The organism is Pseudomonas sp. MS15a(2019), assembly GCF_013277805.1.
Classification (GTDB): domain Bacteria; phylum Pseudomonadota; class Gammaproteobacteria; order Pseudomonadales; family Pseudomonadaceae; genus Chryseomonas; species Chryseomonas benzopyrenica.
Genome location: NZ_VBTN01000009.1, coordinates 284,262 through 340,341 on the forward strand (window position 1 = coordinate 284,262; position 56,080 = coordinate 340,341).

Genomic DNA, 56,080 nt, shown 5'->3' on the forward strand with positions numbered 1-56,080 from the left:
TGGGTGCGGGCCAGCTTCCCTCCCCCTGCTGCCAGGTCTGACCGCCATCGCTGGAACTACGCCACTGCTCGATGTCGCCATCGTCGAAGAAGCGGAACTGCAATAGGTTCTCAGTGGTGGGGCCACGGGTGGTGAACAGATAGAGTTCCGCTCCCTGGATGTCGACCTTCCATTGAGCTTCGTTCGTCAAGGTTCGGCCGTTACCGTCGCCAGCAAGATAACTAACCTGCAGCTGACCTGCCTGGTAGTAGCCCGCGCCTAGTTGCAAGGTATCACTGCCGGCGCTCGCCACGGTCCAGCTCTGCCCTCCATCCAGGCTGTAACGCCACTCCTTCACCCCTTCCGGCAGGGTCACGTCCACCTGGCCGTTGCGGGTGATGCCGTCAGTGGCCGACACCCCGGTGTCTTCGTGCAGGGCCAGGCCCGGCGTGAGCGGCTGCCATTGTTCGAGCCGCGTCTGGAACAGCTGCTGGTCGGCGCTCTGGCCATCCGGGCGGCTCAGATAATCGATCATCTCGACGATGACCGCTGCCCTGGCGTCCTGCTGGGTACTGCCCAGGGTCTCCAGTCGGCCCAGCCAGAAGGCCTTGCCGTCGGCATCGGCGTTGCGTCCGAGCAGGTCGCCATAGCAGCCGTCGATGAAGGCGCTGGCGCTCTCCTCGGCCGGTTGCGCCTGCAGGCGCTCGGCGCCGTTGAGGAACAGGCGGACGAGTTGCTCATTGCCCAGGCCCTCGTCCAGTTTGGCGACCCAGAAACGGAAGCCTTCCGCGTCCGGGGCACGGCCCAACACCCCCCAATAGCAGGCGTTCACCCGCGCTGCATTGTCCACGACCATGGTCTTTCCTCCTTGAAGCGGCCACCCACCGTGGCCGACCACTGGCTTATAGAAGGCGTCGCCAAGTGGTGCAGACCTGTGTCCGGATTCCTGTGGTGGGATCGACAGCCTTTCGCCTAGAGCGATAAGCAACAGGACGGATGAAAAGAAGGTCCTGGTCGAATCGTCAAGGTACTCGACGTTTCGTCAAATAAGGGACGACACTTCGACGCTCTGACGCTCACATCTGGCAGCGCCGCTTTTTAAGCTGGAGCCTCAACCACGGAGGATCCGCCATGAACGTCACCCTGCTCGGCGCCGGCCACATCGGCTACACCATTTCGCAATTGCTGCACGCCAGTGGCGACTACCGGGTGACGGTGGCGGATCGTGACGAACGCGCCCTGGCGGCCATCGCGGCCCTGGGCGTGCAGACCCGCACCCTGGACACGTCCGACGCCAGCGCCCTGGCCGCGGCCCTGGACGATCAGGACGTAGTACTCAACGCCCTGCCCTATCACCTGGCGATTCCCGTCGCCCAGGCGGCCAAGGCCACCAACACTCACTATTTCGACCTGACCGAAGACGTCAAGGCGACCAAGACCATCCGCCAGCTGGCCGAGGGCGCGAGCAATGCCTTCATGCCCCAGTGCGGTCTGGCGCCTGGCTTCATCGGTATCGCCGCCCATTCCCTGGCCAAGCGTTTCGACAGTGTGCGCGAGGTGAAGATGCGCGTCGGCGCCCTGCCGGAATTTCCCACCAACGCCCTGAAGTACAACCTGACCTGGAGCGTCGACGGCCTGGTCAACGAGTACTGCCGCCCTTGCGAAGCCGTGCGCAACGGCGAGCTCCAACTGGTGCAGCCGCTGGAAGGCCTGGAGCATTTTTCCCTGGATGGCGTGGAATACGAAGCCTTCAACACCTCGGGCGGCCTGGGCACCCTCTGCGAGACCCTGCAGGGCCAGGTGGAAACCCTGGACTACAAGACCGTGCGCTATCCGGGTCACCGCGACCTGATGAAGTTCCTGCTGGAAGACCTGCGCCTGGCCGGCGACCAGGAGCAGCTCAAGAACATCCTGCGCGGTGCCGTGCCCACCACCATGCAGGACGTGGTGCTGGTGTTCGTCACCGTCAGCGGTATGCGCGGCGGCAAGCTGGTGCAGGAGGTGTTCAGCCGCAAGATCTTTGCCGCCGAGCGCGACGGTCGCCTGACCAGCGCCATCCAGATCACCACCGCCGCCGGCATCTGCACCGCCCTGGACCTGTTCCGCGAAGGCAAGCTGCCGCAGCGCGGCTTCATTGCCCAGGAACAGGTGGACATGGACGCCTTCCTGGCCAACCGCTTCGGCAAGGCCTACCAGCCGGCCTGATCAGGAAGCTTAGCGGCCGATGTGGGGTCCATAACGGAACAGTTTCCGTTGGAGGACCCCTCGTCATGCTTAGCGTCGCCATCGTCGGTTGCGAACAGATCCACGCTCAGGACTACCTGGACACCAGCCTGGCCGATCCGCGCGTGCGGGTAGTGGCCGTGGCCAGCGAACGCGATCCTGCACGTGCCCGGCGTCTCGCCGCGCCCCATGGCCTGCCGGTGCTGGACGATTTCGCCCAGTTGCCCGAGGTGGATTTGGCCTTCGTCACCACGGCCATCGAGGATCACGAAGCAGCGGTGGCCGCGCTACTCCCCCGCGCCCGCCATCTGTTCGTGGAAAAGCCCCTGGCCGTCTCGGCTGCGCGCGCGAAGGCGCTGGCCGCGCAACTCGCCGGGCGCTCCTGCTTCAGCGGCTTCTATTTGCGTACCGACCCTGCCCTACAGCAATTGCGCCAGCTGGCTCGCACTGGCGCCATCGGCACCCTTTCCCACCTGTCGCTCACGGCTGGCCACCCGGGTCTGCTGGAGGGCTGGCTAAGCGGCTGGCCGGCGCATCTGGACGAGACGCGCATGGGCTATGGCGCCTTTGGCGACCTGGCTGTGCACCTGCTGGACTTCAGCGCCTGGCTGACCGGTGAATCCCTGACGGTCGAGTACTGCCGCCTGGAACGCGATGCGCGCTGGCCACTGGATCATGGCGGCGAGGCGTTGCTCCGGGCCGGCCACCTGCCGATCCAGCTGCGGGCCAGCGCCACCCTGCGCGGTCCGCGATTGGCCATCCGGCTGGATGGCAGCACGGGCACCCTGGAGCTCACCGCTGGGCGTCTGCTGCTGCACGAGACCAGTGGTGAGAGCCAGGTGCTGGCCGAGGCGATCGCACCCGGTGTTCCCCAGGGCGCCCAGGCGGTATTCGATCAGCTGCTCGGTCAACCGCGTCCAGAATTGGCCAACCTGGAGGATGCCCTCGCGGCCAACGGCCTGCTGGATCGCCTCTATGGACGCGACTAGAACGTCAGGCCAGGCCGTGTTGGCCACCGTTACCGAGAGACCGGAGGGGTTAAAGGTCAGTCTGATGGTGCCGATAGCGAGGCATCCGGCGCAGTTCGGCTGGCATCCCCGTCGCTGAAAGGAATTCCCAATGGTCTGGTTCAACAATCTGGCGCTGGCGAAAAAACTCGCCGTGGCCTTTGGTCTTTGTACGCTCATTACCCTGGGCATAGGCGCAGCGGGCATGAGTGGACTCAACAGCCTCAATGCGCTGCTGAGCACCTTGCTGAATGACAATCTGCGCTCCATCGTTCAACTCAACGATGCCAAGAGCAACGTGATCGGTCATAACCGCGACATCTTCCGCCTGATGTCCATGGCCTATGCCAATGCGCCCCAGGCCGAGCAGGATCGCATCATCGCGTCTCTGCGCTCCAACCAGGCCGATGCCGAAAAACCCTTCGCCGCCTATCGCGCCACGCCCTTGGAGCCTGATGAAAAGGCCGCGGGTGATGCCTACGAGGGTGATTGGAAAACCTATCTGGCCGGCATCGACGCCGTACTGGCCCGGCTGGCCGCCAAAGACGTAGCCGGTGCCAACCAGTTGCTCAACGAGCAGGTTCAACCCAGCTATCGCAAGACCATGGCTTCTTTCAAGATCATGGTGGAATCCAACAAGCGGCAGAGTGCCGAAGCCGGTGTCGAGGCGCAGACCACGTACGATAAGGCGTTCTGGACGCTCACCGGTGGTCTGCTGTTGGCCACACTCTGCGCCCTGGCGCTGGGCATCGTCATTACCCGCCTGATCGTGGCACCGATCCGCGAGGCCGTTTCCAGCGCCGAGCGTGTCGCCCAGGGCGATCTGACCCTGCCGATCCAGAGCAGCCGGCGTGACGAAGCGGGCCAGCTGCTGCAAGCCCTGGGCGGCATGCAGCGCAGCCTGAAGGACACCGTGCAGCAGATGGCCGGTGCCGCCAGCCAGCTCGCCGCGGCAGCCGAGGAACTGCATGCCGTGACCGAGGAGACCTCCCGGGGCCAGGTTCGCCAGCACGACGAGGTGCAGCAGGCCGCCACCGCCGTCAACCAGATGACCGCCGCCGTCGAAGAGGTAGCACGCAACGCCACCTCCACCTCGACCGCCTCCCAGGACACCAGTCGCGAGGCCCAGCAGGGTCGCGAGCAGGTGCAGCAGGCGGCCCAGGCCATGGCGGTGATGACCAGCGAGATCACCGATTCCACCCAGAAGGTGCAGACCCTGGAAGGCCAGGTGCGCGAGATCGGCAAGGTGCTGGAAGTGATTCGTGGCATCGCCGAGCAGACCAACCTGCTGGCGCTCAACGCCGCCATCGAAGCCGCCCGCGCCGGCGAGCAGGGTCGCGGTTTCGCCGTGGTGGCGGACGAGGTCCGCGCCCTGGCCCATCGCACCCAGGGCTCCACAGGCGAGATCGAGCGCATGATGAGCGCCGTGCGCGACAGCGCCGAAGAGGCAGTGAGCGCCATGCACAAGAGCCAGTCCCTGGCCGGCGATACCCAGGAGCGCGCCAACCGTGCCGGTGAAGCCCTGGACCGCATCACCAACGGGATCGCCAGCATCGAGGAGCGCAACCTGGTGATCGCCAGCGCCGCCGAAGAGCAGGCCCAGGTGGCTCGCGAAGTGGACCGCAATCTGGTCAACATCCAGGACCTGTCTACCCAGACCGCCACCGGTGCCCAGCAGACCGCGGCGTCCAGTCAGGAGCTGTCGCGCCTGGCAACGTCCTTCCAGGGCCTGGTCGCGCAATTCCGTTATTGATCGATCGTTCAGCAAACTTCCGACCAGTGGTCGACCCGCCCTCATCTCGGTGAGTGGCGGGCTTGCTGCGCTCCAGAGGGGCTGACGAGCCTTGTCCAGGTCGGCGCCAGGGAACATTGGGCACCAGGGCCGTTCTGAACTGAAACACCTGAATGGATGCTCCCATGCGCTTTACCTATGATGCCCGCCGAAGTTACCGCCTGATCGGCCTCGACGACGGGCGTCTGGCCGGGCAGTTGCTGCGTGGTCAGCTCTACATCATGGTCGCCGGCGACGGTAAGCAGCCGCAGTCGTACGCTCAGTTGGAAGACGATCAGCTGCGTACCGCCGAAGGCCGCCTGATTGGCTGTCGCGAAGCGGACATCCTCACCCTGCAGCGCACCGGTGTCGCCTTACGCCTGGAGCCGCTCGACGCCTGAAGCGTTTGGCAATGGCCAAGGCAGTCCGACGTGAGCGAGGCCACCACCAGGCTCAGCTGGGTCCAGTGTTGAGAGCCAGCTCCAGACCGTGACCGCCATCCGGTCAGCGAGGCCACCTCGGCGCTTTTCGTGCAGCTGGGATTTCCCATACGCGAAAGGACTCTCCTTTCTCCATGCCCTTGGACGTCAGATCGCGCCGGAAGCGTATCGGGGTAAGGCCCAGTATCAAATCTGCCTGTATCGACACATCCTCTGCTGATCGCGGGAACCTCGTTGGGTCTTTGCCCCTCCATTTCCTTGAACGTCATCGAAAAGATGCCAAACGGGCGCCTTCTTGGCCCCATCAGGAGATGTCATGTCCAGCGACAACCAGTACCGCATGCAAAACCCCCTTACCCAGTATCCCCAGCCGGAATTTCCCAAGCAGCCCCAGGAAGCCCCGGGCCTGGCGCAGGTCATGCAACCGCGCCCCGACCATGGCGAGACTAGCTACCAGGGGTTTGGTCGTCTGGCCGGGCGCAAGGCGCTGATCACCGGGGCGGACTCGGGGATCGGTCGGGCCACCGCCATCGCCTATGCCCGGGAAGGTGCCGACCTGGTGCTCAACTACTTGCCCGAGGAAGAGGCCGACGCCCAGGAAGTGGTCAAGCTGGTGGAAGCCGAGGGTCGTAAGGCCGTCTGCGTTCCCGGTGACCTGAAGGACGAAGCCTTCTGCATCCAACTGGTGAGCAAGGCCAAGGAGGCCCTGGGCGGCCTCGACATCCTGGTCAATGTGGCTGGCAAGCAGACCGCCGTGCAGGACATCGCCGAGCTGACCACCGAGCAGTTCGACGCTACCTACAAGACCAACGTCTACGCCCTGTTCTGGCTGTGCAAGGCCGCGCTGCCACACCTGCCAGCCGGCGCCGCCATCATCAACACCACCTCGATCCAGGCCACCCAGCCCTCGGAGTTCCTGCTGGACTACGCCTCGACCAAGGCGGCCATCACCAACTTCACCAAGGCGCTGGCCAAGCAGGTCGCCAGCAAGGGCATCCGCGTCAACGCCGTGGCCCCCGGTCCCTTCTGGACCCCGCTGCAGCCCAGCGGCGGCCAGCCCCAGGAAAAGATCCCCACCTTCGGCGGCGAGACGGTGTTCAAGCGCCCCGGCCAGCCGGCGGAGCTGGCACCCATCTATGTGCTGCTGGCGTCCCAGGAGTCGAGCTATGTGACCGGTGAGGTCTATGGCGCTACCGGAGGCATGGGCTGACGGCCGTGGCGGCCTTCGACCCCGCTCGCCAGGATGGCTACGCGCCCCTGGCGGGCTACGCCGCCCTCTCCGATGGCCGTTCGGTCGCCCTGGTGGCGCCGGATGGCTCGCTGGATTGGTGGTGCGTCCCCAACATGGATTCCGCACCGCTGTTCGACCGCCTGCTGGACGCCCCAGCGGGCGGTTTCTTTTCGATCGCCCCGGTCGCCCACTATCGCGTGGAGCGGGCCTACCGCGAAGACAGCAACGTCCTGGAAACCTGCTTTCACACCGCCGAGGGCAGCGTGCGCCTCACCGAATCGCTCAACAGCGGCTCGGCCGGACGCCTGCCCTGGTGCGAACTGGGTCGTCGCGTCGAAGGTCTCTCCGGACGGGTCGAATTGCGTATCGAGCTGGTACCCGGGACCCAGGGCCAGACCGTCTCGCCCTGGATGCGCAGCACGCCCAATGGCGAGGTCATGCATGTCGACGGTGTGATGGCCACCCTGCGCTATTGCGAACGGCTGGAGATCCTCGAATGCGACGATCGCCGGCTGGTGGCGCGACTGGTGCTGGAGGCCGGGCAACGCAGTGTCCTGGCCTTGACCGCGACCGAGAACGAACCCCTTGTAGTGCCGTCCCTGGACGAAGTGGACCAGCGCATCGACCGCAGCGATCAGGCCTGGCGTGAATGGGCCCAGGGCTTTGCCTATCAGGGCGAATTCCTCAGCGAGGTGAAGCGCTCGGCATTGGCGCTCAAGCTGCTGCTCTACTCGCCCACCGGTGCCATCGTCGCCGCCGCCACCACCTCGCTGCCGGAACGCATCGGCGGCGATAAGAACTACGAATACCGCTATGCCTGGGTGCGCGATGCGGTCTTTACCATCAAGGCCTTCCTGCGTCTGGGCGCCCTTGGCGAGGCCCAGGCGGCCCTGGCCTGGATTCAGAACGTCATCCGCCGCCACGGCAATCGCCTGCACACCTGCTTCACTCTGGAAGGCGAACTGGCACCGGAAGAGCGCACCATCCCCGTACCCGGCTATCGCGACTCCCAGCCGGTACGTGTCGGCAATCGCGCCAGCGCCCAGTGTCAGCTGAGTCTCTATGGCGATCTGCTGGAGACCTTCCGCCTCTATGCTAGCAAGGGCCATGTGCTGGATTTCGCCACCGCCAGCCTGCTTACCGATCTGGCAAACCTCTGCGCCGATGGCTGGCGGCAGACGGATGCCGGGATGTGGGAATTGCCTGAAGAGCGCCACTACACCCTGTCCAAGCTGGGCTGCTGGTTCGCCCTGGATCGCGCCGTGACCCTGGCCCGCGACGGCCATATCCCCGACGCCATGTGCGGTCGCTGGGAGCGCGAGCGCGACCGCATCCGCGACTGGGTCAACGAACATTGCTGGAGCGAGCGCAAGCAGGCCTACACCTTCTATGCCGGTACCGAGCGCCTGGACGCCGGGCTGTTACTCGGCATCCGTTTCGGCTTCGACGGCGGTGAGCGCTCGGTCAGCACCCTGGCGGCCATCCGCCGCGAGTTGGCCCATGGACCTCTGGTCTATCGCTATAGCGGTGCCGAGCAGGAAGAAGGTGCCTTCCTGGCCTGCTCCTACTGGATGGTCGAGGCCCATGCCGTGCTGGGCGAGGTGGACCAGGCGCGCGAGCTGATGCGCGAGGTCCTGGCCGCCAGTCTCAATGGCGTCGGCCTGATGACCGAGATGCGCGATCCCCGTGACGGCGCGGCCCTGGGCAACTTCCCTCAGGGCCTGAGCCACCTGGCCATGGTGCATGCGGCGCTGATCTTGGAAGAGCCGGAGCCCGAGGCGTGAGCGACCTGGATTTCACCCGCCCGGTGGACGAGGTCGCCCGGCAACTGATCGGTGCGACGCTCAGGCTCGAAGGTGTAGGCGGCCTGATCGTCGAAACCGAAGCCTACGACGGCGAAGATCCGGCCTCTCACAGCTTTGCCGGCCCCACGCCACGCAACAAGGCCATGTTCGGTCCGCCCGGGCATGCCTATGTCTATCGCTCCTATGGCATTCATTGGTGCTTCAACCTGGTCTGCCGTGAGGCTGGCCATGGCGCGGGGGTGCTGATCCGCGCCATGGAGCCGCTGTGGGGGCTGGAGGTGATGCGCGAACGCCGAGGCGGGCTGGCCGATCGCCTGCTCTGCGCCGGTCCCGCCCGGCTGTGCCAGGCATTGGGCATCGATGGCAGTCACGACGGCCTGTCGCTGGCGGAGCCGCCCTTTCTGCTGGAGCCGGCGACCGCCGCGGTGGCGGTGATCGCAGGCCCGCGCATCGGTATCAGCCGCGCCCGCGAGGTGCCCTGGCGTTTCGGTCTGGCCAGCTCGCGTTATTTGAGTCGCGGCTTTGCCAAAGCGCCCCACGCCAGCGATAACGGCTAGGCTGAAGGCAACGGCCTCTGCCACAACCTCTCGGAGTTCCCATGCGCGCTCGTCACCTGCTGCTGACTGCCCTGCTCTTGCCCCTGCTGGCCCAGGCCAGCCTGCGCTGCGGGCAGAATCTCGTCGAAGAAGGCGACAGCGTCGAGCAGGTCCTGGCCGCCTGCGGCGCCCCGGCCGAGCGCAAGGTCAATCCCCCTGCCCTGCGCAACAACAACGTGCCCAAGTTCAATGCGGCCGAGACCCAGTTCTGGACCTATGGCTCGGAGAACGGCGCCTCCCGCCACCTCAAGTTCATCGATGGCAAGCTGGTGGAGATCAGGGTCGAGCGGTAGTGGGCGGGAGCTTCCCTCACCCCAGCCCTCTCCCAGAGGGAGAGGGGGCAAAGCGACTCCAACGTAGGTTGGGTTGGGCGCAGCGAAGCCCAACATTTTCAGGCGAGCCTTTCCATCGGTTGGTAGGCGGGAGCTTCCCTCACCCGGCCCTCCCCCGGAGGGATAGGGGGCATAGCGGCTCCGGCGTAGGTTGGGTTGAGCGCAGCGAAGCCCAACATTTTTGAGGCGAGCATTTCCATCGGTTGGTAGGCGGGAGCTTCCCTCACCCCAGCCCTCTCCCAGAGGGAAAGGGGGCAGAGCGTCTCCGGCGTGGGTTGGGTTGAGCGCAGCGAAGCCTAATATTTCCCAGGCGAGCCTTTCCATCGTTAGTAGGCGGAAGCTTCTCTTACCCCAGCCGTCTCCCGGGGGAATAGGGGGAAGAGCAGCTCCAGCGTAGGTTGGGTTGAGCGCAGCGAAGCCCAACATTTTTCAGGCGAGCCTCTCCACCGAGCAGGCAAAAAAGAACCGCCCGAGGGCGGTTCAAGAGGAGCACGACCTAGGGCCGTGGTTAGAACTTGGCTTCCAGGTCCAGCTGCAGGGTCTTGACGTCGGCGTCGCGGCGGAAGCGGCTGGCGGTATCGGACTCGGCGAGGAAGTAGGTCAGGCCCACACCGAAGTTCTTGTCGATCTCGTAGCCGAGCTTGAGCTTGTGGCCGCGGGCGCCGGTGGAGCCGTTGCCGAAGTCGGAATCGGTGAAGGCACCCACCACGGCGTTGCGCTGGACATCGCGGTAGTTGTATTCCAGCCCGACCCGCTGCATCAGCTTGGTCTTGGCGCCCAGCAGCCAGGCGGTGTCTTCGCCGTCGTTGGCCTTGTCGTTGACCACGTACTGGCCATAGAAGGACAGCGGCACCCACAGCTTGGTCAGGTCCAGCTGGGCGAAGCCCTCGTAGAGCTGGAAGCGGTCGGTGGTGTTGCCATTGACCGCCAGGGCGCAGGGCGCGGTGACCGAACCGGTGGTCGGGCAGGCGCTGTCCTGCTCCTTGTCGTAGGCATAGACGCTGCCGCCCACCATCAGCTTGGCGGCATCGCCCAGGTTGAAGCGGCTGCCCAGCTGACCGGCGTAGAGGCGCAGGTCATGCTTGAATTCATAGCCTTCGCCGTCGACGTTGTCCTTGAGCACATAGTAGCCCGTGCTGCCGAACAGCTCGGCGCCGCCGCCTAGGTCGTACTTGTAGGTGCCGGCCAGGCCTTCGGGATTGATGTCGGCGTCCCAGATGACGTCGCCGGTGCTGACCCACTGCTGGCCCATCTTGCCGCCCACCAGGTGCAGATTCGGCACTGCCGTGGGGTGGTAGTCGATGTAGGCCTGATCCAGCCAGAGCTGCTTCTTGTTGAAGTAGTTGTTCAGATCCTGGTTGGTGGAGCGGGCGTCGTCGCCACCGCCGGTGGCAATGCGGATGCCAGTATTCACCTGCGGATTGATCTCGCTATAGGCACCCAGCCGCGCGCGGATACGCTGGCGGTCACGGTCGCGGCCGTTGTCCGGCTCGCCGCTGATGTCGATGCTCTCGTGGCGAACCCGCACGTCGCCCTTGATCTGGGTCTTGGCGGCCCAGGCCAGCTTCTTCTCGAAGTCGGAGGTCTTCTGCTGCTGAGCGACCTGGGCGGCACGCGCCTGCTGCTCCTGCTGCAGGTCGCCGCGCAATTCGCTGTATTGGGCCGGGGTGATGGAGCCATTGGCCTTGAGCATGTCGAGCAGTTTCTCATCGACAGCGGCACTCGCGGTGGCCGAGCAGGTGGCCAGGAGCACGCCCGAGAACAGCGCCGTGAATCGATAAGGGTTAACAGACATCGGCAGATCTCCTTTCAAGACAATCCAGGTGGTAGTGGCTGGCGGTGCAGCCCGTCACAAAGCTGGGTCAGTCTCGGCAGAAGAGATGTCGTTTTGCTTGCAGGAACATAAAGGTTTTAATTCAAGTCACTGAATCTAAAGCAAAATTTAACCAAAGATTCATCCGCTCCGAACGGCTCCGCTGCGGACCGGGAAGGATGAGGACGACCAGAGGCCCTGGCTCGCCGCTTTTCAGCCGCCCATGAAAAAGGCCACTCCGAGGAGTGGCCTTGCGAGATCCGGCGAGACTTTCAGCCGAAGCGACCGGTGATGTAGTCCTCGGTCTGCTTCTTGTCCGGCTTGGTGAAGATCTTGTCGGTCTTGTCCACTTCGATCAATTCGCCCAGGTACATGAAGGCGGTGACGTCGGAGCAACGCGCCGCCTGCTGCATGTTGTGGGTGACGATGACCACGGTGAACTCCTGCTTGAGTTCGGCCAGGAGTTGCTCGATGCGCGCGGTGGAGATGGGGTCCAGGGCCGAGGTCGGCTCGTCCAGCAGCAGCACCCGCGGACGCAGGGCAATGGTACGGGCAATGCACAGGCGCTGCTGCTGACCGCCGGAGAGCCCCAGGGCGCTCTGATTGAGCTTGTCCTTGACCTCATCCCACAGCGCCGCGCCACGCAGGGCCTGCTCGACCCGATCCTGCAGCTCCACCCGGGACAGGCGCTCGTGGTGGCGAATGCCATAGGCGACGTTGTCGGCGATGGACATGGGGAACGGCACCGGCTTCTGGAACACCATGCCGATGGTGCTGCGCAGACGGCTCAGCGAGTACTTGGGATCGAGGATGTTCTCCCCGTCCATGAGGATCTCGCCGGTCGCTTCCAGCCCCGGGTATTCCGAGTAGATGCGGTTGAAGATGCGCAGCAGCGTGGACTTGCCGCATCCGGACGGGCCGATGATGGCGGTGATCTGCTTGGCCGCGATGTCCAGGTTGATCGACTTGAGCGCCTGGTGGCCCTTGTAACGGAAGCCGACGTCGCGCGCCTGCAGTTCCGGTATCTGCGTCTGCATGGTAGTCACTTGGAATCCCGGTTACGAAAGAAGAAGCGAGAGGAAAGGTTCAGGAACAGCACGAACAGCGTCAGCAGCAGGGCGCCGGCCCAGGCCAGGTGCTGCCAGTTCTCGAACGGACTCATGGCGAACTGGAAGATGGTCACCGGCACGGTGGCCATGGGCTTGAGCACGTCGGCGTTCCAGTACTGGTTGCCGAAGGCGGTGAACAGCAGCGGTGCGGTCTCGCCGGTGATGCGGGCGATCGACAGCAGCACCCCGGTCACCACGCCGGCGCGGGAGGCGCGCAGCAGGATCTGCAGGGTCACCTTCCACTGGGGGATGCCCAGGGCCAGGGCCGCTTCGCGCATGGCCGGCGGCTGCAGCTGCATCATCTCGTCGGTGGTACGGGTCACCACCGGCACCACCAGCATGGCCAGCGCCAGGGAGCCGGCAAAGCCGGAAAAGCCCAGGCTGCCACCGGAGTACTGGTTCAGCGTCACCACCACGGCGGTGTAGATGAACAGGCCGATGACGATGGACGGCGCCGACAAGAGGATGTCGTTGACGAAACGCACCACCAGGCCGAGCTTGGAGTGGCGGGCGTATTCGGCCAGCCAGAGGCCGGCAAGGATGCCGATGGGTGCACCGATGGCGGTCGCCAGCAGGGTGATCAGCACGCTGCCGAACAGGGCGTTGGCCAGACCGCCGTCAGTGGCGCCGGGTGGCGGCGTCATCTCGACGAAGATGGCCGGGCTCAGGGCGCTGACGCCCTTGATCAGGGTGGTGCCAAGGATCCAGGCCAGGAAACCCAGGCCGAGCACGGCGGCGGCGCTGCCAAAGATCAGCGCGATGCCGTTCTTGATCCGCCGCTTGCGATAGAGATAGGCGTCGATGTGCATCAGTTACCTGCCTTGCGCGACAGTTGCGTCAGCATCAGCCGTGCCGCCAGCAGCACGAAGAAGGTCACCACGAACAGCAAAAAGCCCAGGGCGATCAGCGAAGAGCGGTGCAGATCGGTGTAGGCCTCGTTGAATTCGTTGGCGATCACCGAGGCGATGGAACTGCTCGGCATCATCAGCGAGAGGGAGAACTGGTGAGCGTTGCCCAGCACGAAGGTCACCGCCATGGTCTCGCCCAGGGCGCGACCCAGGCCGAGGAAGGCGCCGCCGACCACCGCCGAGCGGGTGTAGGGCAGCACGATGTCCCAGCAGACTTCCCAGGTGGTGGACCCCAGCGCATAGGCCGATTCCTTGAGCTGGGCCGGCACGCTGCGGAAAACCTCGTACATCACCGAGGTGATGAAGGGCAGGATCATGATCGCCAGGATGATGCCGGCGGTCAGCATGCCGATGCCCAGCGGCGGTCCCTGGAACAGCACGCCGATCACCGGGATGGCGCCGAGGTAGTCGTTGATGAAGGGCGAGATGTGCGCGGCCATGAAGGGGCCGAAGACGAACAGGCCCCACATGCCGTAGATAATCGAAGGGATACCGGCCAGCAGTTCCACCGCCGTGGCCACCGGACCGCGCAGCCAGGTAGGGGCGATCTCGGAGAGGAACAGGGCGATGCCGAAGGCGGTAGGCACGGCCAGCAGCAGGGCGATGAAGGAGGTCATCAGGGTGCCGTAGATGGGCACCAGGGCGCCGAACTTCTCGGCCCCGACATCCCATTCGGCCGAGGTGATGAAGTCCAGGCCAAAGGTCATGAAGGCGTGGCGACCGCCCCAGAGGGTGGACGCGGCGGCGCCGACCAGTACCAGCAGTACCAGCAGCGCGGCGGAAAACAGGAGCCGGCGGAACCAGACATCGGCGCGGGTATCCCGGCGGATGCGCTGTTCCTGAGCGGCGGAGAGGGGCAGGGTCTGGTCGGTCATGGAGCTTTCCGTCTACCTGGAAGGACGCGCGAAACCGCCTGGACCCCAGGGGATCCAGGCGGCGGGACAGGCGTGTTTACTTCTTGAAGTCGGACGCCCAGTAGCCTTCGATCTGCTTGACCAGGGCATCCGGGACCGGGACGTAATCCAGGGCCGCGGCATCCTTCTGGCCATGCTCCAGGGACCACTTGAAGAAGTCGAAGGCGACCTTGCTGCGCTCTTCGTTCTTGGGTTCCTTGTACATCACGATCCAGGTGGTGGCGGTGATCGGCCAGGCATCGGCGCCCGGGGCGTTGGTCATCAGCAGGTTGAAGTCCTTGGCGCTCTTCCAGTCGGCGGTGGCGGCGGCGGCCTGGAAGCTCTTGGCGTCGGGCTGCACGAAGTTGCCGGCGGCGTTCTTCAGCTGCACATGGGACATCTTGTTGGTCAGCGCATAGGCGTACTCGACGTAGCCGATGGAGCCCTTGATCTGCTTCACGTAGGCGGCGATACCCTCGTTACCCTTGCCACCCACACCAACCGGCCAGTTGACAGTGGTGCCGAAGTTGAACTTCTCCTTCCACTCCGGGCTGACCTTGGCCAGGTAGTTGGTGAAGTTGTAGGAGGTACCCGAGCCGTCGGAACGACGCACCACGGTGATGGCGCCCTCAGGCAGCTTCAGGCCGGGGTTCAGCGCGGCGATGGCCGGGTCGTTCCAGGTCTTGATCTCACCCATGAAGATCTTGGCCATGGTCGGGCCGTCGAGCTTCAGCTTGCCGGGCTCGATGCCTTCCACGTTGACGACCGGAACGATGCCGCCAATGATGGTCGGGAACTGGCCCAGGCCACCCTTCTGCAGGTCGTCGGTGCTCATGGGGGCGTCGGTGGCGCCGAAGTCCACGGTGCCGGCCTTGATCTGGGCAATGCCGCCGCCGGAGCCAATGGACTGGTAGTTGATACGGTTGCCAGTCTTCTCGCTGAAGCCTTGCGACCACTTCGACAGAACGGGGAAGACGAAGCTCGAGCCGGCGCCTGTGACATCCACGGCGTGAGCGGCGGTGCTCAGGCAAAAGGCCGACAACAACAGAGAGAGGCTGAACGTGCGTTTCATGGTGGCTCCATTACCTAGTGAGGGCTGGCGCTAGGCTATTGCCGAAATGTGACAATTAAGTGTCAGCGGCATGACGAAACGGGGACGGCAGAGCGCCATCATTGAGAGCGGCGGCGACAGCTCCTGCGTTGGCAAGCGAAGGTGTCCGCACCCAGGCCTTGCAGCAGACCGCTCGGACTCATCCGCCCTAGGCTGCGGATGGCAAAGAGGCCGCCTACCTTCTGGTCGGCTTCCACCGGCGACCTCCGGCGGTCACCAGACGACACGCCTGTCCGCCGCCCGCGGTCGTCCCGGCAGCCTATGCTGTGGCCGCGATCCAGTTATGGCGGGCCTTGCAGGCCTCCCGGCGCATCCGCGCGATCGAATTGGCAGCAGGAATTTAGCCAAGGCTATATATATTAGAACTATCTACAAGATAGACTTTCTCTATCCGGATGGGTAAGGTGGCGGCCTCTTTGGGGAGTAGCCTGCTTCCACTGCGGTGGAAAGCGTTCTGATCAACATACTCGGCAACCGCCGTGGTCAGGACAGCCGGTCAGGGTTGGCGAGACCAGAGGCATCACCGCGCCATGCCGGGCGTGCGGGGGTGTCTTGTGGATCGAGCCCGGTCGGCGCTGTGACGATGAACCCCGCTTCCCTGATGTTCCTGGCCTTCGCCATGTCCACCGATGCCTTTGCCGCCGCCGTCGGCAAGGGTGCCAGCCTGCACAAGCCCTGCCTGCGTGAAGCCCTGCGTACCGGCGCCATCTTTGGCGTCATCGAAGCCATCACCCCGGTGATCGGCTGGGCCATCGGCCTGACCGCCGCGCAGTACGTCCAGCCCTGGGATCACTGGATCGCCTTCACCCTGCTCACCGTGCTTGGCCTGCGCATGATCTGGGCCGGCTTCGGCGCGCCCGAAGCCGAAGCCGAGAAGCCCCGCCAGCACTCCTTCCTGCTGCTCGCCCTGACCGCCGTGGCCACCAGCATCGACGCCCTCGCCGTGGGCGTGGGCCTGGCCTTCATCGACGTCAACATCATTACCGCCGCCCTGGCCATCGGGCTCGCCACCATGGTCATGGTCACCACCGGGGTGATGCTGGGCCGGGTGATGGGCAATCTTGTGGGCAAGCGCGCGGAGATGCTCGGCGGCGTGGTGCTGATCGTGATCGGCGCGGCCATCCTCCATGAACACCTGGCCGCTGTCGCCGCCTGATGGCCCCGCTGTGGCGTAGCGCCCTCCTCGTCCTGGTCGCCCTGCTACTGGCAGCCTTGGGCTTTCTCGCCTGGCAACGCTTCTGGCCGGCCCAGGCCGCGCCTGGCTGGCGCTACGAAGTGGCCCATGCCGATATCGCCAAGGCCAGCGCCCTGGCCTGGCAGGGCGACGCCCTGCTCACCGCGGAAGAACTCAAGGACGGCAAGGGTCGCCTGCTGCGCATCGATGCCCAGGGCCGGCGCAGCGTGCTCAGCGCGGGCCTGTACAAGCCCGATGGCTTGGTGCCCTACCAAGAGGGTTTCGCCTACAGCCAGGAAGGCGGCACCCATCCGATCCGCTGGTTCGACGCCACTGGCAGTCGTGATCTGTTCATCGGCATCAACGCCCAGGGCCTCTGGGCCGAAGGCAAGCGCCTCTATGCGGTGGAAGACCGCAAGGGCGAGGGACGTCTGCTGCGCTACGACGCCGCCGATGGCAGCCTGACCGTGCTGCGCGACCACCTGGACGAGGCGGAGTCCTTTACCCGCTGCCCGGATGGCAGTGCCTTCTATACCGAGAAATCCCGTGGCCTGGTGCGCCAGCTGAGCGACGATGGCCGTGATCCGCCGGCGCTGAGCGATCTGCGCGAACCGAGCTTTCTGCTCTGCGACCATCGCGGCCTGTGGATCAGCGAAGACTCCACCCACCGCGCCCGCCTGCTGCTCTGGGATCGCCAGTCAGCCCCGCGCGCCATCCTGACCTTCCTGCGCGCACCCCAGGCGCTGCTGCCGCGAGGCGACGGCTACCTGCTGGCCGAAGGCGGGCGCGACCGCATCATCGCCCTCGATCCGCGCTAGAGCATGCGTCTCAGGGTGTCGTCCTTGCGCACCAGGTGATGCCAGAGCGCGGCCAGCACGTGCAGGCCGATTACCCAGTAGAAGGCCTGGCCGAGCCAGAGGTGCACGCCCTTGAGCGACTTGGCCAGTTCCGGATCCACGGGAAAGGGCGAAGGCAAGGCCCAGGTGCTGGAAGGAATCTTCACCGCGCCGATGGTCAGCCAGACGGTGAACAGCCCGAGCAGCGGCTGGGCGAGCAGAAAGGCATAGAGGGCATAGTGGGTCAGGCGACCGACCGCCTCCAGGCTTGCCGCCAGTGGCGGGGTGATCGGCGGCACCGGATGGCGGTGGCGCACCAAGAGCCGCGGCAGGACCAGCGCCAGGACCAGCAGACCGACCCAGAAATGACTGAGCACCACCCACTGGCGCTCCAGGGAACCCCGCTCGAACTGGCCGCGGTTGGTGATCAGCACATAGGCCAGCAGCACCAGCAGGGCCATGAGCCAGTGCAGCAACCGGGCGCTGCGCGCATAGCGGGAAATAGGAGAGGCGGAAGACATGACGAGGTCCTGCTACTGAGGTGAAAAGGCGCCGGCAGTGTAGCGGTGCCCCGTTGCCGAGGGTAAGACGGCAACGGCACTAACCGCAGGGCGCCGCCGAGGTGTCCAGCAGCAACTTACTCAGTTGCTGCGGCGGCTGGTGCACCAGGCCGGTGGGCGATTCGCAGACGCGCTGCACGAAGTTATCGCTGAACAGGAGCTTGCCATGGACGAAGTACTCGCCCGGGCGGCGATTGGGATTGTCGATGCGGGTACCCAGGCGCTCCGCCAGCCAGCTGCCGGCTTCGTAGTGACTGATCCAGCGCTCGTCCTGCAGCTCGGCCAGGGCCTCGGTCGGGGCATCGCGCGCCACCACGATCATTGGGACATCGCTGACCTCGGGCACCAGGTCGTTGTGGCCCCAGTGACCCCCCTCCCCCAGCCGCTGGCCGTGATCGCCGGTGATGATCAGATAGCGCTCGCCGTCCAGACGATCGAAGTCGGCGAGAATCTCGGCGAGCAGGCCATCCAGGTAGTGCAGGGAATTGTCGTAGGCATTGGCCTGGCCCTCGGCGCCGCTGTCCGGCCAGGGCGCGGGCGTGGTCTCGTGCCGATAGTTCTGCGCATAGGGCAGGTGCGCGGTGCGCAGGTTGAGCACCACGAAATTGCGTGGCGCCCACTGCTGTTCGTCGAGGATCTCCAGCAGGGCGCGATCCTGGCGCTGCAGAAAGCGCAGCGGATGGTCCTCGCGGGTGATGGAAACGTCCAGGTGGCGACTGCCCAGGTGCGCCAGCAACTTGGATTCCTGGGAGGACAGCCAATGGGTGCGAAAGCCGGCGGTCTGAGCGAAGCGAAACAGATTGATCTCGCCGCTGCGCAACCGCTGGTCCTGGCCCGGCTCGCGGATGGGATTCAATAGATAGGGCAGACTGACGTCGGTGGCCACCCCTGCCGCTACCCCGGGGCGGATCAGCGCCTGGGGATTGTCCGCCAGGTAGGCCGAAAGCTTAGGGGTGGTATTGCGTTCGTAACCAAAGGCGCCCAGCCGATCGCTGCGCAGGGAATCGGCCACCACCAGCCAGACGTGTCGCGCGGTACTGGGCACCTGGGCCAGCCCATAGGGCGCATAGGCGGTGGGCGGCAGGACGACGTCATCACGCCCGGCCAGGCGCACCGCCCAGGCGGAAAAGGCATTGAGGCTGTTGTGCAGGCCGCTGCGACTGGGGCTAGGCACGAAGGCATCGAGGTTGCGATAGGTGGCGCGATAGGGTTTGGACAGCAGCACCGCGGCGATCAACAGCAGCGCCCAGCGACTGGCCGGCAGCGGCACCCGGCCCGGCAGGTAGAGATGCAAGGCGATCAGCAGCCCATAGGGCAGGCCCACGCAGAGGAGCACCGGCCAGTGCTCGGGGAGGCTGAGCCAGAGTGTGTGGCGCACCTCGGCGGTGTCGCCCAGTAAAGCCTGGATATCGATGGCGCTGAGCGGCTCGCCGAAAAAGCTGAGGTTGCCCAGCTGCAGCAGCTGCATCAGCGCGAACCCCAGCAGGATGGCCACCGCCAGGCGTGGCAAATGGCTCAACCAGAGCGCCAGGCTGAACACCCAGAGCGCGGCGACATAGCCCGCCTCCAGCTCGGCGCGGTTGTTGGGGGTGAAGCCTTGCTGCAGGAAGTCGTCGGCCAGCAACAGCAGGCAACTCAAGCTGCTCAAGGCCAGCAGATTGCGCCAGTGCCGCCAACCCGTGGCGCGGGGGCGGGAGAACGTCGCGAGCAACATCAGGGGGCCCTGCGCAAGCGCAAGGGGAAGCGAAGGCGAGCGGCCATGAGCGGGCTCCAAGGACAGGAAGCCGCTACCCTGAGGGGCGAACCTTAATGAAGTCTTAGTGACTCATGCGCGGTAACAGATGACCAGGCGGTCAGCCGGTAGCCGGCCGGCTTGACCCTGAAGTCACTTCAGGCTTCAGGATGGTCACAGAAAGGCTATTGCCCGCTGCCTCCTCAACCCTTCGGAGACCTGTAGATGAGTGGCTCCACCCCGCACCACGATCACGATCACGATCACGATCACGATCACGATCACGATCACGATCATCAGCATGGCCACGATCACGGCCATGGTCACGCCCATGCCCCGCGGGTCACCGCCGACAACGAGCGCAAGCTCAAGCTGGTCTTCGTCCTGACCTTTGGCTACGCCATCGTCCAGGCCGTGGGCGGCTGGTGGTCCGGCTCCCTGGCGCTGATCGCCGATTCCGGGCATATGGTCTCGGATGCCGCTGCCCTGCTGCTGGCCCTGGTGGCCTACCGCGTGGCGGCCAAGGCGGCCAATGCCCGCTTCACCTATGGCTTCCACCGGGTGCGTATCCTCGCCGCCCTGACCAATGGCGTCGCGCTGTTGCTGCTGGTCCTGTGGATCGGCTGGGAAGCCATCATGCGGCTGCGCGAGCCCACCGAGGTGCTGTCCGGCCCCATGCTGGTGGTGGCGGTGATCGGTCTGGTGGTCAATATCGTCGGCTTCCTGGTGCTGAACGGCGGGCACAAGGACGACAGCAATCTGCGCGGCGCGCTGCTCCATGTGGCCGGCGACCTGCTGGGTTCGGTGGGCGCCATCGCCGCCGCCCTGGGCATCCTCTGGACCGGCTGGACCTGGCTGGATCCGGCGCTGTCGATCCTGGTCGCCCTGCTCATCGTCAAATCGGCCTGGACCCTGGTGCGCGATGCCGGCGCGGTGCTGTTGCAGGCCGCGCCAAGGGAATTCGACACGGCCGGTGCCACGGCGGCGGTCCGTGCCCTGCCGGAGGTGGCCGAGGTGGGTCATCTGCACGTCTGGACGCTGACCGACGAAACCCGCATCGCCACCCTGCACATCACCCCGGCGCCGGGCAGCGATCCGCTGCGGTTGCCGACCCTGGTGGGCGAGCTGCTGCGCAGTCGCCATGGGCTGCAGCACGTGACGGTGCAGGTGGATCCGCCGGGCACCCTCGACGGGCACTGCGCCTAGGCTCTGAACAGTGCCTGCGCCAGCTCAGGCTGCGTTAAAAATCCGCTGGGTCGGAATGCTCATTTACCACTCGTAACTTCGCGCGCGAGGCCGATCCGCTTCCTCCTGGATTCGCTTCGCTGGCGCTCACCCTTCGGGTAGCCATTGGCTGTTACTCCCGTTGGTCGTTGCGCCTCGCCTGATCTTCGCTCGGCGACTGTTCAGACCAGCCTCGGCATGCAACGCCCGGTAACAGTCGCCCTCGCCGGCGCCCGGTCTTCGCGGCGATGATGACGGGCTGGCGGCATGGCAGAGCGAGGAAGACAGGCGTGCGGGTACTGCTGGTGGAAGACGATGCGGCCCTGGCCCAGGGCATCCGCATGGCCCTGCGCGGCGAGGGCTATACCCTGGACTGGGTGGCCGACGGCCTGGCCGCCGAGCACGCCCTGGCGTCCGAGCGCTTCGACCTGGTGCTGCTGGACCTGGGTCTGCCACGGCTGGACGGCCTCGAACTGCTGCGCCGCCTGCGCAGCCAACCCGACGGCCAGGTGCCGGTGCTGGTACTCACCTCCCGCGATGCCAAGGCCGATCGCATCCAGGGCCTGGATGCCGGCGCCGACGACTATCTGGTCAAGCCCTGCGACCTGGACGAACTCAAGGCGCGCCTGCGGGCCCTGATCCGCCGCAGCTGTGGCCGAGCGCAACCGCTGCTGGAGCACGCTGGCATCAGCCTCGATCCGGCCAGCCAGGCAGTGCACTATCGCGGCGCCGAGGTGATGGTGACCCCCATGGAGTATCAACTGCTGCACCAGCTGCTGTTGCGACCGGGCGCCGTCATCACCCGCGAGCGGCTGAGCAATGCGCTCTATGGCTGGCAGGAAGCGGCCTCGGGCAACACCCTGGAAGTGCTCATCCACAACCTGCGCAAGAAGCTCGACAGCGGCCTGATCCGCACCGTGCGCGGGGTGGGCTATCTGCTGGAGCGTCAGCCATGATCGCCATCCGTACCCGCATCCTCGCCCCCACCCTGGCCCTGGTGCTGGCCGGCAGTCTGGCCCTCGCGCTGCTGGCCCTGCGCGACAGCCATCGCGAGATCGAGGGCATCTACGACGCCCAGCTGGTCCAGGGCGCGCGCCTGCTGGAAGGCCTGCTGCAGGCCGGTACGCCGGCGGCGGATCGCTGGCCGGAGCTGATCCGGGTGTTCGACCGGGCCATGCAACCCGTTCCCGGCAGCGTACCAGCGCACCCCTACGAGAATCAGCTGACCTTCCAGATCTGGAGCGCGGACGGCCAGTTGTTGGCCCGGTCCGGCCAGGCGCCGCGGTTGGCCGAGGTGCCGCCCGAGGGGCTGCACGAGGTGTTCGACAACGGTCGCGAATGGTGCGGAATGCTGGTGCGTACCGCCAATGGCGGCCTGCGCATCTGGGTCGGCGAGCGCGAGGACCTGCGCCAGGACCTGATCCAGCGCATCGTCAGCCATACCCTCTGGCCGACCCTGGTGGGCCTGCCGCTGCTGGTCGGGGTGCTCTGGTTGCTGCTGGGCTGGGGCCTGCGCCCGCTGCAGCACTTCGCCCGCAAGCTGCGCGAGCGCGACCCCCACAGCCTGGCGCCGCTGCCGGCCGGACCGTTGCCGCCGGAGTTGCAGCCCATGCGTGGCGCCCTGGATCACCAGCTCGCCCAGTTGCGCGCCCTGCTCGAGCGCGAGCGCCGCTTCATCGCCGACGCCGCCCATGAATTGCGTACCCCCCTGGCGATCCTCGATCTGCATGCGCAGAACGCCCAGCACGCCGAGACGGCGGAAGAACGCGAGGAAGCCCTGGGCTATCTGCGCCAGGGCGTCGGTCGAGCCACCCGTCTGGCCAGCCAGTTGCTGACCCTGGCGCGGCTGGAACCCGGCGCCGCCCAGGTCCAGGCGCTGGACCTGGAACCCCTGGTGCGCGAAGAGCTGGCGGAATTGACGCCCCTGGCACTCAAGCATCAGGTGGAACTGGTGCTGGCGGCCCAGGCCGGACCACCGGTGCTGGGCGATCCGGATGCCATCGCCATCGCCCTGCAGAATCTGGTCACCAACGCCCTGGCCTTCGCCCCTGCCGGCAGTGCGGTGGAGGTCGGCATCGAGGCCAGCCAGGACAACGGCGTGTTGCTGCGGGTGGAGGATCGCGGCCCCGGGGTGGACGAGGCCGAGCTCACGCGGCTGTGCGATCGCTTCTACAGTGCCGGCAATCCCCAGGGCGCCGGGCTTGGGCTGGCCATCGTCGAGACCATCGCCCGCCGGCTGGGCGGTGCCCTGAGCTTCAGCAATCGCGCCCGGGGCGGCCTCCGGGTGGAGTTGCGCCTGCCGCGCGCGGTCTAGGTTTACACGGCTAGGCCTGCTGGCAGCCGCGCGCCAAGACCGGCCGCGCGGGTCGGGTCAGACGCAGACCGAGGCCCATCAGCAGCACCACGCCCACCGCCATCAGCAGCCAGGCGTTGGCCAGGCTATCCAGATGGTCGCGCAGGATGCCGGCGGCCAGCGGCGCCAGGCTAGCGATCAGATAGCCACCGCCCTGGACGAAGCCGAGCAGGGCCCCGGCCTCGGCGGGATCGCGCACCTGGTCCATCGCCAGGATCAAGGACAGCGGAAACAGCGCGCCGATGCCCAGACCGAGCAGGATGGCGGTGGGCACCGCCAGTTGCAGCGGCGCCAGCGCCAGACACAGCAGTCCCACCAGCACCACGCCGAGCACGCCCAGCACCAGCGGCCGGCGATTGCGCAGCCGGGCGATGGTGGCCGACAGCAAGAGACCGGCGCTGACCTCGGCGAGGCTCACGCCGCCCAGCAGCAGACCGCTGTCGGCGGCTTGCCAGCCGAGGCCGGTGTAGTACGGCGGCAACCAGGCCAGCACCAGAGTGTAGGCCGCGGTGCCGATGCCGAAGAAGGCCAGCAACAGCCAGGCCTGGCGCTGACGCCAGGGTTGTGCGCGAGGTGCAGCATCCTGCGCCGGCGCATCCGGACGGGCCAGGGCCAGCCAGATGCCGAGCGCCAGCAGCACCGGCAGGGTCCAGAGCGCCAGACCCTGGGCCCAGCCCCACTGCTCGGCCAGGGGTGCCGCGGTGGCCGCCGCCACGGCCGCGCCGCCCATGATGCCGGTGGTGTAGAGCCCCATCAGGGTGCTGGTGCGCTGCGGATGGCAGCGGCGGATATAGGCCGGGATCAGCGCCTGTACCAGGGCGATGCCGACACCGCCCAGGGCGGCGGTGAGGATCAGCCCCAGGCCGCTCGGCTTTTCCCAGCGCAAGGCATTGGCCAGGGCCAGCAGCAGCAGGCCGAGGGCGATGCCGCGGCGCTCACCGAGCCAGACCTGCAAGCGCGCGCCACCCAGGGCGCAGAACCCCATGGCGGCGATGGGCAGGGTGGTCAGCGCCCCGGCGCCACTGCCTTCCAGGCCGGTCGCAGCCTGAATGCCATCCAGCAGCGGACCGATGGCGGCTAGGATGGGCCGTAGATTGAGGCCGACCAGCAGCACCAAGAGCACGGCGAGGAAAGCATCCTGGCGCGGTGCGGGCGTGGTCGGGGATGATGATGACGCGGAAAGCATGGACAATCTCCAAAATGACGCGGTATTTCTCTTGACGAGAAGTATCTTAACATCAAGATATATTCCTGAGGTAAGCCGATGGCCGATCGCGCCGAATTCGCCGTGGACCAGTGGCACCGCGAACGCCCCGACCTGGATCCCCTGCCCATGCGCCTGGTGGGTCGTCTGGGCGAGGTGGCCCAGGTGCTCAGTCGCGATGTCCTGCAGCCCTTCTTCGACGAACACCGGCTGCACTATGGCGAATTCGACGTCCTGGCGACCCTGAGGCGCGCCGGCGAGCCCTATGCCCTGAGTCCGACGGTGCTCTATGAATCGGCCATGATCTCCTCGGGCGGCATGACCAATCGCCTCGACCGCCTGGAGCGCGCCGGCCTGATCGAGCGGCGCAAGAATCCCGGGGATCGCCGCAGTACCCTGGTCGCCCTTACCGCCGCGGGCTTCGCCCTGATCGACGGGCTGATGGCCGCCCACGTCGACAACGAACGCCGCGCCCTGGCCACCCTCAGCGAGGCCGAGCAGCGGCAGCTGGATGCCCTGCTGGGCAAGTGGCTGGCCGGCCGCGCACCCTGCTGATGACCAGGCTCATCGACTTCAGCTCATGCAACGGCCTGCACGCCGTGGCCCAGGACTACGCCCATGGCGAACGGGTGCCGCCCCATAGCCATCGCCAGGCGCAGCTGATCCATGCGCTCTGCGGCGTGGTCATCGTCAATACCGCCCAGGGCCGTTGGGTGGTGCCACCCGGACGGGGGGTCTGGGTGCCCGCCGGCGAAGAGCACGACCTGCACCTGCTGGGCCGGGTCGAGGTGCGCACCCTGTTCGTCGATCCTGGGGTGCGCGCCGAGCTGCCGACGCGCTGCCAGCTGATCGCCGTCTCGCCGCTGCTGCGCGAACTCATCCTGGCCGCCCTACCCCTGCCGGTCGACCGACCGGCCGAGGGTCGCGCCTGGCATATCCTGCAGCTGATGCTCGACGAGTTGCAGGGCTCGCCCACCGCCGGCCTGCACCTGCCCTGGCCGGTGGATGCCACGCTCGCCGACCTCTGTCGCCACCTGCGCCAGTACCCGGGCGAGCGCTGGACGCTGACCCGGGCCGCCACGCGGCTGGCGGTCAGCGAACGCACCCTGAGCCGGCTGTTTCTCAAGGAGACCGGCCTGAGCTTTGGCCAGTGGCTGCAGCGGGCGCGACTGGATTCCAGTCTCACCTCGCTGGCCGCCGGCCATGCCATCGTCGACGTGGCCCTGGACCACGGCTATGCCAGTCCCAGCGCCTTCGCCACCCGCTTCCGCCAGGTGCTGGGCGTGTCGCCCTCGGCCTATCGGGGCCAGACGGAACTGCCCGTCGTCCCTAGCCCGCCACCCGGCCCAGCTCGGCTGGATCGATGAGCCCCAGGGCCGCGCGCTGCGCCGAGCTGGCGGCCAGGGCCAGACGACCACCATAGGGATGGCGCGGGTGGATCGTCAGCTGGTTGCAGGCCTCCACCACGCTGGCCACCTCTTCCAGGCGGGAGAAATCGATCCCCGGCGCGATGCCCTGGCTGTAGAGGTTCAGCGCCAGGGTCACCAGGTCCACGTTGCCGGTGCGCTCGCCATTGCCGAACAGGCAGCCTTCCACCCGCGTCGCCCCGGCCAGCTGGGCCAGTTCGGCGCAGGCGACCCCGGTGCCCCGGTCATTGTGCGGATGGACGCTGATGGTCACATGGGGCGCCGGCCCCAGGCCGCGGATGAAACCCTCGATCTGATCGGCATAGACGTTGGGGGTGGCCACCTCCACCGTCGCCGGCAGATTGAGGATCAGCGGGCGCTCCGCCGACGGTTGCCAGGCCTCGCGGACCGCCTGGCAGATCTCCAGGGCGAAGTCCGCCTCGGTGAAACAGAAGGTCTCCGGTGAATACTGGTAGGTCCAGGCCGTTTCCGGCTGGGCATCGCACCGGGCGCGCACGCGTTGGGTCCCGGCGACCGCCATGGCCAGGGTGGCGGCGCGATCCTGGTCGAACACCACCCGACGGAACAGCGGCGCGGTGGCGTTGTAGAGATGCACGATGGCCCGGGGTACGCCCACCAGGGCCGCGAAGGTGCGGTCGATCAGCTCATGGCGCGCTGGCGTCATCACCTGCAGCCAGAGATCGTCCGGCAGCCCGTCCGCCGTGACCAGTTCGCGCACGAAGGCGAAATCGATTTGGGACGCCGCCGGAAAGGCCACCTCGATTTCCCGGTAACCCACTGCCAGCAGCAAGGCGAAGAAGCGCCGCTTGCGTTCCAGTCCCATGGGCTCGATCAGCGCCTGGTTACCGTCGCGCAGATCGGTGGAGCACCAGCGCGGCGCCTCGGTCAGTTGACGGCCCGGCCATTGGCGATCGGGCAGGTGGGGCGCGGCGAAGGCTTGGTACTTGGTCTGGGGTTGCTTGAGCATGGGAGACTCCAGGGCTAGGCCCCAGAGTCTGACCGGCCACCCTGGCCGCTGCGCTCGCGAGCAGGACAGCGCCCTGCGCGATCCGGACAGCCACCGGCATGAAAAAAGCCGCCGGGGATGACCCGGCGGCTGTGTGTGCCTCGGACGCTAACGATCAGTCTACCGAGATGCGCTCCAGCGGCACCGGCTTGAGGCGCGGCGTGAGCACATGGATGACCACGATGGCCACCAGGTAGGCGCTGCCGGCCACGATGAAGATCGGCTGGTAGGACTTGAAGATCTCCAGAATGTAGCCGTTGTAGGTGGTCATCAGCATGCCGCCGATGGCACCGGCGGTACCGCCGATGCCGATCACCGAGGCCACGGCTTCCTTGGGGAAGAGATCCGACGGCAGGGTCATCAGGTTGGCCGACCAGGCCTGGTGGGCCGCGGCGGCGAGGCCGATGATACCCACCACCAGCCACAGGCTGGAGACGAACTGGGCGGTGACGATGGGGATGACCGCCAGGGCGCAGAGCAGCATGGTGGTCTTGCGCGCCAGGTTGGCGCTGCGGCCGAGCTTCATCTGCTTGGAGGAGCCCCAGCCGCCCATCACCGAGCCGATATCGGCGAGGATGTAGATGGCGATCAGCGGCGGACCGAAGGATTTCAGATTCAGGCCATAGGTCTTGCCGAGGAAGTCCGGCAGCCAGAACAGGTACAGCCACCAGATCGGATCGGTGAGGAACTTGCCAGCGGCATAGGCCCAGGTCTCACGGAAGGTCAGCAGCTTGAACCAGGAGATCTTGGTCTCGACGGCGGGCTTGGCCGATACCGGGGAGCCGTCGTCGGCCTGGATGTAGGCCAGCTCTTCGCGACTCACCTTGGGGTGCTCGTGGGGACGGCGATAGATCAGCAGCCAGGCGATCAGCCACAGGGCGGTGACCAGGCCGATGGAGATGAAGGCCGCGCGCCAGCCCCAGGCCAGGGTGATGGCCGGCACCAGCAAAGGTGTGATGATAGGCCCCATGGCGGTGCCGGCATTGAACAGCCCGGTAGCCTGGGCGCGTTCCTTTTGCGGAAACCATTCCGAGACCGCCTTGAGGCTGGCCGGAAAGCTGCCGGACTCGCCGAAGCCGAGGGTGAAGCGCACCAGCACGAAGTGGGTGACGGTGTGGGCAATGCCGTGGCCGATGCTGGCGATGGTCCAGATGGTGAAGGCCAGGGCGTAGCCGATGCGCACCCCGACCTTGTCGATGATGCGGCCAAAGGTCAGGAAGCCGATGGCATAGGCACACTGGAACCAGAACACGATCTTGGCGTAGTCGGTCTCCGTCCAGCCCAGGTCCGCCTGCAGCGTGGGCTTGAGGATGCCGATCATCTGGCGGTCGATGTAGTTGATGCCGATGGCGACGAACAGCAGGGCGCAGATCAGCCAGCGATAGCGGGTGAAACGAGAGGTTTGCGAGGTAGCGGCGACGGGCGTGTCCTGCGGCCGCAGGGCGGACTCCGTCTCGGGAGTGACCTGGATAGTCATTGAATGGGCTTCCTGACTTGTTGTTATTGACCGGGGTGAACCGGGGTCGTTGGAAAGCTGTTACCAGATATTCATATGACATCGTATGAGTGACTTTCAAAGGTGTCAATCCACCCAAAGCAGAGTGGTCAGCCCTCTCGTCTGGGGGTAAACACCCTGCCCGACTCCGTCCTCCCTGTGCCTCGAATGGGCGCGGGCAGGCGAGAAATATGAGGGCGAAGGATCTGTGACGCGCCTGGCACTTTCTCGCCCGCGGACGTCTAATGCCCCATCTTTGAAGCGAAGCCGTCGCCTCATCTTTTCTGCCGAGCCTGCCGTGTCCTTCGCCGATACCCCCTCCCTGTTGGCGCGCCTCGCCGAGCTGGAGCAGAGCAATCGTCACCTGCGTCAGCAGCTGGACGCGTGCGCGGCGCCCCGGGAAGGCGCCGCCACCTTGGCCAACGAGCGCTACCAGTTCCTGTTCAATGCCATGGACGAGGGCTTCTGCGTCATCGAATTCATCGATGGCCCCCATGGACCGCTGAGCGACTATGTCCATGTCGAGGCCAACCCGGCCTATACCGCCCATGCCGGCATCCCCGACGTGGTCGGCCAGAGGCTGCGCGACATGGTCGGCGACGAGGCCCAGGCCTGGCTCGATCGCTACGGCCATGTGCTGCGGACCGGCGAAGCCATCCGCTTCGAGCAGGAGTTGGTGGCCACCGGCCGCTATCTGGACGTCACCGCCTTTCGCATCGAGCCGGCCAGTCGCCGGCAGGTCGCGGTGCTGTTCCAGGACATCACCCCGCGCAAGCGGGCCGAAGCGGCCCTGCGGCAACTCAACGAGACCCTCGAAGAACGGGTACAGGCCGCCCTGGCGGCCAATCGCATCCTGGCCAACGTGGTGGATGGCGCCGCCGCCCTGATCCAGGTGCTGGATTTCGATTTCCGCTGGCTGGCGATCAACGGCTCCGGCGCCGATGTCTTCGAGCAGGAAATCGGGGTCCGGCCGCGCATCGGCGATTCCTTCAGCGAAAGCCTCAGGCAGCGGCCCGAATTGCGCGACGGCATCCTCGCCCACTGGCGCCGCGCCTTTGCCGGCGAGACCTTCAGCGAGATCATCTCGCTGGGCGAAGGGCCGGGCCGGCGCCATTACGAACTGCAATTCAGCCCGCTGCACGATGCCGAAGGACGCTCCATCGGTGCCTATCAATTCGCCTACGACGTGACCGAGCGCCTTGAAGAACAACAACGCATCCAGGTCATGGAAGAGGCCCTGCGCCAGTCGCAGAAGATGGAGGCCGTCGGCCAGCTCACCGGCGGCATCGCCCATGACTTCAACAACCTGCTGACCGGCGTCCTCGGCTCGCTGGAGATGCTCGACCTGCGTCTGCGCCAGGGCCGGTTGCAGGACCTTGATCGCTACACCGGCACCGCCCGCAGCGCCGCCCAGCGCGCCGCCGCCCTGACCCACCGGCTGCTGGCCTTTTCCCGGCGCCAGACTCTGGATCCGCAACCGGTGGCGCTGGAACGACTGGTGATCGGTCTGGAAGACCTCATCCAGCGCAGCATCGGCCCGCAGATCGCCCTGGAGCGCGAAGCCGATCCCCAACTGTGGCTGACCCACATCGACGCCTCCCAGTTGGAAAACGCCCTGCTCAACCTCTGCCTCAATGCCCGCGACGCCATGCCGGACGGCGGTCGCATCCGCATCGTCCTGGGCAATGAGTGTCTCGACGAAGCCCAGGCCGAGCACCAGGCGCTGCCCCCGGGCGACTTCGTGCGCCTGAGCGTGGGCGATACCGGCAGCGGCATGAGCGACGAGGTCCTCGCGCGGGTGTTCGATCCCTTCTTTACCACCAAGCCCCTCGGCCAGGGCACCGGACTGGGGCTCTCCATGGTGCATGGTTTCGTGCTGCAATCGGGGGGCGAGATCCGCATCGACTCCGCCCCCGGCGCGGGCACCTGGGTACACCTCTATCTGCCGCGCCATGGCCTGGCGCCGGTGGTCAGCCCCCCGGTCCATCCCGAGCCCGAACCCAACCTGCCCGGCCAGGGCGAGACCATCCTGGTGGTCGACGACGAACCGACCATCCGTACCCTGCTGGTGGACGCCATGACCGCCCAGGGCTACCGGGTGCTGGAAGCGGCCGATGCCGTCACCGCCCTGGCCCTGCTCCCGCCCGACAGCCATCTGGATCTGCTGGTCACCGACGTCGGCCTGCCTGGCGCGCTCAACGGTCGCCAACTGGCCGATGCCTTGCGTGGCCTGCAGCCGCAGCTGCCGGTGCTGTTCATCACCGGCTATGCCGAGGCCAATGTCATAGGTGCCGGGGATCTCGAGGCGGGCATGCGGGTGCTGACCAAGCCCTTCACCCTGGATACGCTGGAGCGACGCATCCAGTTACTGCTCGACGAACGCTGAACCCAGCCTGAGCGATTGCGAATAATGGCTTTTTGCTACTATTCGTCATCACTTCTTTCAGTGCCCTCTGTTGTCGAGAAGCCTATGGACAAGCGCTCTCTGGTTCACCTGTTGCTGATCTTTACCCTGATCGCCTGCATGGCCCTGCTGGCCTCGTTGATTCGCTAACCACGTTAAGCCAGCCATAAGCCGGACGATGGCAAGCTCTACCTCGTGCCGAAAGGCATCGTAGAAGCTGACATCTGCGCTTTCAGCCCGGGAGGATCCCGGGCTTTTTTTCGCTCCGACAAAATGCGCAACAGTCCACGGGTCCGCGCTTTGCCACTGCAGCGACATTCGCCGGCCCTGGCATCATGAGGCTCTCGTCCAGGAGGGACAGCCATGATCACCAGGATGCCGTCAGCCACCGCCTCGTCACTCGCCTTCGATGTCTGCCCCCTCGGCGCGGAGGCCCCGTCCCTGTCCATCGAGATGCTCCGGCAGGGCTTTCTGGCCCTGGATCATCATGGACAGCTCGACCTGAGCCGCACGATCAAGCGCCAGTTGCGCGAGCGCCTGGTTGAGCAGCTGGATGCCCAGCTGCCCAGCGTCGTAATCGACTCCCTGGACCGCTCCACCCCTCAGCCTCAGGCCTTGCCCCAGCGCCGCCTCCGCGGCGGCTGACCGCCCCGCTCAGTCCCGATAATCCGGCTCCAACCGCACGAGCTGGCGCTTCACGCTGTCCAGGTGCAGGCGCGCACTGTCGGCATTGCCCTGCAGCATCTGCTGGCAGGCGGCGTGGGCGATGGCCGGCGCCACCGGTTTGAGTGGTCGGCCGCTGGCCATGGCCTTGAGTTGCACCTCGGCGGCGCGCTCCAGGTAGTAGAGATCATCCCAGGCCTCGGCGATGCTCGGTCCCAGCACCAGGGGTCCGTGATTCTTCAGCATGACCACCGCCGCGTCACCCGCCGCCCGGGCGATGCGTTCGCCTTCGGTCGCGTCCAGCGCCAGGCCGTTGTAGTCCTCGTCCACGCTCAGGCGGTCATAGAACTTCAGCGCGGTCTGCCCAGCCCAGACGAAGGGGTCGCCTTCCAGCAGGCAGAGCGCCGTGGCGTGGGGCATATGGGTGTGGAAGGCCGCCCGTGCGCCCGGATTGAGCCGATGCAGCTGGGCGTGGATATGGAAGGCGGTGGCTTCGGGCGCGCCTTCGCCCATGACCACGCCGCCGTCGAAGTCGCAGATCAGCAGCGAGGAAGCCGTGACTTCGGCGAAGGCCAGCCCATAAGGATTGACCAGGAAGAGCTCGTCGTGGCCCGGCACCACGAAGGAAAAGTGATTGCAGATGCCTTCGCCCAGCCCCAGGCGGGCGGCCATGCGAAAGCAGGCGGCCAGATCGATGCGCGCCTGGCGGATGGCTGGGGTATTCAGATCAAGCTGATGGGCAGTGGCGTCGGTACTCTCGAAGGCGTGGGCCATGGGTTGCTCCTTGGGAAGAGGCCGGAACGCTGCACAAAGGATGCCGCTCCCTGCCATGGGACTATCATCATGAAGATTCAGCAGTCTCTTGTTATATATCTGCTGTCTTCGCTTCCGTAGAGAGCCCTGGCCCACCTGCTGCCCCTGGAGATCCCAGCCAAGGGGCAACTGGTCGGGTGCTCGGCGAGAGTCTGGAGGGCAACAAGCGGGTCAAGGCCAGCCACCAGGTGCGGCGTGCTGCGCCGGCGGCGAGCGGCCTGGTCGCCGGACTCAAGACCCAGAATGTCGGCAGCACCCGCTACCTCGATGCCGCCGGCTTCAAGGGACGCTCGGTCGGGCTCTGATCCGCGGTTAGAGGGTAAGGGTGCCGCGGATGCAATCCTGCACCGCGCCGCCCACCCAGATGCGGTCGGCGATGCGGGCCACCCGCACCCGACCACGGCGACCCATGGCCGTGCCCTGGCTGGCCAGGTAGCGCTCCGGGGCCAGGCCCGCCGGGATCAGCCACTGCGCCAGACTGGCGTTGAGGCTGCCGGTGACCGGGTCTTCGGCGAACTCCTCGCCCATCAGGGCGCGAACCTCGAACTGCGCCTCGGCAGCGCTGCCCGTCCAGGGTGCGATCAGGCCGACGTTGAGGCCTTCCAGCGCGGCGTAGTCCGGGCGGATCGCCAGCAGCTCCTCGCGACTTTCCAAGAGCACGGCGACCCAGCCGGGGCCATTGTCGGCCCATTGGCTGGCCTGGATGCGCTCGGGCGAAAGGCCGGTGCCACGGGCGATGCACGCCAGTACCTCGGGCGCCACCGGCCCGCTCCGCAGCAGCGGTGGCGCGGCGAAGGCCAGCTCTTCTCCGGCGGCGCGGATGGGCACCAGGCCGGCGCCGCACTCCTGGATCACCTCGCCGCCTTGGGGTCGTCCGCCCTCGCGCAACCAGACATGGCAGCTGCCCAGGGTCGGATGGCCGGCGAAGGGCAGTTCGCGGACCGGGGTGAAGATACGCACCCGGTAGTCCGCGGCTGGATCTGTAGGTTCGAGGAGAAAGGTGGTCTCCGACAGATTGGTCCAGCGCGCCAGGGCGGCCATCTGCTCGGTGGAAAGTTGATCGGCACCGCAGACCACCGCCAGGGCATTGCCCTCCAGGGGGTGCTGGGCGAAGACATCGACCTGATGGAAAACGAGGGACATGGCGGCAGGCTCTTGGGGCAAAGAGTCGATTGTCACCGGTGGAGCCCAGGCCGGACCAGCCACAGCCAAGCCGCGAAAGGTCCGTACAGATGGGTGTCGGAAGAGAAGCTGCCCGGCAGCTACTTGGCGGCGGTGAGGACGCGGAGTCGGACAGCGATCTATCGTTGGAACCTGGCCTTTCCGATCACCGAAAGGGGTACTGCCGCCTCGTTCAGGTCGCGCATTGTGTCGCGAAAAAATCCTTGCCTGTGAACCTGGCGGGGTCTAAACAATACGACCGACGGCCTGACCCATGACCATTGGCGGTCAGGCGATCCATAACAAAAGCCAGCCAAGAGGTCTCCCGCATGAGTCATGCAGGCAAACGCGTTCTGGTCACCGCCGCCGGCCAGGGGATCGGTCGGGCCACCGCCCTCGCCTTCCATCGCGCCGGTGCCGAGGTCATCGCCACCGACATCAATGCCGCCGCCCTGGACAGCCTGGATGGCCTGCAGACCCGGGTGCTCGACGTCACCGATGCCGCGGCCGTGTCGGCTCTGGTCGCCGAGCTGGGCAGCTTCGACGTGCTGTTCAACTGCGCCGGCTACGTCCATGCCGGCAGCATCCTCGATTGCGACGAAGAGGCCTGGCGCTTCTCCTTCGAACTCAACGCCACCGCCATGTACCGGATGATCCGCGCCGTGCTACCCGGCATGCTGGCCCAGGGCGGCGGCTGCATCATCAACATGGCTTCGATCGCCTCCAGCCTGAAGGGCGTGGCCAATCGCTGCGCCTATGGCGCCAGCAAGGCGGCGGTGATCGGCCTGACCAAGTCGGTGGCCGCCGACTATGTCGGCCAGGGCATCCGCTGCAACGCCATCTGCCCCGGCACCGTGGATTCCCCCTCGCTGCACCAGCGCATCGCCGACCAGGCCGCCCGCGAAGGCCGCAGCGAAGCCGAGGTGCAGGCCGCCTTCGCCGCCCGCCAGCCGATGGGTCGCGTGGGTCGGCCGGAGGAGATCGCCGCCCTCGCCCTGTATCTTGCCTCCGACGCCGCCGCCTTCGTCACCGGGACCGCCCAGGTGATCGATGGCGGCTGGAGCGTCTGACGCCGTTTTTCGTCCGCACCCTTTTCCCCCCATAGGAGCTCCGATGAAACTCTTGCGCTACGGCCCCCAGGGCCAGGAAAAACCCGGTCTGCTGGATGCCCAGGGCCGGCTTCGCGATCTCTCCGGTCAGGTGGCCGATCTCGCTGGCGAGGCGCTTGGCGCCGAATCCCTGGCCCGGCTGCGTCAGCTGGACCCGGACAGCCTGCCACTGGTGGACGGCTCACCGCGCCTGGGCCCCTGCGTCGGTCGGGTCGGCAAGTTCATCTGCATCGGCCTCAACTACGCCGATCACGCCGCCGAATCCGGGCTGGACGTGCCCAAGGAGCCGGTGGTGTTCAACAAGTGGACCAGCGCCATCTGCGGCCCCAACGACGCCGTGCAGATACCCCGCGACTCGACCAAGACCGACTGGGAAGTGGAGCTGGGCGTGGTGATCGGCAAGGCCGGACGCTACATCGACGAGGCCAATGCCCTGGATCACGTGGCCGGCTATTGCGTGGTCAACGACGTCTCCGAGCGCGAGTGGCAGATCGAGCGCGGTGGTACCTGGGACAAGGGCAAGGGCTTCGACACCTTTGGCCCGCTCGGCCCCTGGCTGGTCACCGCCGACGAAGTGGCCGACCCGCAGAACCTCGACCTCTGGCTGGAGGTGGACGGCCACCGCTACCAGAACGGCAACACCCGCACCATGATCTTCACGGTGGCCCAGATCATTGCCTACCTCAGCCGCTGCATGAGCCTGCAGCCGGGTGACGTCATCTCCACCGGTACCCCGCCGGGCGTGGGCATGGGCGTCAAGCCGCAGTCGGTGTACCTCAAGCCCGGCCAGGAAATGCGCCTGGGCATCCAGGGCCTGGGCGAGCAGCACCAGCGCACCGTCGCCGCCGACTGAAAGCTCCCTTCATCCGCGTTGACATCGCCGTGCCCGTTTTGAACGGGCACGGGGGGTGAGGAAATGGTCATGCCGATGAAGAGCACGCGTGGAGTAATCAGAGAACCTCACTACGTGGAAAACGCTGCGTAGTTTTCCACCCTACGCCAGACTAAACGTAGGTTGGCGCTGAGCGCAGCGAAGCCCAGCGGAGGGCGGCTGCCCTCACCCTAACCCTCTCCCAGAGGGAGAGGGGGGCGGCTCCGTGGATAGCCTTTAGGTTTGGCGTTAGCCGAGCGCAGCAATGCGTGGAAAACGCCATGCAGTTTTCCACCCTACGCCAGACTAAACGTAGGTTGGCGCTGAGCGCAGCGAAGCCCAACAAAGGGTGAGCACCCTCACCCCAGCCCTCTCCCAGAGGGAGAGGGGGCGGCTCCGTGGATAGCCTTTAGGTTTGGCGTTAGCCGAGAGCAGCGACGCGTGGAAAACGCCCTGCGGTTTTCCACCCTACGCTAGGCTCGACGTAGGTTGGTGCTGAGCGCAGCGAAGCCCAACGAGGGGCCGGCATCGTGGCACCTCGTAGCGTGGACAACGGCGCAGCCTTGTCCACGCGCCAAACACCAGTCCGCTACCGCTTGGGACTCAAGGGACTGTCGTCCAGGTCCTCGCGCTCTTCGGCGGTGGTGGTGTCCGCCGAATCCGGCACGTCGCCGTATTCGTCGTAGTCGTGGGGGGTCTGCTTGTCGTCCGCGGGTTCGGGATTCATGAGGTACTCCAATAAAAGAAGTGCCTTCGGTGGAGTCCGCCAGTCCCAGTGGCGTTCCCGCTAGACCAGCGCCACCAGACGTTCGGCGACCCGGTCGAAGGGTTCGATGCAGCGCTGCGCACGACACAGCGGAATCACCCCCTGCACCGCCGCTACCAGCAGCGTGGCCAGCCCCGTGGCCGCCTCGGCCGAATGCCCATGCTCGACCAACGCCACCTGCAAGCGCGCCTCCCAACGGCGATAGATGCCCGCCGCCGCGTCCAGCTCGCGCTGGGCGATCTCGTCCACCGGCTCTTCCACCGCCACCGCCATCACCGGGCAGCCGACGCGAAAATCCGAGTCCAGCAGGATGTCACGCCAGAGCCTTAGGAAGCCCTGGATCCCCGCCAGGGCCCCGGCCTGCAGCTGCCGCTCCAGATCGCGACTGACCTGGGCGCCCGCCAGCTCCACCGCCTCCACCACCAGCTGATGCTTGCCGCCGGGAAAGTGATGATAGGTGGACCCCAGCGGCGCCTCGGCGCGCTTGATGGTCTCGCGGATGCTGGTGGCATTGAGGCCGTGCTGCGCCAGCATGGCCGACGCGGCCACCACTACCCGTTCCCGCACCGTCGACTGCTCGGTCATTCATTCTCCTTGCTATGACAGTCGTCATAATCTACCGTCCAGGCATTATAACAACTGTCATAGGGACCACCCCATGCCCAGCGACGCCCTCGTCGAGGACCTGATCACCGCGGACGGTTATCGCCTCAGCACCAGTCGCTATCCCGCCCAGGAGCCGCTGCAAGGACGGCTGATCGTCGCCGGCGCCACCGCCGTGCCCCAGGGCTTCTACCGCCGCTTCGCCCAGCACGCCGCGGCCCGCGGTTTCGAGACCCTGACCCTGGACTATCGCGGCGTCGGCCGCTCGGCACCGGCCTCGCTCAAGGGCTTTCGCATGGACCTGCTGGACTGGGCGCGCCAGGACCTCGCCGCCGCCGTGGACGCCATGGCCCAGGGCGACGTCCCTCTCTACCTGGTCGGCCACTCCTATGGCGGCCATGCCTTCGGCCTGCTGCCCAATCACGCCAAGGTCGCCGGCTTCTACGTCTTCGGCACCAGCGCCGGCTGGCACGGCTACATGCCGCCGCTCGAACGCCTCAAGGTGCTGGGCATGTGGAAGCTGGTCTTGCCGGTGCTGACCTGGTGGAAAGGCTATTGCCCTTGGAGCGCCCTGGGCCTGGGCGAAGACCTGCCGCGCGACGTCTATCGCCAGTGGCGGCACTGGTGCAGCTATCCCCACTACTTCTTCGACGACCCGGCCATGAGTGGCATCGAGGCCGGCTATGCCGAGGTGCGTACGCCCATCGTCGCGGTCAATGCCCTGGACGATCTCTGGGCCACGCCGCGCTCGCGCGATGCCTTCATGCAGGCCTATCGCAACGTCGACCTCAAGCGCGAAGACCTCGACCCCCGCCAGCACGGCGGCGCCATCGGTCACATGGGTTACTTCCGCGTCGGCGCCCAGCCCCTGTGGGACCGCGCCCTGGACTGGTTCGCCGCCCTGCCCCGCTCACCGGGTCTGAGCTGAGTCCCAAACAGGCCGCCAACACGGCGCGCCTGTCGCTTTTCCAAAAGCTCCCCGTCGTTTCCGGACAGTCATCCCGCTGCCCCAGGTCCCATTGTGGCGGCACGAATAACAAGGAGTGACACCCGTGCTGATCGGCGTCCCGATGGAAACCGGTGCGGGGGAAACGCGCGTGGCCGCGACCCCCGAAACCCTCAAGAAACTGATCGGCCAGGGCCACCAGGTGGTGGTGCAACAGGGTGCTGGCGAGCGCGCCAGCGTGCCCGACGCGGCCTATGCCGCCATTGGCGCCCAACTCGGCGATGCCGCCGCGGCCCTGGGCGCCGACCTGGTGCTCAAGGTGGCGGCGCCCAATGCCGCAGAGCTGGCGCTGATGAAGCCCGGCGCCGTGCTGATCGGCATGCTCAACCCCTTCGCCCAGGAGACCCTGGACCAGCTCAACGCCCGCGGCCTCACCGCCTTCGCTCTGGAAGCGGCGCCGCGCACCTCCCGCGCCCAGAGCCTGGACGTGCTCTCCTCCCAGGCCAACATCGCCGGCTACAAGGCGGTGATGCTGGCCGCCGACCACTATCCGCGCTTCATGCCCATGCTGATGACCGCCGCCGGCACGGTGAAGGCCGCGCGGGTGCTGATCCTTGGCGCCGGGGTGGCCGGCCTGCAGGCGATCGCCACCGCCAAGCGCCTCGGCGCGGTGATCGAGGCCTCGGACGTGCGTCCGGCGGTCAAGGAGCAGATCGAATCCCTCGGTGCCAAGTTCGTCGACGTGCCTTTCGAGACCGAAGAGGAGCGCCAGTGCGCCGAAGGCGTCGCCGGCTATGCCCGGCCCATGCCGGCCACCTGGATGGAGCGCCAGGCCAAGGCCGTGCACGAACGCGCCAAGCAGGCCGACATCGTCATCACCACCGCGCTGATCCCCGGTCGCCGCGCCCCCACCCTGCTGCACGAAGCCACCGTGGCCGAGATGAAGCCCGGCTCCGTGGTCATCGACCTGGCCGCCAGCCAGGGCGGCAACTGCCCGCTGACCGAGCTGGACCGGGTGGTGGTCAAGCACGGCGTCACCCTGGTGGGCTACGGCAACCTGGCCGCCCGGGTACCGGCGGACGCCTCGGCGCTCTATGCCCGCAACCTGCTGGACTTCCTCAAGCTGGTGTTAAAGGACGGGGCTTTCCACCTCGACCTAGCCGACGACATCGTCGCCGCCTGCCTGATGTGCCACGGCGGCGAATTGCGCCGCAAGAACGCCTGAGCCCCAGCCCGGCCCCTCTCTATAAAGGACTGCCCCCATGGATCTGATTTCCGACGGCCTCTACAACCTGATCATCTTCGTGCTGGCCATCTATGTCGGCTACCACGTGGTCTGGAACGTCACCCCCGCGCTGCACACCCCACTGATGGCCGTGACCAACGCCATCTCCGCCATCGTCATCGTCGGCGCCATGCTCGCCGCGGCCCTTACCGTCACCCCGCTGGGCAAGACCATGGGCACCCTGGCCGTGGCCCTGGCGGCGGTCAATGTCTTCGGCGGCTTCCTGGTCACCCGCCGCATGCTGGAAATGTTCAAGAAGAAGGCCCCCAAGGCCTCGGCGGAGAAGCCCTGACATGAGCATGAACCTCATCACCCTGCTCTACCTCGTCGCCTCGGTGTGCTTCATCCAGGCGCTCAAGGGCCTTTCCCACCCCACCACCTCGCGCCACGGCAACGCCTTCGGCATGGCCGGCATGACCCTCGCCGTGCTCACCACCCTGGCGCTGATCCACAAGCTCGGCAGCGAGCTGGCGGTGCAGGGTATCGGCTACGTCATCGTCGGCCTGCTGGTGGGCGGCAGCGCCGGCGCCTACATGGCCAAGCGCGTGGAAATGACCAAGATGCCCGAGCTGGTGGCCTTCATGCACAGCATGATCGGCCTGGCCGCGGTGTTCATCGCCATCGCCGCGGTGGTCGAGCCGCAGTCCCTGGGCATCGTCGCCACCTTTGGCCAGTCGATTCCCAGCGGCAACCGCCTGGAGCTGTTCCTCGGCGCGGCCATCGGCGCCATCACCTTCTCCGGTTCGGTGATCGCCTTCGGCAAGCTCTCCGGCAAATATAAATTCCGCCTGTTCCAAGGCGCTCCGGTGCGCTTCGCCGGCCAGCACCCGCTCAACCTGGTGATCGGCCTGGCCATCCTGGCCCTGGGCCTGGTCTTCACCTTCAGCGGCAATCTCGGCGCCTTCGCCGTGCTGGTGGCCCTGGCCTTCGTCATCGGCGTGCTGATCATCATCCCCATCGGCGGCGCCGACATGCCGGTGGTGGTCTCCATGCTCAACAGCTACTCCGGCTGGGCCGCCGCCGGGATCGGCTTTTCGCTCAACAACTCCATGCTGATCATCGCCGGTTCGCTGGTGGGATCAAGCGGCGCCATCCTCTCCTACATCATGTGCAAGGCGATGAACCGCTCCTTCTTCAACGTCATCCTCGGCGGCTTCGGCGGGGCGACGGAAGCCGCGGCCAGTGGTGGCAGCGGCGAGCAGCGCCCGGTCAAATCCGGCTCGGCGGACGACGCCGCCTTCCTGCTGGGCAACGCCGACAGCGTCATCATCGTCCCCGGCTACGGCCTGGCCGTCGCCCGCGCCCAGCACGCGCTCAAGGAGCTGACCGAAAAGCTGGTCCATAACGGGGTGACGGTGAAATACGCCATCCACCCGGTGGCCGGCCGCATGCCCGGCCATATGAACGTGCTGCTGGCCGAGGCCGAGGTGCCCTACGACCAGGTGTTCGAGATGGACGACATCAACTCCGAATTCGGCCAGGCCGACGTGGTGCTGGTGCTCGGCGCCAACGACGTGGTCAATCCGGCCGCCAAGAACGACCCCACCTCGCCCATCGCCGGCATGCCCATTCTCGAAGCCTTCAAGGCCAAGACGATCATCGTCAACAAGAGATCCATGGCCAGCGGCTACGCAGGTCTCGACAACGAACTCTTCTACCTGGACAAGACCCTGATGGTCTTTGGCGATGCCAAGAAGGTCATCGAGGAGATGGTCAAGGCGGTCGACTAGGAGATGTGGCTCGCCACTTGGTGGCTTGGCTCCTCAGGCGGCGACGCGGAAGCCGAGCGGGATGCGAGCCGTTTCTCTTCCAGAGAGCTCTCAACCCTCTCCGCTCTCTACTCATTGGCAAGCCAAGCCACCGCGCGTTTCACGATCCGTCCGTCATTGCCCAGTGCAGTGGCCAACCGAGCCGGGAACGCCCTCGGGTTTCGCTCGGCCCGGGTGCCCGGATTCGCTGGACCACTACACCTTGCTCAATTAGCAGTAAGCGGCATGCGGCCGCAGGATCAAAACGCTACTTGTCATAGTTCTGTACGCAAACAGCATAGGTTTGGACAACGCATGACTGGGGTTCGGATGGGAGGGTAGGCGTGAGTCCTCGGCTTTGGAAAACGAACCTCATGTACCTCAATGCGGAAGAACTTGCCTACGCTTTGCCCTGGCCGGAATTGATCGACGCCCTGGCGAACGCCTTTACCAGAACCGTCGAATCCCCCGTCCGTCATCACCACCGCATCGAGGTTCCTGGCGAACCTGATGCGATGCTGTTGCTCATGCCAGCCTGGATAGAAGGTGCCTACCTGGGTGTCAAGCAGGTCACGGTATTCCCCGGCAACAACGCGCGCGGCCAGCCAGGTCTCAGTAGCCACTACCTGCTGAGCAGTGCGGTCGACGGCCGTCCGCTGGCGCAATTCGAGGGCAACGAGCTTACGGCGCGCCGTACCGCGGCGGCCTCAGCCCTGGCCTCACGCTTTCTTTCCCGACCGGACTCGAGTCGGTTGCTCATGGTGGGTGCAGGGCGGATGAGTCGCTACCTGGTGCGCGCTCACCGGACCGTTCGCACCCTCGACAAGGTTGCCGTGTACGATCGTTCAGCGGTAGCGGCACAGGCCTATGTGCAGGAGCTGCAGCGTGAGGGTATCGAGGCACAGGCCGTCGAGCAGGACGATCTGCCCACCGCCGTCGGGACCGCTGACATCATCAGCTGTGCGACCTTGGCGACCGATCCCATCATCCAGGGTGAGTGGCTGCAACCGGGTGTGCATCTGGATCTCGTCGGCAGCTTCACGCCCCGGATGCGCGAGGCGGACGATACCGCCATCCAGCGATGCGTCCTCTTCGTCGATACCCGCAAAGGCGCCCTCGCTGAGACGGGCGACCTCATCATTCCACTCGCGGCGGGGATAATAGGACCTGAGCACATTCGGGCGGAATTGAGCGAGCTATGCGGTGGACGCCATCTCGGGCGCCCCGCCTTGACGAACCCAGACACGGCGCTGACCCTATTCAAGTCCGTAGGCGCCAGCCTGGAAGACCTGGCTGCCGCCATCCTTGCCTACCAGCGCAGTACCGGCGAGCCTACGCCATGAACCCGACCTCGACGGACGCGGTGGCGGTGATCGGTGCCGGACTCCTGGGGCTCTGTACGGCCTTGCAACTGCGTCGACACGGCCAGGACGTCGTCCTGATCGATGTCAATTCGCCGGGCTCCGGGGCGTCGTCCGGCAATGCGGGTTTTCTGGCCACGGAATCCATCGATCCCTTGTCGACCTGGACGACGCTCAAGGCAGCACCAGGGCTCCTGTTACATCCGCACGGCCCCTTGAAAGTGCCGCCCGGCAACCGGCTGGCGGCCTTGCCCTGGCTGGCACGCTTTCTCCAGGCGGCGCAGGGAGAGCGGGTGGCTGCGCACCGAGACGCTCTGGCCGCCTTGAACAGCAGGGCGGTCCAGAGCTGGATTGACTGCTTGACCTTCATCGGGTGCCAGGATCTGCTCGTGCAGTCGGGCTATCTGCTGGCGTGGGAGAAGGCCCAAGGCATGAGCGCTGCCCGCAGCGAATGCGCTCATCTGGAGCGCTGGGGGCTGGAGGTGGAGCTCGTCGAGGCTTCGGCCATCGACATGCTGGAGCCCGCCATGGCGGGGCGCTTTCACCACGGGTTGCACTTTCGCCAGGCCTGGCGGATGCGTGATCCCAGTTGGCTCTGCACGGCGTTGTTCGAGGCCTTCATTCGGCATGGCGGGACCTGGCTGCAGCAGCGGGTGGAGCGGCTGGAGCTCGGAACGGCGGCGCCACGGCTGTACCTGAATGGGCGCTGGGAGCCCTACGCTAAGGTGGTGCTCTGCGCAGGTGCCCAGAGCGCTTCGTTACTGGCACCGTTGGGCATCCACATCCCGCTGATGGCCGAACGGGGTTATCACCTGCAGTGCACGCGCAAGGGCGTCATCAATCGCCCCATCTGTCCTGTGGAGCGAAGGATCTTTCTGAGCCCCCTGGACAGTGGACTCCGCGTCGTGGGAATCAGCGAGCTGGGGGGGACGCGATTGCCCCCGCAGCCGGCGCGGCTGGATACGCTGAGACACCATGGCCAGGCCTTGCTGCCACAACTCGAGGAGGAACTGCGTGATGCCACACCCTGGATGGGCATGCGCCCTACCCTGCCGGACTCGCTGCCGGTCATCGATGTGGTGGCGGACCGACTGGGCCTCGCCTTCGGGAACCAGCACCTGGGCCTCACTCAGGCAGCGATCACGGCCGAGTTGATCGTCAGCAGGCTATTGGCAACGCCGTCAGCCGTCGATTGCCGACCGTTCCGGGTGGCACGATTCAGCGGAGCGCGCCACGGCTATTGACCTGAGGCATGGCGCGGATGACCTGGCTGACCCAGGTTGGCTATAGTGCGGTCCAGGCCTTTCGCTCTCCATGAGGTGCATCGTGCAGACCTCGCTTCACATCAACGCCATTGCCCAGACCTCGGGCGAGCACGTCCACGACTACCAGCAGCTGATGATCGGTTTGAGCGGACGGATGGATTGCGAGCTGTCCACCGCGTCAGCCCCTCTGATGCGCGGCTCCGTGGGTTTCCTGCCCCAGGGAGCGCGACATCGCTATGCAGGACGTGATGCCGACTGCCGCGTGCTGGTGCTGGATTACCACCTGGATGATCCTTTCATCAGTGCGCTGTGTCAGGCGTCCGGCGCTTCGGCTGAATGCCTGGGCCTGCGTGCCGAGGCGAATTTGTCCAGGCCATCCGCCGCCTTGATCGGCTTGCTGGACTGGAATGCCGCTCAGGGCCGCTTCGACCGGCTGCAGGTACCGGCGGTGCGCAACCAGTTGATCGCGAGTCTGCTGACCGAAATCGTCGTGGGCGATAGCCTTCCGATGAGGGAAACCCTGCAGCGTTCCAGGATCAGCCTGGAGGCGCTGCATGCCTGGGTGGATGCCCATCTAGCCGAACCTATAGGTGTCATCGATCTGGCAGCGGCGTTCTGTCTGAGCGAGAGCCATAGCTTCGTGGCCGTCAAGACGCTGGTCGGTTGCTCGCCCATGCAGTTCGTGACGCGGCGTCGAATGCGATTGGCCATCGAACTACTTCGCGGCTCGTCCCTGCGGCTCGAAGAAATCGCCCTGCGGGTGGGCTATGCCGAGCTGAGCAGCTTCAGCAAAACCTTCCGGCGTCATGTCGGCGTAGCACCTGGCTCCTATCGGAAAGAAACAGGCGCTACCGGGGTGCAGATCGCGTCCGAGTGACTCTGTAGCCCTGCAGGCCCACCAGGCGTTTCGAAAGCCTTGCCTAAGCCTCAATGGCCAGCGCCGCATACGGCTTGCCCGGCAGCGCCCAGCCCATGGATAGGCAGATCCAGCGCCACCGCCAGGTAATACCCTGACCAGCGATTGCCGTGCGTCCCTGAAGGGCATCAGCGCACACGGGAAAGAAGCGCCCTGACCACGCGCGTTGACGCTCTCATGCAGCGTCACCCAGATCCTCCGTGACGAGCGCCAGCCTTCGCGCTAACGCCGGATGCGCTGCCACTATGGCGCCGTGCCTCGGGCACAAGAGCTGGCTTCGGCTCCGCGGGGCATGGTGTCGGCCGCCTATCTCACCCAGTACAAGGCAGGGCGAGAGCTAACTCCCGTGCGTACCTCTTCTTCATTCTCCTTCAGCGAAAGCCATTGGGTTCCTAAGTCGGACGGCAGTGGTTCCTGTTTGGCTGTTTGGGATGTGCATGGCAACCGAATTCACTACGGCAGTCTTGCCAGGAACCACCGCAAGGGTTCGGTTGAGTATCAGGAGTGTAGAAAAGGGGCGAAGCAGTGGTTCAAATATGAATATATAAAATTATAAAAGCGTTAAGGAGCGGGGACTATTGAGAGAAACGCATCGCCCTGCAGCAGAGGGGTTTAGAGCAATGAATTGATTGGAGAGTCAGTCTCTGCACCCCATATCGCCAATTGCCCATATCGAAAAAAGATTAGAAAACTAGAGCCTTTTATAGACTGCAAAAAAACAATAACCAGCCAGCTAAAATAAAAACAACCAATTGATCCATAACCAGACAGAGCGAAAGTAAACCTTTAAAACCTTGCAACCCACCGCCAAAAACTCTCGATTTTAAAATCACTACTCCTACCGATTGTGCGTTTAGCCCCACCCGTTAAATTGATCCCTAAGGAATTCCTATGCTCCTCCCATTAATACGACCAACCCCTCACAAGGACCGTCCCCATGCAAACCTCCCGCTCCCTCATGGTCGCGTTGCTGCTGGCCAACACCGGCGCTGCCTGGGCCGAATCTAATACGGCAACGGTGCAGCAAGACGGTGGCTTCAACAGGGTTAACCTGAACCAAGGCAGCGAGCTGTCGGCGCGTAACAAGGCCGATATCCAGCAGAGCGGCATCTTTCTCACTACCCAGGTCACCCAGCAGGACGATGCCGATGACAGCGTGCGGGTGGTGCAGGACAGCGCCAGGAGCTATGCCGAAGTCAACCAGACCTTGGGTTCGCAGCGGCGGGTGGATATCGAGCAGCTCAATGCGGGCTACGGGCGGGTGCAGGTCGATCAGGGGCCGGGCAGTGGCAACGAGACGGTGGTGCGGCAAAGCGGTCTGCGGCTGGACACCTTTGTGCAGCAGGATGGTGGCTTTCACCGCATCGACATCGATCAGACCAGCGACCGGGCAGGTGGTAATACCCTGACGGCACGGCAGGACGGCCTCAACGGCACCCTGGAGCTGGGCCAGCATGGCGATGCGCTGGACCTGCAGGTGGTCAGCTTCGGACTGCGCAATAGCGCCTGGGTGAGCCAGAACGGCAACGACTCGACCACCCTCATCGAACAGCGCGGCAACGACAACTACATCGGCCTCAAGCAGGCCGGCGAGCGAACCGACTCCACCGTGGTGCAACAGGGTAACGGCAACGATGCCCGGGTCCGGCATTCCAGCGGCTATTCGCGGCCCAGCACCGTCGACATCGCCCAGCGCGGTGACCTCAACCGTGCGGACGTGAATTCTTATGGCGTCGGCAGCCAGCTGACCCTGGCGCAGAGCGGTAACGGCAATGGCGCCTCCGCCACCGTCTCGGGCGAGGGCAACCAGCTGGATCTGGTGTCCAATGGCGACGGCAATGGCATCACCGCCTATTACCTCGGTAACGACGGCCAGCTGAAGGTCGATCAGCAAGGCAACGACCTCGGGGTGACGGCCTTCGTGCAGGGCAACGCCTCCAGCATCACCGCCAACCAGATTGGCTACCAGCACACCGCCAATCTGACCCAGAACACGGCGGGCAATGCCATCAACATCACCCAGAGCGGCTTCTCCAACCACGCCGTCATTACCCAGTAACCTGAGATCAGCGGGGCCGGGCACCGTGCGCGCTGGCAGCGTATGCGGGTTCCCTTTGCCCCGCCCGCTCTCAATCTTTGCCTCACGCGGCCGCTATCCTTGGGATGTACCTTTCAAGGAGTCCGCGATGTCCAGCACGCTGTCGGTGAATGGCATCGGCCATGGCATCTTGCGCCCGGCCACGCTCACGCTGAGTGGCGCACCGGCCAAATCCACTGCCGAAGATGAAGCGGCCAAGGCCACGCAAGCCAGCGAGACCAAGGGGATCGGCAAGCCCAATTCGCTGAACCAGATCAAGGACCAGGCCGAAGCCGACGCCACCTCTGGCGGCGAGAAGAGCAGCACCGGCAACAAGACCCTGGATACCCTGCAAAAGGCCATCGACATGGCCAAGCGGCAACTGGAGCTGGCGCAAAAGCAGTTGCACGCGGTGGAGGCCCAGAGCAAGGGCGAGGGCAAGGCTGACGAGACCAGCCAGGCCGCGCGCGAAGCCGCCCAGGCCAATGTGGCCGCCGCCAGCGCGGCGCTGATGAACGCCTATGCCGCCTATACCGAAGCCCTGAAGAAGGCCGGCGACAGCACCGGCGGGGTCAGCGCCCGGGCGTGATGCTGGCCCCTGACCCGACCGCCTGGGCTACCCTCGGAGGCTAGTCACGATCTGGAGGGCGTGCTCGTATGGCAGCCAAACTCAGCGGCAAGACCGCCCTGATCACCGGCGCGGCCCAGGGCATAGGCGCCGCCATCGCCCGGACCTTCGTGGCGGAGGGTGCCTTCGTCTATGTCACCGACCTGAACGCTGACCTCGGCCGCGCCGTCGCCGCCGAGCTGAGGGATGGTGCCTGCTACCTGCCCCTGGACGTGCGCCTGGAAGCCGACTGGCAGCAGGTCACGCGGCAGATCCTCGCGGAGCGCGGTAGGCTGGACGTGCTGGTGAACAACGCCGGGATCACCGGCTTCGAGCAGGGCCTGGTGGCCCACGATCCGGAAAACGCCAGTCTCGAAGACTGGCACGCGGTGCATCGCACCAACCTCGACGGCGTCTTTCTCGGCTGCAAATACGCTATCCGTGCCATGCGCCCGGCAGGGGCTGGCGCCATCATCAATATCTCCTCGCGCTCCGGGCTGGTGGGCATCCCCGGCGCGGCGGCCTATGCCTCGTCCAAGGCCGCCGTGCGCAACCACAGCAAGACGGTGGCCCTCTATTGCGCGGAGCAAGGCCTCGCGATCCGCTGCAACTCCATCCACCCCGCCGCCATCCTCACGCCGATGTGGGAGCCCATGCTCGGCGCCGGACCGGACCGCGCGGCCCGCATGGCGGCGTTGGTGCGGGATACGCCACTACGGCGCTTTGGCCGGCCCGAGGAAGTCGCCGCCGTGGCATTGCTGCTGGCCTCCGACGACGCCGGCTACATGACCGGCAGCGAGCTGAATCTGGATGGCGGCCTGCTGGCCGGTTCGGCGGTGACGCCCGCGACGGCGGAAGCGCCCTAGCCGTTGAGTAGGCAAAGATCGCGGTTTGGCATTCGGCGGGCGGGCGGCCACGCCGATGTCTCAGAGCGCCGTGTCTTCCTGCCGGTAGAGCCGCAACCCACGCGCCTGGTAGTTGGCTAGGGCGGCCGGGTGATCCAGGGTGCAGGTATGCACCCAGACGCGCTCGGTGCCAGGCCAGTCCCAGGCGGAACGCAGGGCATGGCTGAGCAGCGGGCCGCCGAAGCCAAGGCCCATGAAGGCACCGACCAAGCCGAAGTAGCGGATCTCGGCATTGCGGCCATCGGGGCGGTACAGCTCGTAGTAACCGGCGATGGCGCCGCGGTGATAGGCGACCCAGGTACGGTGGCCTTCCTGCTCCACCAGTTCGCGCCATTGGGCATCGCTCCAGCTGTCGAGATCGCTCCAGTCCCACGCCTGGCCGACCAGGGCATAGAGGAAGCGATTGAGTTCGGGTTGCGGCACCTCGCACTCGACGATCTGCAGGTCAGGCCGTGGCGGCTTCTCGCGCAATTCGGTCGGCGCGGTCATCTCCAGGTAGAAGGTGGTGTAGCTCTGCGTCATCGGCTGATTCCTCTGTAACGTCAGGCCCGATTGTGACCAGAGCCAGGGGGATGCCGCCAGCCTGATTGCGACCTCTGGCACGCGGCCTGAGCGCGATAGCGAGACCTTGCCCTGGAGACCTGAGGTGGTATTGGATGAGTGCCCTACCTGTCGAGGATGACCATCATGCCCCTCTCATCGCGGCTGACGCCCCTGTCCGAACAGAACACGACGGCAGAACAGCAGCGCGTGCTGGCCGAGATCCAGAGCGGTCCACGGGGCAATCTCGACGGGCCCTTCCTGGCCTGGGTCCACAGTCCGGCGCTGGCCGATCATGCTCAGCGCCTGGGTGCGTTCTGCCGCTACGGCACGCGACTGGAATTGCGCCTCACCGAACTGGCGATCCTCACCACCGCGGCCTGGTGGCGCTCCCAGGCCGAATGGCAGATCCATGAGCCCATCGCCCGTCAGGCGGGTCTCCCTGACCAGGTGATAGAGGCACTCAGGCAAGGCCGCGTGCCGGTCTTCGCGACGCCCGAGGAGGCTTGCGTGCATGCCATTGGCGTCGCGCTCTACGACACCCGGCGCATCCCCGATGACCTCTACCAGCAGGGCGTCGCGCTGTTCGGTGAAGCGGGGATGGTCGAGCTGATTGGCGTCTATGGCTACTACAGCCTGGTGGCCATGACCCTCAACGCCTTCGCAGTGGATCGGGGCGGCGACGCGCCCCTGCCCTTCGCCGAATAGCGCCGGCTGCTCGTGGCTACCCGGCCACCGCCGTACCGGTCGCCCGACCGCGCCAGGCCAGGATCAGGGCCATCGCCAGACCCAGGGCGGCCATGCCGGCGCCGGCCAGGGAGATGGCCGGATAGCCGAGACCGGCGTCGATCACCGCGCCGCCCAGGGCCGCGCCAAGGGCATTGCCCAGGTTGAAGGCGCCGATGTTGACCGCCGACGCCAGGTTGGGGGCGTCCTTGGCGGCTTCCATCACGCGCATCTGCAGCGGCGGCACCAGGGCGAAGCTGGCGATGCCCCAGACGAGGATCGCTACGGCAGCCGCCAGCGGCCAGCGCATCAGCACGCTGAAGGCCAGCAGCACCAGGATGAGCACGCCCAGGGAGGCGATCAGGGTGCGATCGATGGATTTGTCCGCGGCCTTGCCGCCCCAGAGATTGCCCAGGGTCAGGCCGACGCCGAACAGCACCAGCATGGCGGTGATGAAGGCCGTGGAGCCATGGGTCTCGCTAGCGAGGATGGGCGCGATATAGGTGAAGACGGTGAACATGGCGCCCGAGCCGACCACGGTCAGCCCGAGGGCGGCCAGCACCGGCGGACGACCCAGCACGCGGATCTCGGCCAGCACGCCGTCGCTGGGTGGCAGGGCCACGTTGGGCAGGGCGAACCAGAGCGCGGCCATGGTCAGCAGGCCGAGACCGGCAATGCCCCAGAAGGCCTGGCGCCAGCCGAGCAGTTCACCGAACCAGGTGGCCAGGGGCACGCCGCCGATGGTGGCCAGGGTCAGGCCCATGAACATGGCGGCGACCGCCCCGGCGCGCTTGTCCGGTGCCACCACGCTGGCCGCCACCAGGGCGCCGACGCCAAAGAAGGCGCCATGGTTGAGGGAGGTCACCACCCGGGCGATCAGCAGGCTGGTGTAGTCGGTGGCCAGCGCCGACATCAGGTTGCCCAGGGTGAAGATGGCCATCAGGCCGATCAGCAGCTGGCGGCGCGGAATGCGGCCGGTGGTCAGGGTCATCAGCGGCGCGCCGATCAGCACGCCCAAGGCATAGGCGCTGATCAGCAGGCCCGCCGCCGGGATGGAGACGCCAAGATCGGCGGCGATGCCGGGCAACATGCCCATGGGCGCGAATTCGGTGACGCCGATGCCGAAGGCGCCGGTGGCCAGGGCCAGCAGGGGTGGATTGATACGCATGGGAAAGGCTCCTTATCTATGCGTTGAATGCTAAGCTCCTCGCTCGAACGCCGGTAGACGGCGGTTTTGGCATGCACCTTTGCTCTGGAGTCACAAGTGGATTTGACTGGTCGCTCGGGAGAGATGGCGGTGTTCGCCCAGGTGGTCGAGGCCGGCAGCCTGTCCGCTGCCGCCAGAGCCCTGCGCCTGACGCCTTCGGCGGTGAGTCGCTCCATCGCCCGCACCGAGCAGCGCCTCGGTACGCGGCTGCTGCTGCGCACCACCCGGGCCATCACCCTGACCGCCGAGGGCGCGGCCTATCTGCGCGCGGCGCGGCGCATCCTGGCGGACCTGGCCGAGGTGGAAGACGCCATCGCCGACCAGGGCGTGCCCAGAGGGCGACTGAGGGTCAGCGCCGCCCTCGGTCATGGCCGCATGACCCTGGTGCCGCTGGTGGCGGCCTTCAGCGCCCGCTATCCCGACATCGTGGTGGACCTGGCACTGGGTGACGAGGTGGTGGACATCCTCGCCGGCCAGGCCGACGTGGCCATCCGCTTCGGCCAGTTGGCCGACAGTCCCCTGAGCGCCCGCCCCATCGGCGTCACCGGGCAGGTGGTGGTGGCTTCGCCCGCCTACCTCGCCCGCCACGGTACGCCCCAGGTGCCGGAGGACCTGCTCGACCACAACTGCCTGAGATTCAACTTTCGCCGCGCCCTGCCCGACTGGCCCTTCGTCCGCGACGGCCAGGCCTTCGCCCTGAAGATCAGCGGCAACATCGAGTGCAACAGCGGCGAGGCCCTGGCGCTGCTGGCCCGGGAAGGCGCCGGTATCGCCCGCATCGGTGAATTCAGCGTGGCCGACGACCTGCGCAGCGGCGCCCTGGTGCCGCTGCTGGAGGCCTGGAATCCGGGGGATCTGGAACCCATCCATGCGGTGTTCGTCGGCGGCTCGACCGTGCCAGCGCGGGTGCGGGTGTTCGTGGATTTCCTGGTGGAGCGGCTGGGCCACTGAGGCCCTCAGGCGAAGCGCCCGTCCCGCTTGAAACGCTCCGTGGCTTCGATCAGGGCACTGGTGGTGCCGGGCTCCGTGGGCGCATGGCCGGCGTCGTTGACGATCTTGAGCACCGAGCCGGGCCAGGCCTTGTGCAGCCGGTAGGCAGAATTGGGTGTGGCGATCATGTCGTGACCGCCCTGCACCAGGTAGCAGGGCAGTTGGCGGATGCGCGCCAGGCCCTGGATCAACTGGTCTTCTTCGAGAAACAGCTGATGCTTGAAGTACCAGGCGTCGAGCACGGCCATGCCCAGGGTGGTCTGCTCATCGGCGGCCTGGGCCTCCACGCCTTCCGGATCGTGGCGCAGCAGGGAGCAGCTGGCCGAATAACGTACCCAGGCCCGGGCGGCCTCCAGGCGCGCCTGCGGGTCTGCGCCGAGCAGACGTTCGAGGTAGGCGTCCAGGGCGGCATCGCGCCGCTCTTCCGGAATCCAGCTGACGAAATCCTCGTAGGCACGGGGGAAGAAGCGGCGCATGCCATGCAGGTACCAATGCACCTCGTCGGCGGTGCCGAGAAAGATGCCGCGCAGCAGGAAACCCAGGCAGCGCTCGGGATGGGCCTCGCCATAGGCCAGCGCCAGGGTGGTGCCCCAGGAGCCGGCGGTGAGCAGCCAGCGCTCGATGCCCAGGTGCTCACGCAACCGTTCGAGGTCCTCGATGAGGTGCTGGGTGGTGTTGTCGCGGGTCTCGGCCAGGGGGGTGGATCTCAGGGCGCCGCGCTGATCGAACAGCACGATGCGGTAGTGGTCCGGATCCCAGAAGCGCCTCTTGCTCGGCTCGGCCCCCTCGCCCGGTCCACCGTGCAGGTAGACCACCGGCACGCCCTGGGGATTGCCGCATTCCTCCCAGTAGAGTTCGTGCAACGCGCTCACCCGCAGTCGACCGCTGCGGTTGGGCTGCTCGATTTCCGGAAAGAGCTGGTAGGTGACGTCACAGGGTGCATCCATGGTCGTTTCTCAGGCGGGCTTCGAGGTAGCTGAGCCAGCGCCGGCTGCCCGAGTTCCAGCCGAAGCGGCGTCGAAAAACAGCAGCCCGCCGCACCTGCGCCGGGCTGCACAGGCAGCGCCGGTGGGCTTGCGCGGCTCAAGGCGGGCACTCCGAGAAAACCCCTTGCGCCGCGCCAGCGGCGCGGCCCGTTGGTCGGATCGGAACTGCTGTGAGCCCTGGGGAACTCCAGCCAGCATCCCCGCCCTAATCCCCCACGCCTGCACTCGTGGCGCCCCTTCGCTGACTCGAAACGTTGCATTCGTTCGCTTCGCTGGCCTGGGGGCGCCCGGTTCGCCGGCCCCTTTCGTGTCTTGCCAGGATCCCGCTCTGCCATGTCCGCTTCCGCTTCCCCCGCCGTCGACCCCGACCAGAAGGCTTCGGCCCGCCGGCTGATCTTCATTACCGTGCTGGTCGCCACCATGGGCGCCCTGGCCTTCGGCTACGACACCGGCATCATCGCCGGCGCCCTGCCCTTCATGACCCTGCCCGCCGACCAGGGCGGCCTGGGCCTCAACGCCTACACCGAAGGCCTGGTCACCGCCGCCTTAATCGTCGGCGCGGCCTTCGGCTCGCTGGCGGCGGGCTATCTCGCCGACCGCCATGGCCGGCGCACCACCCTGCGCCTGCTGTCGATCCTCTTCGTCGTCGGTGCCCTGGGTACCGCGGTGGCGCCCTCGGTGGAGCTGATGGTGGTGGCGCGCTTCGTGCTCGGCCTGGCGGTGGGCGGCGGTTCGGCCACGGTGCCGGTGTTCATCGCCGAGATCGCCGGGCCCAAGCGGCGTGGCCGGCTGGTGAGCCGCAACGAGCTGATGATCGTCAGCGGCCAGCTGCTGGCCTATGTACTCAGCGCGCTGCTCGCCTGGCTGGTGCACGACAACGGCATCTGGCGCTACATGCTGGCCATCGCCATGGTGCCGGGCATCCTGCTGTTCGCCGGCACCTTCCTGCTGCCCACCTCGCCGCGCTGGCTGGCGGCCAAGGGCCGTATCGAGGAAGCCGAAGCCGTGCTGGAGCGCCTGCGCGACACCCCCGAGGAGGTCGAGCGCGAGGTCCAGGAGATGCGCGAGAGCGAGGAGCAGGCCAAGCATCGCCCACCCCTGCGCGAACTGCTCGGCCAGGGCTGGGTGGTCAAGTTGCTGCTGCTGGGCATCGGCCTGGGCTTCGTCGCCCAGTTCACCGGGGTCAACGCCTTCATGTACTACACCCCGATCATCCTCAAGAGCACCGGCATGGGCACCAGCGCGGCCCTGACCGCCACCATCGGCAACGGCGTGGTCTCGGTGATCGCCACCCTGCTGGGTATCTGGGCCATCGGCCGCGCTGGGCGCCGCACCCTGCTGCTGGTCGGCCTGGTGATCGTGGTGCTGGCGCAACTGGCGCTGGGCAGCGTGCTGCTGTGGCTGCCGCAGAACCTCACCCAGAGCTACCTGGCGCTGGCCTGCATCCTGGTGTTCCTGCTGTTCATGCAGATGTGCATCGCGCCGGTGTACTGGCTGCTGATGTCGGAGCTGTTTCCCAACCAGGTCCGTGGTCTGCTGACCGGGGTGGCGGTGGCCGTGCAGTGGCTGTGCAACGCCACCGTGGCCTTCAGCTTTCCGGTGGCTCTGGAAGCCATCGGCAACTACACCTTCTATGTTTTCGCCGCCATCAATGTGGGGTCACTTCTGTTCGTCTATTTCTGCTTGCCGGAGACCCGTGGCAAGTCGTTGGAAGAAATCGAACGCCATCTGAAGAAAGAGTTATAGCGGGTCGTTAGCTGACCGATCGACGATTTTCCGGCTTGCTGCGGACCAAATGGAATAATTTTTCTTGCCGTATCAAGTCGGAATTATCCAGGCCGATGCAGAGTGAAGGCATGCTGCCGTCACTCTCCGCGCCAGGGCGCGACCGGGGCTTTCGATGAACATCAAACAAAAACTCACATCGCTTTTCGCGGTAACCGCCTGCCTCCCGGTGATCCTGGTGGCGGGCGTGGTCATCATGAACGTGCGCAGCCAGGCCACCGGGGACTTCCTCGACGGTAGCGGGCGCGAAATCCGTCAGATCGATCGCAACATCCAGCAGTTCTTTGCCGGCATCCAGCAGAACGTCGACTACCTGGCCAAGGAGCCGAGCATCCTGGCCCTGGATGGCCTGAAGAACTACCAGGGCGCGGATGCCGCCCAGCAGCCGCAGACCGAAGCCGGCCAGCAAGCGGTGAGCTATTTCACCCGCTTCGCCAAGACCCACCCCACCACGGCCTATCTGTCGATCGGCCTGACCGATGGCAGCTACGCCAGTTGGCCGGACGACGCCAAGCTGGCCAACTACGACCCGCGCGTGCGCCCTTGGTACCAGGCGGCCATGAACAATCCGGGCAAGGTGGTGCGTACCCCGGCCTACTACTGGGCGACCGACGACGTCTCGCTGATGGGCATCGTCCGGACCATGGAAGACGCCAGCGGCAAGGTCCGCGGTGTGGTGGGCCTGGATATCTCGCTCAAGCAGCTCACCGATCTGGTCAAGAGCATCACCCTGGGCCAGAGCGGCTACCTGATGCTGGTGGAAGAGAATGGCAACGTGCTGGTCGACCCGCGCGATCCCAAGCACAACTTCAAGCAGCTCAAGGAGCTGGGCGACGCCTACCAGACCCTCAGCGGCATCCAGAGCGGCCTGGGCGAGGTCACCCTCAATGGCACCGACTACATGGTCAACGTCTATCAGGCCAAGGACCTCGGCTGGAAATTCATCGGCCTGATCGAGCGCAACGAGGTGATGGGCAAGGCCACCGCCCTGACCTGGCAGATCGCCGGCATCACCGCCGTACTGGCGCTGTTGTTCGCCGTGCTCGGTGCGGCCTTTGCCGGCATGATCGTGCGACCGATCCGTGGCGTCTCCGCAGGTCTCGAATCCATCGCCCAGGGCGAAGGCGATCTGACCAAGAGCCTCAACGTCCAGGGCAAGGATGAAACCGCCGCCCTGGCCGGCTGGTTCAACCAGTTCCTCGCCAGCATCCGCCAACTGGTGCAGCGTATCGGCCAGGCCTCCACCGACCTGCAGCAGGCGTCGCAGACCACCACCCAGGCCGCCGCCAGCATGAACGAGGTGGCCGGGCGCCAGCGCGAGGCCGTGGAAATGGTCTCCACCGCCTTCAACGAGATGGTCGCCACCTCCAACGAAGTGGCGCGTTCCTGCAGCCACGCCGCGGCCTCCGCCGACGCCGGTCACCACCGGGTGCAGGAAGGCTACGGCCAGATCGAGAAGGCCACCGGCAACGTCAATCGCCTCAGCGGCAGCCTGGCCGAGTCGGCCCAGGCCATGGCGGTGCTGGAGCAGGACAGTCACAACATCAACACCATCCTCGACACCATCCGCGGCATCGCCGAACAGACCAACCTGCTGGCGCTCAACGCCGCCATCGAAGCGGCCCGTGCCGGTGAACAAGGTCGTGGCTTCGCGGTGGTGGCCGACGAGGTTCGCGCCCTGGCCAAGCGCACCGCTGATTCCACCGGCGAGATCGACGGCCTGCTCGGCAACCTGGCGCGCAAGACCCAGGAGGTCACCCGCCAGATCGAGACCAGCCTGGAGCTGTCGCAGACCAGCGTGGCCTCCATCAGCGAGGCGCGTGGCAGTTTCGAAGGCATCCGCCAGTCGGTGGACGAGATCCGCGATCAGGCGCTGCAGATCGCCGCGGCAGCCGAGGAGCAGCACCAGGTGGCCGAAGACATCAACCGCCACATCGCCCAGATCCAGGACGATGCCCAGCAGGTGGAAGGCCTGGCCCAATCCACCACCCGCGACTCCTCGCGCCTGTCGCAGCTGTCGGGCGAGCTGGATGGACTGGTGAGACGCTTCAAGGCCTGATGGCTGGTTGAGCGAGCGAAAGCCCCGCGGGTGATCCCGACGGGGCTTTTTTGTGTGG

Annotated in this window: 52 protein-coding genes and 1 riboswitch (1 of these 53 running past the window's edge); of the genes, 34 read left to right on the forward strand and 18 right to left on the reverse strand. The window is 66.1% G+C overall.

Features of this window, described 5'->3' with window-relative positions; translation table 11 throughout:
- Positions 1 to 835, reverse strand: partial view of a DUF4214 domain-containing protein gene (locus FEZ61_RS14045; protein ID WP_173149117.1) — the 5' portion only. It extends 503 nt beyond the left edge of the window; 835 of the gene's 1,338 nt are visible here — the first part of the coding sequence; the start codon lies at positions 833 to 835; its stop codon lies off the left edge, out of view.
- 275 nt (positions 836 to 1,110) lie between these two features.
- On the opposite strand from FEZ61_RS14045, the gene FEZ61_RS14050 reads away from it, so the two are divergent.
- The 8 genes from FEZ61_RS14050 to FEZ61_RS14085 all read left to right on the forward strand — a co-directional run bounded on the left by FEZ61_RS14050 (position 1,111) and on the right by FEZ61_RS14085 (position 9,345).
- Positions 1,111 to 2,184, forward strand: a complete 1,074-nt coding sequence (locus FEZ61_RS14050; protein ID WP_173149119.1) for a saccharopine dehydrogenase C-terminal domain-containing protein — start codon at positions 1,111 to 1,113, stop codon at positions 2,182 to 2,184.
- A 65-nt stretch (positions 2,185 to 2,249) separates the two neighbouring features.
- Entirely contained in the window at positions 2,250 to 3,191 is a 942-nt protein-coding gene (locus tag FEZ61_RS14055; protein ID WP_173149121.1) for a Gfo/Idh/MocA family oxidoreductase, read from the forward strand.
- Between the two features lie 130 nt (positions 3,192 to 3,321).
- Positions 3,322 to 4,962: a methyl-accepting chemotaxis protein gene (locus FEZ61_RS14060; protein ID WP_068383586.1), complete on the forward strand. Its 1,641-nt coding sequence runs from the start codon at positions 3,322 to 3,324 to the stop codon at positions 4,960 to 4,962.
- A gap of 164 nt (positions 4,963 to 5,126) precedes the next feature.
- The gene (locus FEZ61_RS14065) at positions 5,127 to 5,381 is read left to right on the forward strand and encodes a hypothetical protein (RefSeq protein WP_064308103.1); all 255 of its coding nucleotides are present in this window, start codon (positions 5,127 to 5,129) and stop codon (positions 5,379 to 5,381) included.
- A gap of 355 nt (positions 5,382 to 5,736) precedes the next feature.
- Complete coding sequence (locus FEZ61_RS14070) at positions 5,737 to 6,630, forward strand: SDR family oxidoreductase (RefSeq protein ID WP_017640902.1); 894 nt, start codon at positions 5,737 to 5,739, stop codon at positions 6,628 to 6,630.
- A gap of 5 nt (positions 6,631 to 6,635) precedes the next feature.
- Complete coding sequence (locus FEZ61_RS14075) at positions 6,636 to 8,435, forward strand: glycoside hydrolase family 15 protein (protein ID WP_068383590.1); 1,800 nt, start codon at positions 6,636 to 6,638, stop codon at positions 8,433 to 8,435.
- Positions 8,432 to 9,013 (forward strand): DNA-3-methyladenine glycosylase, encoded by a 582-nt coding sequence (locus FEZ61_RS14080; RefSeq protein WP_173149123.1) that lies wholly within the window; start codon positions 8,432 to 8,434, stop codon positions 9,011 to 9,013. The genes FEZ61_RS14075 and FEZ61_RS14080 overlap by 4 nt, the downstream gene beginning before the upstream one ends.
- A 41-nt stretch (positions 9,014 to 9,054) precedes the next feature.
- A complete protein-coding gene (locus tag FEZ61_RS14085; RefSeq protein ID WP_173149125.1) occupies positions 9,055 to 9,345 on the forward strand; it encodes a DUF2845 domain-containing protein in 291 nt (96 codons plus the stop codon).
- Positions 9,346 to 9,892: 547 nt separating this feature from the next.
- Here FEZ61_RS14085 and FEZ61_RS14090 read toward each other — a convergent pair.
- From FEZ61_RS14090 to pstS, 5 genes are all read right to left on the reverse strand, one after another.
- Entirely contained in the window at positions 9,893 to 11,179 is a 1,287-nt protein-coding gene (locus FEZ61_RS14090) for a putative porin (protein ID WP_173149127.1), read from the reverse strand.
- A gap of 290 nt (positions 11,180 to 11,469) precedes the next feature.
- Complete coding sequence (gene pstB, locus FEZ61_RS14095; RefSeq protein ID WP_017638707.1) at positions 11,470 to 12,234, reverse strand: phosphate ABC transporter ATP-binding protein PstB; 765 nt, start codon at positions 12,232 to 12,234, stop codon at positions 11,470 to 11,472.
- Positions 12,235 to 12,239: 5 nt separating this feature from the next.
- On the reverse strand, positions 12,240 to 13,115 hold the full coding sequence (pstA, locus tag FEZ61_RS14100; RefSeq protein ID WP_017638706.1) for a phosphate ABC transporter permease PstA: 876 nt from the start codon (positions 13,113 to 13,115) through the stop codon (positions 12,240 to 12,242).
- Positions 13,115 to 14,089 carry a phosphate ABC transporter permease subunit PstC gene (gene pstC, locus FEZ61_RS14105; protein WP_007160736.1) on the reverse strand — a complete coding sequence of 325 codons (975 nt, stop codon included), beginning with the start codon at positions 14,087 to 14,089 and terminating at the stop codon, positions 13,115 to 13,117. Before pstC ends, pstA begins: the two co-directional genes overlap by 1 nt.
- Before the next feature lie 76 nt (positions 14,090 to 14,165).
- Positions 14,166 to 15,179, reverse strand: coding sequence for a phosphate ABC transporter substrate-binding protein PstS (pstS, locus tag FEZ61_RS14110; RefSeq protein ID WP_017638705.1), 1,014 nt, complete (start codon positions 15,177 to 15,179; stop codon positions 14,166 to 14,168).
- Positions 15,180 to 15,629: 450 nt separating this feature from the next.
- Positions 15,630 to 15,798: riboswitch (yybP-ykoY riboswitch) on the forward strand.
- Between the two features lie 3 nt (positions 15,799 to 15,801).
- On the opposite strand from pstS, the gene mntP reads away from it, so the two are divergent.
- Both mntP and FEZ61_RS14120 read left to right on the forward strand, forming a co-directional pair.
- The gene (gene mntP, locus FEZ61_RS14115) at positions 15,802 to 16,374 is read left to right on the forward strand and encodes a manganese efflux pump MntP (protein WP_017638704.1); all 573 of its coding nucleotides are present in this window, start codon (positions 15,802 to 15,804) and stop codon (positions 16,372 to 16,374) included.
- Entirely contained in the window at positions 16,374 to 17,210 is an 837-nt protein-coding gene (locus tag FEZ61_RS14120; protein WP_064308110.1) for a hypothetical protein, read from the forward strand. Before mntP ends, FEZ61_RS14120 begins: the two co-directional genes overlap by 1 nt.
- On the opposite strand, the gene FEZ61_RS14125 is transcribed toward FEZ61_RS14120, so the two are convergent.
- Entirely contained in the window at positions 17,207 to 17,749 is a 543-nt protein-coding gene (locus FEZ61_RS14125) for a cytochrome b/b6 domain-containing protein (RefSeq protein ID WP_064308111.1), read from the reverse strand. The two genes, FEZ61_RS14120 and FEZ61_RS14125, sit on opposite strands and share 4 nt — an antisense overlap.
- 79 nt (positions 17,750 to 17,828) lie before the next feature.
- Complete coding sequence (locus tag FEZ61_RS14130; protein ID WP_068383596.1) at positions 17,829 to 19,502, reverse strand: phosphoethanolamine transferase; 1,674 nt, start codon at positions 19,500 to 19,502, stop codon at positions 17,829 to 17,831.
- Positions 19,503 to 19,745: 243 nt separating this feature from the next.
- Here FEZ61_RS14130 and FEZ61_RS14135 point away from each other — a divergent pair, with 243 nt between their 5' ends.
- From FEZ61_RS14135 to FEZ61_RS14145, 3 genes are all read left to right on the forward strand, one after another.
- Positions 19,746 to 20,726, forward strand: a complete 981-nt coding sequence (locus tag FEZ61_RS14135) for a cation diffusion facilitator family transporter (protein ID WP_173149129.1) — start codon at positions 19,746 to 19,748, stop codon at positions 20,724 to 20,726.
- A gap of 308 nt (positions 20,727 to 21,034) precedes the next feature.
- Positions 21,035 to 21,700 carry a response regulator gene (locus FEZ61_RS14140; RefSeq protein WP_173149131.1) on the forward strand — a complete coding sequence of 222 codons (666 nt, stop codon included), beginning with the start codon at positions 21,035 to 21,037 and terminating at the stop codon, positions 21,698 to 21,700.
- Positions 21,697 to 23,058: an ATP-binding protein gene (locus FEZ61_RS14145; protein ID WP_173149133.1), complete on the forward strand. Its 1,362-nt coding sequence runs from the start codon at positions 21,697 to 21,699 to the stop codon at positions 23,056 to 23,058. Before FEZ61_RS14140 ends, FEZ61_RS14145 begins: the two co-directional genes overlap by 4 nt.
- A gap of 10 nt (positions 23,059 to 23,068) precedes the next feature.
- Here FEZ61_RS14145 and FEZ61_RS14150 read toward each other — a convergent pair whose 3' ends face one another.
- Entirely contained in the window at positions 23,069 to 24,283 is a 1,215-nt protein-coding gene (locus FEZ61_RS14150) for an MFS transporter (RefSeq protein ID WP_178121551.1), read from the reverse strand.
- Positions 24,284 to 24,361: 78 nt separating this feature from the next.
- On the opposite strand from FEZ61_RS14150, the gene FEZ61_RS14155 reads away from it, so the two are divergent.
- Both FEZ61_RS14155 and FEZ61_RS14160 read left to right on the forward strand, forming a co-directional pair.
- Entirely contained in the window at positions 24,362 to 24,856 is a 495-nt protein-coding gene (locus tag FEZ61_RS14155) for a MarR family transcriptional regulator (RefSeq protein ID WP_173149135.1), read from the forward strand.
- Positions 24,856 to 25,668: a helix-turn-helix transcriptional regulator gene (locus FEZ61_RS14160; RefSeq protein WP_173149137.1), complete on the forward strand. Its 813-nt coding sequence runs from the start codon at positions 24,856 to 24,858 to the stop codon at positions 25,666 to 25,668. Before FEZ61_RS14155 ends, FEZ61_RS14160 begins: the two co-directional genes overlap by 1 nt.
- On the opposite strand, the gene FEZ61_RS14165 is transcribed toward FEZ61_RS14160, so the two are convergent.
- Both FEZ61_RS14165 and FEZ61_RS14170 read right to left on the reverse strand, forming a co-directional pair.
- Positions 25,631 to 26,695, reverse strand: a complete 1,065-nt coding sequence (locus FEZ61_RS14165; RefSeq protein WP_173149139.1) for a 2-isopropylmalate synthase — start codon at positions 26,693 to 26,695, stop codon at positions 25,631 to 25,633. The genes FEZ61_RS14160 and FEZ61_RS14165 overlap by 38 nt on opposite strands.
- A 154-nt stretch (positions 26,696 to 26,849) precedes the next feature.
- Positions 26,850 to 28,211: an MFS transporter gene (locus FEZ61_RS14170; RefSeq protein WP_017638693.1), complete on the reverse strand. Its 1,362-nt coding sequence runs from the start codon at positions 28,209 to 28,211 to the stop codon at positions 26,850 to 26,852.
- Positions 28,212 to 28,527: 316 nt separating this feature from the next.
- On the opposite strand from FEZ61_RS14170, the gene FEZ61_RS14175 reads away from it, so the two are divergent.
- Both FEZ61_RS14175 and FEZ61_RS14180 read left to right on the forward strand, forming a co-directional pair.
- A complete protein-coding gene (locus FEZ61_RS14175; protein ID WP_173149141.1) occupies positions 28,528 to 30,615 on the forward strand; it encodes a PAS domain-containing protein in 2,088 nt (695 codons plus the stop codon).
- 381 nt (positions 30,616 to 30,996) lie between these two features.
- Complete coding sequence (locus FEZ61_RS14180) at positions 30,997 to 31,278, forward strand: hypothetical protein (RefSeq protein ID WP_064308436.1); 282 nt, start codon at positions 30,997 to 30,999, stop codon at positions 31,276 to 31,278.
- Between the two features lie 9 nt (positions 31,279 to 31,287).
- Here FEZ61_RS14180 and FEZ61_RS14185 read toward each other — a convergent pair whose 3' ends face one another.
- On the reverse strand, positions 31,288 to 32,070 hold the full coding sequence (locus FEZ61_RS14185) for an aldolase (RefSeq protein WP_173149143.1): 783 nt from the start codon (positions 32,068 to 32,070) through the stop codon (positions 31,288 to 31,290).
- A gap of 176 nt (positions 32,071 to 32,246) precedes the next feature.
- Between FEZ61_RS14185 and FEZ61_RS14190 the strand changes: the two genes are divergently transcribed.
- Positions 32,247 to 32,414 carry a hypothetical protein gene (locus tag FEZ61_RS14190; protein ID WP_173149145.1) on the forward strand — a complete coding sequence of 56 codons (168 nt, stop codon included), beginning with the start codon at positions 32,247 to 32,249 and terminating at the stop codon, positions 32,412 to 32,414.
- Between the two features lie 7 nt (positions 32,415 to 32,421).
- Here the strand turns inward: FEZ61_RS14190 and FEZ61_RS14195 are convergent, their stop codons facing one another.
- A complete protein-coding gene (locus FEZ61_RS14195) occupies positions 32,422 to 33,252 on the reverse strand; it encodes a PhzF family phenazine biosynthesis protein (RefSeq protein WP_173149147.1) in 831 nt (276 codons plus the stop codon).
- 347 nt (positions 33,253 to 33,599) lie between these two features.
- On the opposite strand from FEZ61_RS14195, the gene FEZ61_RS14200 reads away from it, so the two are divergent.
- Together FEZ61_RS14200 and FEZ61_RS14205 are read left to right on the forward strand one after the other, a co-directional pair.
- A complete protein-coding gene (locus FEZ61_RS14200) occupies positions 33,600 to 34,340 on the forward strand; it encodes an SDR family oxidoreductase (protein ID WP_017638687.1) in 741 nt (246 codons plus the stop codon).
- A 43-nt stretch (positions 34,341 to 34,383) separates the two neighbouring features.
- Entirely contained in the window at positions 34,384 to 35,232 is an 849-nt protein-coding gene (locus FEZ61_RS14205) for an ureidoglycolate lyase (RefSeq protein WP_173149148.1), read from the forward strand.
- A gap of 607 nt (positions 35,233 to 35,839) precedes the next feature.
- Here the strand turns inward: FEZ61_RS14205 and FEZ61_RS14210 are convergent.
- Positions 35,840 to 35,977, reverse strand: a complete 138-nt coding sequence (locus FEZ61_RS14210) for a hypothetical protein (RefSeq protein WP_017638685.1) — start codon at positions 35,975 to 35,977, stop codon at positions 35,840 to 35,842.
- 60 nt (positions 35,978 to 36,037) lie between these two features.
- Entirely contained in the window at positions 36,038 to 36,601 is a 564-nt protein-coding gene (locus tag FEZ61_RS24625; protein WP_017638684.1) for a TetR/AcrR family transcriptional regulator, read from the reverse strand.
- A gap of 73 nt (positions 36,602 to 36,674) precedes the next feature.
- On the opposite strand from FEZ61_RS24625, the gene FEZ61_RS14220 reads away from it, so the two are divergent.
- From FEZ61_RS14220 to FEZ61_RS14265, 10 genes are all read left to right on the forward strand, one after another.
- The gene (locus FEZ61_RS14220; RefSeq protein ID WP_064308439.1) at positions 36,675 to 37,547 is read left to right on the forward strand and encodes an alpha/beta fold hydrolase; all 873 of its coding nucleotides are present in this window, start codon (positions 36,675 to 36,677) and stop codon (positions 37,545 to 37,547) included.
- A gap of 124 nt (positions 37,548 to 37,671) precedes the next feature.
- Entirely contained in the window at positions 37,672 to 38,790 is a 1,119-nt protein-coding gene (locus tag FEZ61_RS14225) for a Re/Si-specific NAD(P)(+) transhydrogenase subunit alpha (protein WP_173149150.1), read from the forward strand.
- A gap of 37 nt (positions 38,791 to 38,827) precedes the next feature.
- On the forward strand, positions 38,828 to 39,142 hold the full coding sequence (locus FEZ61_RS14230) for an NAD(P) transhydrogenase subunit alpha (protein ID WP_017638681.1): 315 nt from the start codon (positions 38,828 to 38,830) through the stop codon (positions 39,140 to 39,142).
- 1 nt (position 39,143) lies between these two features.
- Complete coding sequence (locus tag FEZ61_RS14235) at positions 39,144 to 40,580, forward strand: NAD(P)(+) transhydrogenase (Re/Si-specific) subunit beta (RefSeq protein WP_173149152.1); 1,437 nt, start codon at positions 39,144 to 39,146, stop codon at positions 40,578 to 40,580.
- Between the two features lie 392 nt (positions 40,581 to 40,972).
- Positions 40,973 to 41,941, forward strand: a complete 969-nt coding sequence (locus FEZ61_RS14240; protein ID WP_093255308.1) for an ornithine cyclodeaminase family protein — start codon at positions 40,973 to 40,975, stop codon at positions 41,939 to 41,941.
- On the forward strand, positions 41,938 to 43,203 hold the full coding sequence (locus tag FEZ61_RS14245; protein WP_093255306.1) for an FAD-dependent oxidoreductase: 1,266 nt from the start codon (positions 41,938 to 41,940) through the stop codon (positions 43,201 to 43,203). The genes FEZ61_RS14240 and FEZ61_RS14245 overlap by 4 nt, the downstream gene beginning before the upstream one ends.
- An 82-nt stretch (positions 43,204 to 43,285) precedes the next feature.
- On the forward strand, positions 43,286 to 44,101 hold the full coding sequence (locus FEZ61_RS24690) for an AraC family transcriptional regulator (RefSeq protein WP_173149154.1): 816 nt from the start codon (positions 43,286 to 43,288) through the stop codon (positions 44,099 to 44,101).
- A gap of 976 nt (positions 44,102 to 45,077) precedes the next feature.
- Positions 45,078 to 46,199 carry a hypothetical protein gene (locus tag FEZ61_RS14255; RefSeq protein WP_093255302.1) on the forward strand — a complete coding sequence of 374 codons (1,122 nt, stop codon included), beginning with the start codon at positions 45,078 to 45,080 and terminating at the stop codon, positions 46,197 to 46,199.
- 127 nt (positions 46,200 to 46,326) lie between these two features.
- A complete protein-coding gene (locus FEZ61_RS14260) occupies positions 46,327 to 46,806 on the forward strand; it encodes a hypothetical protein (RefSeq protein WP_160923944.1) in 480 nt (159 codons plus the stop codon).
- A gap of 68 nt (positions 46,807 to 46,874) precedes the next feature.
- The gene (locus tag FEZ61_RS14265) at positions 46,875 to 47,690 is read left to right on the forward strand and encodes an SDR family oxidoreductase (protein ID WP_093255298.1); all 816 of its coding nucleotides are present in this window, start codon (positions 46,875 to 46,877) and stop codon (positions 47,688 to 47,690) included.
- A 60-nt stretch (positions 47,691 to 47,750) separates the two neighbouring features.
- On the opposite strand, the gene FEZ61_RS14270 is transcribed toward FEZ61_RS14265, so the two are convergent.
- The gene (locus FEZ61_RS14270) at positions 47,751 to 48,251 is read right to left on the reverse strand and encodes a GNAT family N-acetyltransferase (protein WP_173149156.1); all 501 of its coding nucleotides are present in this window, start codon (positions 48,249 to 48,251) and stop codon (positions 47,751 to 47,753) included.
- 165 nt (positions 48,252 to 48,416) lie between these two features.
- Between FEZ61_RS14270 and FEZ61_RS14275 the strand changes: the two genes are divergently transcribed.
- A complete protein-coding gene (locus FEZ61_RS14275; RefSeq protein ID WP_173149158.1) occupies positions 48,417 to 48,977 on the forward strand; it encodes a carboxymuconolactone decarboxylase family protein in 561 nt (186 codons plus the stop codon).
- A 16-nt stretch (positions 48,978 to 48,993) separates the two neighbouring features.
- Here FEZ61_RS14275 and FEZ61_RS14280 read toward each other — a convergent pair whose 3' ends face one another.
- Complete coding sequence (locus FEZ61_RS14280) at positions 48,994 to 50,163, reverse strand: MFS transporter (protein WP_173149160.1); 1,170 nt, start codon at positions 50,161 to 50,163, stop codon at positions 48,994 to 48,996.
- Between the two features lie 96 nt (positions 50,164 to 50,259).
- Between FEZ61_RS14280 and FEZ61_RS14285 the strand changes: the two genes are divergently transcribed.
- On the forward strand, positions 50,260 to 51,153 hold the full coding sequence (locus tag FEZ61_RS14285) for a LysR substrate-binding domain-containing protein (RefSeq protein WP_173149162.1): 894 nt from the start codon (positions 50,260 to 50,262) through the stop codon (positions 51,151 to 51,153).
- A 5-nt stretch (positions 51,154 to 51,158) separates the two neighbouring features.
- Here FEZ61_RS14285 and pip read toward each other — a convergent pair whose 3' ends face one another.
- A complete protein-coding gene (pip, locus tag FEZ61_RS14290) occupies positions 51,159 to 52,139 on the reverse strand; it encodes a prolyl aminopeptidase (protein ID WP_173149164.1) in 981 nt (326 codons plus the stop codon).
- Positions 52,140 to 52,511: 372 nt separating this feature from the next.
- On the opposite strand from pip, the gene FEZ61_RS14295 reads away from it, so the two are divergent.
- Complete coding sequence (locus FEZ61_RS14295) at positions 52,512 to 53,924, forward strand: sugar porter family MFS transporter (protein WP_173149166.1); 1,413 nt, start codon at positions 52,512 to 52,514, stop codon at positions 53,922 to 53,924.
- A 154-nt stretch (positions 53,925 to 54,078) separates the two neighbouring features.
- Positions 54,079 to 56,022, forward strand: a complete 1,944-nt coding sequence (locus FEZ61_RS14300) for a methyl-accepting chemotaxis protein (protein ID WP_017638669.1) — start codon at positions 54,079 to 54,081, stop codon at positions 56,020 to 56,022.
- Positions 56,023 to 56,080: the final 58 nt, after the last annotated feature.

Coding starts and splice junctions, on each gene's coding strand:
- FEZ61_RS14050 (WP_173149119.1), top strand. CDS start 1,111: ATGAACGTCACCCTGCTCGGCGCCGGCCACATCGGCTACACCATTTCG.
- FEZ61_RS14055 (WP_173149121.1), top strand. CDS start 2,250: ATGCTTAGCGTCGCCATCGTCGGTTGCGAACAGATCCACGCTCAGGAC.
- FEZ61_RS14060 (WP_068383586.1), top strand. CDS start 3,322: ATGGTCTGGTTCAACAATCTGGCGCTGGCGAAAAAACTCGCCGTGGCC.
- FEZ61_RS14065 (WP_064308103.1), top strand. CDS start 5,127: ATGCGCTTTACCTATGATGCCCGCCGAAGTTACCGCCTGATCGGCCTC.
- FEZ61_RS14070 (WP_017640902.1), top strand. CDS start 5,737: ATGTCCAGCGACAACCAGTACCGCATGCAAAACCCCCTTACCCAGTAT.
- FEZ61_RS14085 (WP_173149125.1), top strand. CDS start 9,055: ATGCGCGCTCGTCACCTGCTGCTGACTGCCCTGCTCTTGCCCCTGCTG.
- FEZ61_RS14090 (WP_173149127.1), bottom strand. CDS start 11,179: ATGTCTGTTAACCCTTATCGATTCACGGCGCTGTTCTCGGGCGTGCTC.
- pstB (WP_017638707.1), bottom strand. CDS start 12,234: ATGCAGACGCAGATACCGGAACTGCAGGCGCGCGACGTCGGCTTCCGT.
- pstA (WP_017638706.1), bottom strand. CDS start 13,115: ATGCACATCGACGCCTATCTCTATCGCAAGCGGCGGATCAAGAACGGC.
- pstC (WP_007160736.1), bottom strand. CDS start 14,089: ATGACCGACCAGACCCTGCCCCTCTCCGCCGCTCAGGAACAGCGCATC.
- pstS (WP_017638705.1), bottom strand. CDS start 15,179: ATGAAACGCACGTTCAGCCTCTCTCTGTTGTTGTCGGCCTTTTGCCTG.
- mntP (WP_017638704.1), top strand. CDS start 15,802: ATGAACCCCGCTTCCCTGATGTTCCTGGCCTTCGCCATGTCCACCGAT.
- FEZ61_RS14120 (WP_064308110.1), top strand. CDS start 16,374: ATGGCCCCGCTGTGGCGTAGCGCCCTCCTCGTCCTGGTCGCCCTGCTA.
- FEZ61_RS14125 (WP_064308111.1), bottom strand. CDS start 17,749: ATGTCTTCCGCCTCTCCTATTTCCCGCTATGCGCGCAGCGCCCGGTTG.
- FEZ61_RS14130 (WP_068383596.1), bottom strand. CDS start 19,502: ATGTTGCTCGCGACGTTCTCCCGCCCCCGCGCCACGGGTTGGCGGCAC.
- FEZ61_RS14135 (WP_173149129.1), top strand. CDS start 19,746: ATGAGTGGCTCCACCCCGCACCACGATCACGATCACGATCACGATCAC.
- FEZ61_RS14145 (WP_173149133.1), top strand. CDS start 21,697: ATGATCGCCATCCGTACCCGCATCCTCGCCCCCACCCTGGCCCTGGTG.
- FEZ61_RS14150 (WP_178121551.1), bottom strand. CDS start 24,283: ATGCTTTCCGCGTCATCATCATCCCCGACCACGCCCGCACCGCGCCAG.
- FEZ61_RS14155 (WP_173149135.1), top strand. CDS start 24,362: ATGGCCGATCGCGCCGAATTCGCCGTGGACCAGTGGCACCGCGAACGC.
- FEZ61_RS14160 (WP_173149137.1), top strand. CDS start 24,856: ATGACCAGGCTCATCGACTTCAGCTCATGCAACGGCCTGCACGCCGTG.
- FEZ61_RS14165 (WP_173149139.1), bottom strand. CDS start 26,695: ATGCTCAAGCAACCCCAGACCAAGTACCAAGCCTTCGCCGCGCCCCAC.
- FEZ61_RS14170 (WP_017638693.1), bottom strand. CDS start 28,211: ATGACTATCCAGGTCACTCCCGAGACGGAGTCCGCCCTGCGGCCGCAG.
- FEZ61_RS14180 (WP_064308436.1), top strand. CDS start 30,997: ATGATCACCAGGATGCCGTCAGCCACCGCCTCGTCACTCGCCTTCGAT.
- FEZ61_RS14185 (WP_173149143.1), bottom strand. CDS start 32,070: ATGGCCCACGCCTTCGAGAGTACCGACGCCACTGCCCATCAGCTTGAT.
- FEZ61_RS14195 (WP_173149147.1), bottom strand. CDS start 33,252: ATGTCCCTCGTTTTCCATCAGGTCGATGTCTTCGCCCAGCACCCCCTG.
- FEZ61_RS14200 (WP_017638687.1), top strand. CDS start 33,600: ATGAGTCATGCAGGCAAACGCGTTCTGGTCACCGCCGCCGGCCAGGGG.
- FEZ61_RS14205 (WP_173149148.1), top strand. CDS start 34,384: ATGAAACTCTTGCGCTACGGCCCCCAGGGCCAGGAAAAACCCGGTCTG.
- FEZ61_RS14210 (WP_017638685.1), bottom strand. CDS start 35,977: ATGAATCCCGAACCCGCGGACGACAAGCAGACCCCCCACGACTACGAC.
- FEZ61_RS24625 (WP_017638684.1), bottom strand. CDS start 36,601: ATGACCGAGCAGTCGACGGTGCGGGAACGGGTAGTGGTGGCCGCGTCG.
- FEZ61_RS14220 (WP_064308439.1), top strand. CDS start 36,675: ATGCCCAGCGACGCCCTCGTCGAGGACCTGATCACCGCGGACGGTTAT.
- FEZ61_RS14230 (WP_017638681.1), top strand. CDS start 38,828: ATGGATCTGATTTCCGACGGCCTCTACAACCTGATCATCTTCGTGCTG.
- FEZ61_RS14235 (WP_173149152.1), top strand. CDS start 39,144: ATGAGCATGAACCTCATCACCCTGCTCTACCTCGTCGCCTCGGTGTGC.
- FEZ61_RS14240 (WP_093255308.1), top strand. CDS start 40,973: ATGTACCTCAATGCGGAAGAACTTGCCTACGCTTTGCCCTGGCCGGAA.
- FEZ61_RS14245 (WP_093255306.1), top strand. CDS start 41,938: ATGAACCCGACCTCGACGGACGCGGTGGCGGTGATCGGTGCCGGACTC.
- FEZ61_RS14255 (WP_093255302.1), top strand. CDS start 45,078: ATGCAAACCTCCCGCTCCCTCATGGTCGCGTTGCTGCTGGCCAACACC.
- FEZ61_RS14260 (WP_160923944.1), top strand. CDS start 46,327: ATGTCCAGCACGCTGTCGGTGAATGGCATCGGCCATGGCATCTTGCGC.
- FEZ61_RS14265 (WP_093255298.1), top strand. CDS start 46,875: ATGGCAGCCAAACTCAGCGGCAAGACCGCCCTGATCACCGGCGCGGCC.
- FEZ61_RS14270 (WP_173149156.1), bottom strand. CDS start 48,251: ATGACGCAGAGCTACACCACCTTCTACCTGGAGATGACCGCGCCGACC.
- FEZ61_RS14275 (WP_173149158.1), top strand. CDS start 48,417: ATGCCCCTCTCATCGCGGCTGACGCCCCTGTCCGAACAGAACACGACG.
- FEZ61_RS14280 (WP_173149160.1), bottom strand. CDS start 50,163: ATGCGTATCAATCCACCCCTGCTGGCCCTGGCCACCGGCGCCTTCGGC.
- pip (WP_173149164.1), bottom strand. CDS start 52,139: ATGGATGCACCCTGTGACGTCACCTACCAGCTCTTTCCGGAAATCGAG.
- FEZ61_RS14295 (WP_173149166.1), top strand. CDS start 52,512: ATGTCCGCTTCCGCTTCCCCCGCCGTCGACCCCGACCAGAAGGCTTCG.
- FEZ61_RS14300 (WP_017638669.1), top strand. CDS start 54,079: ATGAACATCAAACAAAAACTCACATCGCTTTTCGCGGTAACCGCCTGC.